Annotated in this window: 54 protein-coding genes and 1 tRNA gene (2 of these 55 running past the window's edge); 32 read left to right on the plus strand and 23 right to left on the minus strand. The window is 64.9% G+C overall.

Going from position 1 to position 56,224, the window contains the following annotated elements; all coding sequences use genetic code 11:
- Positions 1–1,376: the 3' portion of an oligoendopeptidase F gene (locus tag CFE28_15255; GenBank protein ID OYU71748.1), read on the plus strand. The gene continues 415 nt to the left of window position 1, outside the view; the window shows 1,376 of its 1,791 coding nt (coding positions 416–1,791); its start codon lies beyond the left edge, outside the window; the stop codon is at positions 1,374–1,376.
- 208 nt (positions 1,377–1,584) lie between these two features.
- Here the strand turns inward: CFE28_15255 and CFE28_15260 are convergent, their stop codons facing one another.
- Entirely contained in the window at positions 1,585–2,247 is a 663-nt protein-coding gene (locus CFE28_15260) for a hypothetical protein (protein ID OYU71228.1), read from the minus strand.
- A 193-nt stretch (positions 2,248–2,440) separates the two neighbouring features.
- Between CFE28_15260 and CFE28_15265 the strand changes: the two genes are divergently transcribed.
- Positions 2,441–3,088 (plus strand): hypothetical protein, encoded by a 648-nt coding sequence (locus tag CFE28_15265; GenBank protein ID OYU71229.1) that lies wholly within the window; start codon positions 2,441–2,443, stop codon positions 3,086–3,088.
- 18 nt (positions 3,089–3,106) lie between these two features.
- On the opposite strand, the gene CFE28_15270 is transcribed toward CFE28_15265, so the two are convergent.
- Positions 3,107–3,883, minus strand: a complete 777-nt coding sequence (locus CFE28_15270; protein OYU71230.1) for a molybdopterin-binding protein — start codon at positions 3,881–3,883, stop codon at positions 3,107–3,109.
- Entirely contained in the window at positions 3,880–4,713 is an 834-nt protein-coding gene (locus CFE28_15275) for a hypothetical protein (protein ID OYU71231.1), read from the minus strand. Before CFE28_15275 ends, CFE28_15270 begins: the two co-directional genes overlap by 4 nt.
- 137 nt (positions 4,714–4,850) lie before the next feature.
- On the opposite strand from CFE28_15275, the gene CFE28_15280 reads away from it, so the two are divergent.
- Positions 4,851–5,780, plus strand: coding sequence for a thioesterase (locus CFE28_15280; protein OYU71232.1), 930 nt, complete (start codon positions 4,851–4,853; stop codon positions 5,778–5,780).
- Here CFE28_15280 and CFE28_15285 read toward each other — a convergent pair.
- A complete protein-coding gene (locus CFE28_15285; protein ID OYU71233.1) occupies positions 5,777–6,658 on the minus strand; it encodes an alpha/beta hydrolase in 882 nt (293 codons plus the stop codon). The genes CFE28_15280 and CFE28_15285 overlap by 4 nt on opposite strands.
- A gap of 238 nt (positions 6,659–6,896) precedes the next feature.
- On the opposite strand from CFE28_15285, the gene CFE28_15290 reads away from it, so the two are divergent.
- From CFE28_15290 to CFE28_15300, 3 genes are all read left to right on the plus strand, one after another.
- On the plus strand, positions 6,897–7,223 hold the full coding sequence (locus CFE28_15290) for a hypothetical protein (GenBank protein OYU71234.1): 327 nt from the start codon (positions 6,897–6,899) through the stop codon (positions 7,221–7,223).
- 83 nt (positions 7,224–7,306) lie between these two features.
- Positions 7,307–9,133 carry an FAD-dependent cmnm(5)s(2)U34 oxidoreductase gene (locus CFE28_15295; protein OYU71235.1) on the plus strand — a complete coding sequence of 609 codons (1,827 nt, stop codon included), beginning with the start codon at positions 7,307–7,309 and terminating at the stop codon, positions 9,131–9,133.
- Positions 9,134–9,148: 15 nt separating this feature from the next.
- Positions 9,149–9,538: a hypothetical protein gene (locus tag CFE28_15300; GenBank protein OYU71236.1), complete on the plus strand. Its 390-nt coding sequence runs from the start codon at positions 9,149–9,151 to the stop codon at positions 9,536–9,538.
- A gap of 196 nt (positions 9,539–9,734) precedes the next feature.
- Here the strand turns inward: CFE28_15300 and CFE28_15305 are convergent, their stop codons facing one another.
- The 3 genes from CFE28_15305 to CFE28_15315 all read right to left on the minus strand — a co-directional run bounded on the left by CFE28_15305 (position 9,735) and on the right by CFE28_15315 (position 13,491).
- Positions 9,735–12,749, minus strand: coding sequence for a hypothetical protein (locus tag CFE28_15305; protein OYU71237.1), 3,015 nt, complete (start codon positions 12,747–12,749; stop codon positions 9,735–9,737).
- A gap of 238 nt (positions 12,750–12,987) precedes the next feature.
- Positions 12,988–13,062: transfer RNA gene (locus CFE28_15310), tRNA-Val, on the minus strand.
- A 69-nt stretch (positions 13,063–13,131) separates the two neighbouring features.
- A complete protein-coding gene (locus tag CFE28_15315) occupies positions 13,132–13,491 on the minus strand; it encodes a response regulator (GenBank protein ID OYU71238.1) in 360 nt (119 codons plus the stop codon).
- Positions 13,492–13,615: 124 nt separating this feature from the next.
- Here CFE28_15315 and CFE28_15320 point away from each other — a divergent pair, with 124 nt between their 5' ends.
- Complete coding sequence (locus tag CFE28_15320; GenBank protein ID OYU71749.1) at positions 13,616–14,527, plus strand: N-formylglutamate amidohydrolase; 912 nt, start codon at positions 13,616–13,618, stop codon at positions 14,525–14,527.
- Between the two features lie 342 nt (positions 14,528–14,869).
- Positions 14,870–16,702, plus strand: coding sequence for a translational GTPase TypA (gene typA / locus CFE28_15325; protein OYU71239.1), 1,833 nt, complete (start codon positions 14,870–14,872; stop codon positions 16,700–16,702).
- 3 nt (positions 16,703–16,705) lie between these two features.
- On the opposite strand, the gene CFE28_15330 is transcribed toward typA, so the two are convergent.
- The gene (locus tag CFE28_15330; protein ID OYU71240.1) at positions 16,706–17,158 is read right to left on the minus strand and encodes an N-acetyltransferase; all 453 of its coding nucleotides are present in this window, start codon (positions 17,156–17,158) and stop codon (positions 16,706–16,708) included.
- Positions 17,159–17,212: 54 nt separating this feature from the next.
- Between CFE28_15330 and CFE28_15335 the strand changes: the two genes are divergently transcribed.
- Positions 17,213–18,385 carry an aminotransferase gene (locus CFE28_15335; protein ID OYU71241.1) on the plus strand — a complete coding sequence of 391 codons (1,173 nt, stop codon included), beginning with the start codon at positions 17,213–17,215 and terminating at the stop codon, positions 18,383–18,385.
- On the opposite strand, the gene CFE28_15340 is transcribed toward CFE28_15335, so the two are convergent.
- Positions 18,386–19,150, minus strand: a complete 765-nt coding sequence (locus tag CFE28_15340) for a short-chain dehydrogenase (GenBank protein ID OYU71242.1) — start codon at positions 19,148–19,150, stop codon at positions 18,386–18,388.
- Between the two features lie 210 nt (positions 19,151–19,360).
- On the opposite strand from CFE28_15340, the gene CFE28_15345 reads away from it, so the two are divergent.
- The 6 genes from CFE28_15345 (at position 19,361) to CFE28_15370 (ending at position 25,573) form a co-directional block, all read left to right on the plus strand.
- Entirely contained in the window at positions 19,361–19,972 is a 612-nt protein-coding gene (locus CFE28_15345) for a flavin-nucleotide-binding protein (protein ID OYU71243.1), read from the plus strand.
- 25 nt (positions 19,973–19,997) lie between these two features.
- Complete coding sequence (locus CFE28_15350) at positions 19,998–21,470, plus strand: peptidase M20 (protein ID OYU71244.1); 1,473 nt, start codon at positions 19,998–20,000, stop codon at positions 21,468–21,470.
- 86 nt (positions 21,471–21,556) lie between these two features.
- The gene (locus CFE28_15355; protein ID OYU71750.1) at positions 21,557–22,165 is read left to right on the plus strand and encodes an ATP-dependent Clp protease proteolytic subunit; all 609 of its coding nucleotides are present in this window, start codon (positions 21,557–21,559) and stop codon (positions 22,163–22,165) included.
- 3 nt (positions 22,166–22,168) lie between these two features.
- Positions 22,169–23,767 carry an alpha-glucosidase gene (locus CFE28_15360; GenBank protein ID OYU71245.1) on the plus strand — a complete coding sequence of 533 codons (1,599 nt, stop codon included), beginning with the start codon at positions 22,169–22,171 and terminating at the stop codon, positions 23,765–23,767.
- 43 nt (positions 23,768–23,810) lie between these two features.
- Complete coding sequence (locus tag CFE28_15365) at positions 23,811–24,914, plus strand: 2Fe-2S ferredoxin (GenBank protein OYU71246.1); 1,104 nt, start codon at positions 23,811–23,813, stop codon at positions 24,912–24,914.
- Positions 24,911–25,573, plus strand: coding sequence for a haloacid dehalogenase (locus CFE28_15370; GenBank protein OYU71247.1), 663 nt, complete (start codon positions 24,911–24,913; stop codon positions 25,571–25,573). Before CFE28_15365 ends, CFE28_15370 begins: the two co-directional genes overlap by 4 nt.
- 19 nt (positions 25,574–25,592) lie before the next feature.
- Here CFE28_15370 and CFE28_15375 read toward each other — a convergent pair whose 3' ends face one another.
- The gene (locus tag CFE28_15375) at positions 25,593–26,318 is read right to left on the minus strand and encodes a short-chain dehydrogenase (protein OYU71248.1); all 726 of its coding nucleotides are present in this window, start codon (positions 26,316–26,318) and stop codon (positions 25,593–25,595) included.
- Between the two features lie 42 nt (positions 26,319–26,360).
- On the opposite strand from CFE28_15375, the gene CFE28_15380 reads away from it, so the two are divergent.
- On the plus strand, positions 26,361–27,431 hold the full coding sequence (locus CFE28_15380; GenBank protein OYU71249.1) for a cobalamin-binding protein: 1,071 nt from the start codon (positions 26,361–26,363) through the stop codon (positions 27,429–27,431).
- Here CFE28_15380 and CFE28_15385 read toward each other — a convergent pair.
- The gene (locus tag CFE28_15385) at positions 27,419–28,951 is read right to left on the minus strand and encodes an acetyl-CoA acetyltransferase (protein ID OYU71751.1); all 1,533 of its coding nucleotides are present in this window, start codon (positions 28,949–28,951) and stop codon (positions 27,419–27,421) included. The two genes, CFE28_15380 and CFE28_15385, sit on opposite strands and share 13 nt — an antisense overlap.
- Before the next feature lie 962 nt (positions 28,952–29,913).
- Here CFE28_15385 and CFE28_15390 point away from each other — a divergent pair.
- Positions 29,914–30,285, plus strand: coding sequence for a transcriptional regulator (locus tag CFE28_15390; GenBank protein OYU71250.1), 372 nt, complete (start codon positions 29,914–29,916; stop codon positions 30,283–30,285).
- 12 nt (positions 30,286–30,297) lie between these two features.
- Here the strand turns inward: CFE28_15390 and CFE28_15395 are convergent, their stop codons facing one another.
- Entirely contained in the window at positions 30,298–30,915 is a 618-nt protein-coding gene (locus CFE28_15395) for a thiol:disulfide interchange protein (GenBank protein ID OYU71251.1), read from the minus strand.
- On the opposite strand from CFE28_15395, the gene argH reads away from it, so the two are divergent.
- The 3 genes from argH to lysA are packed head-to-tail and all read left to right on the plus strand — an operon-like array spanning position 30,916 to position 33,835.
- Entirely contained in the window at positions 30,916–32,334 is a 1,419-nt protein-coding gene (gene argH / locus CFE28_15400) for an argininosuccinate lyase (protein ID OYU71752.1), read from the plus strand.
- Positions 32,334–32,555: a hypothetical protein gene (locus CFE28_15405; GenBank protein OYU71252.1), complete on the plus strand. Its 222-nt coding sequence runs from the start codon at positions 32,334–32,336 to the stop codon at positions 32,553–32,555. Before argH ends, CFE28_15405 begins: the two co-directional genes overlap by 1 nt.
- Positions 32,552–33,835 (plus strand): diaminopimelate decarboxylase, encoded by a 1,284-nt coding sequence (gene lysA / locus CFE28_15410; GenBank protein OYU71253.1) that lies wholly within the window; start codon positions 32,552–32,554, stop codon positions 33,833–33,835. The genes CFE28_15405 and lysA overlap by 4 nt, the downstream gene beginning before the upstream one ends.
- A 4-nt stretch (positions 33,836–33,839) precedes the next feature.
- Here lysA and CFE28_15415 read toward each other — a convergent pair whose 3' ends face one another.
- Both CFE28_15415 and CFE28_15420 read right to left on the minus strand, forming a co-directional pair.
- A complete protein-coding gene (locus tag CFE28_15415) occupies positions 33,840–34,370 on the minus strand; it encodes a hypoxanthine phosphoribosyltransferase (protein OYU71254.1) in 531 nt (176 codons plus the stop codon).
- Positions 34,363–35,340, minus strand: coding sequence for a hypothetical protein (locus tag CFE28_15420; protein OYU71255.1), 978 nt, complete (start codon positions 35,338–35,340; stop codon positions 34,363–34,365). The genes CFE28_15415 and CFE28_15420 overlap by 8 nt, the downstream gene beginning before the upstream one ends.
- 258 nt (positions 35,341–35,598) lie before the next feature.
- Here CFE28_15420 and ftsE point away from each other — a divergent pair, with 258 nt between their 5' ends.
- From ftsE to CFE28_15440, 4 genes are read left to right on the plus strand one after another with little or no spacing between them, the layout of a single operon-like run.
- A complete protein-coding gene (gene ftsE, locus CFE28_15425; GenBank protein OYU71753.1) occupies positions 35,599–36,291 on the plus strand; it encodes a cell division ATP-binding protein FtsE in 693 nt (230 codons plus the stop codon).
- Entirely contained in the window at positions 36,288–37,178 is an 891-nt protein-coding gene (locus CFE28_15430; GenBank protein ID OYU71256.1) for a cell division protein, read from the plus strand. Before ftsE ends, CFE28_15430 begins: the two co-directional genes overlap by 4 nt.
- A complete protein-coding gene (locus CFE28_15435; GenBank protein OYU71257.1) occupies positions 37,175–37,774 on the plus strand; it encodes a hypothetical protein in 600 nt (199 codons plus the stop codon). Before CFE28_15430 ends, CFE28_15435 begins: the two co-directional genes overlap by 4 nt.
- 3 nt (positions 37,775–37,777) lie before the next feature.
- Positions 37,778–38,488, plus strand: a complete 711-nt coding sequence (locus tag CFE28_15440) for a 1-acyl-sn-glycerol-3-phosphate acyltransferase (protein ID OYU71258.1) — start codon at positions 37,778–37,780, stop codon at positions 38,486–38,488.
- Here CFE28_15440 and CFE28_15445 read toward each other — a convergent pair.
- Complete coding sequence (locus CFE28_15445; protein ID OYU71259.1) at positions 38,485–39,012, minus strand: gamma-glutamylcyclotransferase; 528 nt, start codon at positions 39,010–39,012, stop codon at positions 38,485–38,487. The genes CFE28_15440 and CFE28_15445 overlap by 4 nt on opposite strands.
- On the opposite strand from CFE28_15445, the gene CFE28_15450 reads away from it, so the two are divergent.
- Complete coding sequence (locus CFE28_15450; protein ID OYU71260.1) at positions 39,011–40,048, plus strand: hypothetical protein; 1,038 nt, start codon at positions 39,011–39,013, stop codon at positions 40,046–40,048. The genes CFE28_15445 and CFE28_15450 overlap by 2 nt on opposite strands.
- Positions 40,049–40,159: 111 nt before the next feature.
- Entirely contained in the window at positions 40,160–40,969 is an 810-nt protein-coding gene (locus tag CFE28_15455; protein ID OYU71261.1) for a chorismate mutase, read from the plus strand.
- On the opposite strand, the gene CFE28_15460 is transcribed toward CFE28_15455, so the two are convergent.
- A complete protein-coding gene (locus CFE28_15460) occupies positions 40,966–43,047 on the minus strand; it encodes a peroxidase (GenBank protein ID OYU71262.1) in 2,082 nt (693 codons plus the stop codon). The two genes, CFE28_15455 and CFE28_15460, sit on opposite strands and share 4 nt — an antisense overlap.
- A 99-nt stretch (positions 43,048–43,146) precedes the next feature.
- Complete coding sequence (locus CFE28_15465) at positions 43,147–43,869, minus strand: two-component system response regulator BaeR (GenBank protein ID OYU71754.1); 723 nt, start codon at positions 43,867–43,869, stop codon at positions 43,147–43,149.
- A gap of 65 nt (positions 43,870–43,934) precedes the next feature.
- On the opposite strand from CFE28_15465, the gene CFE28_15470 reads away from it, so the two are divergent.
- The 5 genes from CFE28_15470 to CFE28_15490 all read left to right on the plus strand — a co-directional run bounded on the left by CFE28_15470 (position 43,935) and on the right by CFE28_15490 (position 48,763).
- A complete protein-coding gene (locus CFE28_15470) occupies positions 43,935–45,365 on the plus strand; it encodes a hypothetical protein (GenBank protein ID OYU71263.1) in 1,431 nt (476 codons plus the stop codon).
- 91 nt (positions 45,366–45,456) lie between these two features.
- Positions 45,457–46,536 carry a histidinol-phosphate transaminase gene (locus tag CFE28_15475; protein OYU71755.1) on the plus strand — a complete coding sequence of 360 codons (1,080 nt, stop codon included), beginning with the start codon at positions 45,457–45,459 and terminating at the stop codon, positions 46,534–46,536.
- A gap of 4 nt (positions 46,537–46,540) precedes the next feature.
- Entirely contained in the window at positions 46,541–47,473 is a 933-nt protein-coding gene (locus CFE28_15480) for a cyclohexadienyl dehydrogenase (GenBank protein ID OYU71264.1), read from the plus strand.
- An 8-nt stretch (positions 47,474–47,481) separates the two neighbouring features.
- A complete protein-coding gene (locus CFE28_15485; protein OYU71265.1) occupies positions 47,482–47,811 on the plus strand; it encodes a QacE family quaternary ammonium compound efflux SMR transporter in 330 nt (109 codons plus the stop codon).
- A gap of 10 nt (positions 47,812–47,821) precedes the next feature.
- On the plus strand, positions 47,822–48,763 hold the full coding sequence (locus tag CFE28_15490; GenBank protein OYU71266.1) for a hypothetical protein: 942 nt from the start codon (positions 47,822–47,824) through the stop codon (positions 48,761–48,763).
- Here the strand turns inward: CFE28_15490 and CFE28_15495 are convergent.
- Complete coding sequence (locus tag CFE28_15495) at positions 48,760–51,552, minus strand: helicase (GenBank protein ID OYU71267.1); 2,793 nt, start codon at positions 51,550–51,552, stop codon at positions 48,760–48,762. The genes CFE28_15490 and CFE28_15495 overlap by 4 nt on opposite strands.
- Before the next feature lie 362 nt (positions 51,553–51,914).
- On the opposite strand from CFE28_15495, the gene CFE28_15500 reads away from it, so the two are divergent.
- Positions 51,915–52,397: a hypothetical protein gene (locus CFE28_15500; protein ID OYU71268.1), complete on the plus strand. Its 483-nt coding sequence runs from the start codon at positions 51,915–51,917 to the stop codon at positions 52,395–52,397.
- Here the strand turns inward: CFE28_15500 and CFE28_15505 are convergent.
- The 5 genes in view from CFE28_15505 to CFE28_15525 are tightly spaced (at most 37 nt apart) and all read right to left on the minus strand, a layout consistent with a single transcriptional unit that may run on beyond the window.
- Positions 52,394–53,401 carry a hypothetical protein gene (locus CFE28_15505; GenBank protein ID OYU71269.1) on the minus strand — a complete coding sequence of 336 codons (1,008 nt, stop codon included), beginning with the start codon at positions 53,399–53,401 and terminating at the stop codon, positions 52,394–52,396. The genes CFE28_15500 and CFE28_15505 overlap by 4 nt on opposite strands.
- Positions 53,373–54,335: a hypothetical protein gene (locus CFE28_15510; GenBank protein ID OYU71270.1), complete on the minus strand. Its 963-nt coding sequence runs from the start codon at positions 54,333–54,335 to the stop codon at positions 53,373–53,375. The genes CFE28_15505 and CFE28_15510 overlap by 29 nt, the downstream gene beginning before the upstream one ends.
- The gene (locus CFE28_15515; protein OYU71271.1) at positions 54,332–55,000 is read right to left on the minus strand and encodes a hypothetical protein; all 669 of its coding nucleotides are present in this window, start codon (positions 54,998–55,000) and stop codon (positions 54,332–54,334) included. The genes CFE28_15510 and CFE28_15515 overlap by 4 nt, the downstream gene beginning before the upstream one ends.
- 37 nt (positions 55,001–55,037) lie before the next feature.
- Complete coding sequence (locus CFE28_15520; protein ID OYU71272.1) at positions 55,038–55,904, minus strand: MBL fold metallo-hydrolase; 867 nt, start codon at positions 55,902–55,904, stop codon at positions 55,038–55,040.
- A gap of 8 nt (positions 55,905–55,912) precedes the next feature.
- Positions 55,913–56,224, minus strand: partial view of a 2-oxoglutarate ferredoxin oxidoreductase subunit beta gene (locus CFE28_15525; protein ID OYU71273.1) — the 3' portion only. Its footprint extends 744 nt past the window's final position; 312 of the gene's 1,056 nt are visible here — the last part of the coding sequence; the start codon falls outside the window, past its right edge; its stop codon occupies positions 55,913–55,915.

Raw genomic sequence — 56,224 nt, forward strand, 5'->3', positions numbered from 1 at the left:
CCGCCCGCTGGCGGCCCTGGATGCGCCGGGTGCGCCTGTCGCGGCCCCACGAGCTGTCCCCGGACCTTGAGCGCCTGCTGATCGATCGCGGCCCCGGCGTCGCCAACTGGACCCGGCTGTTCGACGAGACCCTGGCCAAACTTTCCGCCCGGGTGGGCCGGGAAGACCTGACCCTGCCCGAGGCCCTGAACCGCCTGTCCGACCCCAGCGCCGAGCGCCGCAAGCAGGCCGCCCAGGGTCTGGCCAGAGCCCTTGAGGCCCGGACATCGGTCCTGGCCCTGTCCCTCAACACCCTGGCCTTCGAAAAGCAGGTGGAGGACCGCTGGCGGCGCTATGCCAGCCCCGCTGCGGCCCGGCACCTGGCCAATGAAGTGGACGCCGACGCCGTCGAGGCCCTGGAGGCCGCCGTGGTCGAGGCCTATCCAAGCGTCAGCCACCGCTATTACGCCCTCAAGGCGAAGGTGATGGGCCGCAAGACCCTGGACTACTGGGACCGCAATGCGCCGCTCGAGACCGGTCAGCCCCGGACCTACAGCTGGGGCGAGGCCCAGACCATGGTGCTGGACAGCTTTGCTGACCTGGCGCTCAAATTCGCCGACACGGCCCGGACCTTCTTCGCCAATCCGTGGATCGACGCCCGCCCCCGGGCCGGCAAGCAGTCGGGCGCCTATTCCCATCCGGTGAATTCCGACCGCCACCCCTATGTCTTCATGAACTATATGGGCGAGCGCCGGGACGTCCTGACCCTGGCCCACGAGCTGGGCCACGCCGTCCACCAGACCCTGTGCGCGCCCCTGGGCACCCTGCTGGCCGACACCCCCCTGACCCTGGCCGAGACCGCCTCCATCTTCGGCGAGGGCCTGGTCTTTGAACGCCTGCTGGCGGGCGCTTCAAAGGAAGAGCGCCTGGGCCTGCTGGCTGGCCAGATCGAGGATGGCCTGAACACCGTGGTCCGGCAGATCGCCTTCCACCGGTTCGAGACCCGCTTCCACGCCGCCCGGCTGGAGGGTGAACTGGCCCCTGCCGACATCAGCGCCCTGTGGCTGGAGGTCATGGGCGAGAGCCTGGGCCCGGCGGTCAAGCTGAACGCCGGATACGAGCACTACTGGGCCTATGTCAGCCACTTCGCCCACGCCCCCTTCTATGTCTATGCCTACGCCTTCGGCGACCTGCTGGTCCGCGGCCTGATGGAGGCTCGCCAGGAAAACCCCGACGCCTTCGCCCCGCTCTATGAGGACCTGCTGGCCGCCGGCGGCACCCGCACCTATGTGGAAGCCCTCAAGCCCTTTGGTCTCAATCCCCGGGAAAAGGCCTTCTGGGCGGCGGGGATGAAGCAGCTGGAGCGCCGGGTGGACGCGTTTGAAGCGCTGATATGATTTCATCGAGCTCCAAATCGGGCTGACTGGCCACTGCCGGGGCAATGTTCGCATGAGACACCCACCGTCTGATCGACAAGGTGGCCGCGCTCGAAATCAGCGAGAAAGAGGCCAATTTGCGGAACAAGATCACCCACGGCGGATGCACCAGGGCGTTTTTGATACAGAGTCTCATCGCGATGGGCGTTACCGCCCTGAGAGTGGAAGACTAGGCGTACTCGGGCGCAACGTGGAGATAACATGGAGACCCGGGGGGATTTGCCTGATCTGCTGTCTCGGTGAACGGTATGCCAGCGGCGGCGAGTGCTTCAGCCAAGGAAGCAGCCTGCGGTGATCGTTCGCCAGATGAGGGAAGATATAGGAAAAGCCCAACCTCCCCCTCATCGTGCCGCCCCACCTCAAGCCTCCAGTTTATGCCCGCCTCTTCGAGCGCGGCTCCCAAACTTGATGCGTATCGTGTCGATTCTCGGTCTGGCGCATACCCGACTATGACGCGAAAGCTGCGGAGGCTTTCCGCGCTTCTAAGTCGCTCCACGAACAAAGTCTTCGCGGGACCATTTAAGCGCCGCTGCGGGGCGTTCACGATGCGCTGAATTTCAGCCACCGAGCCTCTCAGGTCCGCGACAAGACTAGAGATATCGCCAGGGGAACCTCCTCCAAGCTTGTCCTTATAGTCGTCAATGACGCCTTGCTTCTGGGCTACTGACGCGGACAGCGTTTCAATTCGTTCTCGGTAGTGCGCACGCAGCACTACGAACCCCGGAACGCCAACGATGAAGATGGCAAGCAGAAAGAGCGCGGGGGCACCAGCAACGACTGCCCACTCCGCTGAAAAATTCGTTATCCACCATGACGGGTCAGTAAGGTCCATTTGGCAATCATGGCCGCGAATCTCTTATGATAGCAACGCCTGCAAGTTTCGCCTTGTTTCCATGGGCATAATCAATCGTATTTGGCGGCACCCGCGCCGGATTGGACGCGTTTGAAGCGCTGATATGACGCCGAATTAACGCCACACATTCCCACTAGGTCGCTAGGCTTCGAGCACACACCCGGAGCGCCCCATGGATCGTCGTCACCTCTTGCTGGGTCTGGCCCTGGCCGCCCTGCCGCAGCTGGCCCAGGCAGAGACCAAGCCGCCAGTGCCGCTCAACAAGGTGTTCGGTTATCTGGACAAGTACCTGGCCCTGCCGCCGGCCGAGCGGAACCGGTTCACCCTGAACTATCAGTTCCGGATGGATGGCAAGCCTGCAGCAGGTTTGAAGGGCGACATCATCGAGGCGGACGGCCGCCACACGCCGATCCTGCTGGGGCCTGACGGTCGCGCCCGGACCCTGCCGACCCTGGCCCAGCTGAAGACCGCCACCCTGAAGATGGACGTGCCCCCCGGAACCAAGATGGGCGTCGCCCTGGAGGTCGTGCCCCTGCTGCCCTTGAGCCAGCAGATCACGGCCAGGGATCTGGAACTGTCCGTCGCCCAGGCGGGCAAGGGAATTTCCGCAGTGGCAGGCGTGCTGAGTTTCGCCGCCCCCAAGCTGACCGGCGTCAGCTTTGTCGGCGCGGGATCAGGAACCCTGCGCTATGCCGACGGCAAGGAAGCGCCCCTGCCCGTGGCAAAGGGCAATCCCTATTACGACGTCAAGCTGGCCAAGGGGGCAGTGAGCGTCACCCTGGCCAAGGCGCCGACCAAGGTGGAATTCAGGGACTCCTGACAGGCCGGGGTTTGACGGTCAGATCCCGGCGTACCACTCATAGCCGCGGTCTTCCCAGAAGCCGCCATTGCCGCCGCCGATGGACTTGAAGTCCGACACAGCCTCGATCCGCGCGATGTACTTGGCCTGCTTGTAGCCCAGCTGGCGCTCGACCCGCAGGCGCAGGGGGGCTCCGTGGGCGACGGGCAGGACGGCGTCATTCATCCGGTAGGCCAGTATGGTCTGGGGATGGTAGGCGTCGATCAGGTCAATGCTCTCATAGTACTGGTTTGACCCGTCCATGGCTTCGCCCAGGGTGTCGAAGCAGTGGAAGACCAGATAGCGGGCCTCCCTCTGCAGGCCGACCTTGTCCAGCAGGGGACCCAGGCGGGCGCCGGTCCACTTGCCGATGGAGGACCAGCCCTCCACGCAGTCGTGCCGGGTGATCTGGGAGCGGGACGGCAGGGCGCGGATTTCAGCCAGGGTCAGCTCCATGGGGTGGTCCACCAGGCCGTCAATCTTCAGCCGGTAGTCGGCAAAGCCCGCCGTGAGATGCTCGCGATAGGCCTTGTCTCCGGGACTGATCGAGCCATTGGCCTTGAAGTCCTTCGAAATGTCCGCAGCCGTGAATTCCCTGGCCAGGGCCTTGCGGTCGATCAGGGCCCTGTGGACCCGGCGGTTCAGACCTTCGGCTTTGAGCAGGGTCTTCTGGACGCCGGGGCTGTCATTGATTTTGTCGCAGGCGGCGAGCCAGAGGCCGGCCATGCTGGCGGCGACGCCCTTGATCCAGCCGCGGCGGTGGAGGACTTCGGTCATGCGGCGTCTCCTTCGACTTCGATGGCGTAGCGGCCGGTAATCATGGATCTCATGCTGTTGAAAAAGCCCACCACGAACACCAGGGCGACGTGGATCACGATGAAGAGGACGATCAGGCCTGCGCAGATGAAGTGAAGCGTCCGGGCCGACTGGCGGCCGCCGAACACCTCCACCAGCCAGGGCTGCCAGGCGTTGACCGCCGGCGACATGGTCAGGCCGGTGAGGATCATCAGGGGCAGGACCCCGAAGATCACCGCCAGATAGGTGAACTTCTGGATGACGTTATAGCGCCGCGCCTCCTCCCCCTTGGGGAAGCGCAGGCGGGCATGGTCGATGATCTCGTGCCACAGGTGTTTGCGGGTCAGCTGGTCGGGTGTGGGCAGAAGGTCGCGCTTGATATGGCCGTTCAGCAGGTTGCCGATCACATAGAAGGCGCCGTTCAGGACGAAGACCCAGGCGAAGAAGAAGTGCCAGTGGCGGCCATAGACCAGGGCGCGATAGCTCGGCAGGGTGGCCCAGGATGGAAAGCCCCGGGGTTCGCGGGCGCCGACCTTGCCGGAATAGCCGAACAGGCCGGTGGTGTTGAAGGCGAGGTCGCCGATCTTGGTGACGCCTATGGTGGTTTCACCCTGGGTGACCGCGCCCATGCGCAGCCAGGGCTCTTCGAAGGTCGACTTGTGTCCCCAATAGAGGGCGGGGTGGGCGTTGAAGATCTGCAGGCCGCTCATCAGCAGCAGGCATATGGCCAGGACATTCAGCCAGTGGCTGATCCGCACCACCACTGTGTGGCGATAGGTCAGCACCTTGGTGACCGACTTCTTGTCTGCCATTCCGTTCTCCCCCGAACTTCCTGATCATGCCCCAGTCTACCCGGTCAGGGCGGAGGCTGACGACCATCACTATCAACGCTTCGTATGACAATGGATATTGGTTACACGATGCCGTGCAGGATTTTGGGGGTGCGGTGATGGGGCAAGCGGTCGAGGTCTGGAGCGGGGGCGCCAACACCTGGGAAAGCGACGAAATGGGCCACCTGAACGTCAGGTTCTGGGTCGCCAAGTCGCTGGAGGCCCTGGGGGGCCTGGCCCGGGTTCTGGGCATGCCGGAGGCTTTTTCCGCCGAGGCCGGCGCGACCCTGGTGGTCCGCGAGCAGCACATGCGCTTCCTGCGGGAGGCCCGGGCCGGCATGTCCCTGACCGCCCAGGGCTCGGTGATCGAGATGGGCGAGACCGACGCCCGCCTGCTGATCGTGCTGCATCATCTGTCAGGCGAGCCGGCCGCCACCTTCCAGACGGTGGTTTCCCACGTTACAGCCGGTGACCTTAAACCCTTCCCCTGGCCAAGGAGGGTGCTGGAGGCCGCCGCAACCATCACAGCGCCGGTTCCCGCCCATGCCGCCGCCCGCAGTATCGATCTCTCGCCGGTAACCACCATGGCCAGCCTGGCCCGGGCCGAGGCCCTTGGGCTCCAGCGCATAGGCCTTGGAACCATCCAGGCAACCGAGCTGGATGTCTTCGGGCGGATGCGGGGGGAAATGCTGGTGGGCCGGATTTCAGACGGCGTCTCGCGCCTGTTCGGCAATGACCGGCCCGGCCCCGCTCTGGCGGCCGGTGAGGCCCCGAAGCGGATCGGCGGCGCTGTCCTGGAATACCGGATCGTCCACCATGATTGGCCCCGGGCCGGGGATCATGTGGAGATCCGCTCAGCCCTGGCGGAAGTGACGCCCCGCATCCGCCGGGTCATGCACTGGATGGTGGATCCGGTTAGCGGCAAGCCCTGGGGCAGCACCGAGGCGGTGACCATCAGCTTTGACCTGGACGCCCGCAAGGCCGTGGACATCAGCCCGGAAGCCATGGCCGAGATGAACACAAAGGCTGTGCCTGGCCTCGGTCTTTAGAGATTGCGCAGGACCTCGACCACCAGGTCGGGCCGCTCCATGGGCAGGAAGTGGCTGGTTCCGGGGACCACCTCGACCATGACCTTGCCGGACCTGGTCAGTATGGGCTCGGGTCCTTCAAGACGGCAGGTCGAGCCGTTCTCCGCCCGGAGAATGCGGATCGGAATGTTCAGGAGGTCAAAGGCCGCATAGGGCTCATGGCCCTGGGCGGTGAAGTTCGAGGCCTCCCAGGCAGGGGCGCATGTCAGGGCGACATCGCCGTCGGAGGTGTCGGCAAAGCCATCCTCTACATAATCTACCAGCATGGCTTCGGACCAGGACCGGAAGGCGCCGCGTCCGCGATAGGCCTCGACGGCCGCCGCCTTGGTGGGAAATGACGGACGCCGCTTGCGGGCGCCGACCGCCAGGGGGCTGTCATTGAGGCTGTCGCGGTTCATGCCGGCCAGGACGTCCGGCGACATGATCACCGGATCGAACAGGGCCAGGGCCCTCACCCGCTCCGGCCGCGCGGCGGCGGCCAGCAGACTCGAGGCGCCGCCCATGGAATGTCCGGCCAGGACAGCGTTTTCCAGGTCCAGGGCGTCAATGACGGCGGTGAGGTCCTCCCCCACATCTCGCCAGGAATCCCGCGGCTGGCTGGCGTCGGCGGGCAGATGCGACAGGCCGTGGCCCCTCTGGTCGACTATCAGGACCCGCAGGCTGTCGCCCAGGGGTTCGAGAATGGAACGGTAGGTCCGGGCGTTAAAGCCGTTGGCATGGGAGAAGACGATGTCGATGGGACGATCGGCCGGCCCGAACTCATAGGCCGTGGTCTCGCCGCCCCTCTGCGGTATGGCGATCAACCGGGGCCGCAGGCGGCTGTTGTCCGTGGACGTCATCGTGTGTCTCCCTCACCTAGCTATAGCAAGGTCACGGAGTTGGGCTAGGGGACCGGGCTGCAACTCAGGACGGCGCCCCGGCAGGCGGGCCCATGCGGGGATGAAAAAAGTGATCACGAAACCGTGAAAAGGTGACTTGTGCCGCCGTTTCTTCGGCGCATAGTCCTCCTGCCCTCGCGCCCCGCCATTGGCGGATCGGGAGCGGCGCCCCACCTTCGTTTCCTTCAGGAACAAGCACATGAACACGTCTATTCTTCGCAAGCTGATGGTCGCCGGCGTCGCCGTGGCCGCCCTGTCCGTCTCCGCATGCAGCAAGCCCGCCGAGAAGGCCGCTGAAGCTGCTGCCGAAACGGCGACCGAAGCCGCCGCCACCGCGACGGACGCCGCCCAGACCGCTGCTGACGCCGCCGCTGACGCCTCCAAGGCCGCCTCGGACGCCGCCGCAGCGCCAGCTGCAGCTACGGAAGCCGCTGCGGGCGCCGTCGCCGGCGCGGCAGACGCCACCGCCAAGGCTGCGGACGCCACCAAGGCCGCTGCAGAATCCATGGCTCCGGCCAAGCACTAGCCCTTACAGGGCTTCACGACCGGAAGGGCCGCTCCTTGTGGGCGGCCCTTTTCATTTGAAGCCCATGGCGCCATGGGTCAGCCATGAGCGCGGACGACACCCTTCTCGACTGGTCGCCAGAGGGCGAGCCGAGGTCGCGCCTCTATGGGGATGTCTACTTCTCGGCCGAGGACGGACTGAGTGAGGCGCGGACGGTTTTCCTGCAGGGCTGCGACCTGCCCCGGGGGTGGAGCGGCCGCCAGCACTATGTGGTCGGGGAGCTGGGCTTCGGGACCGGCCTGAACATTCTGGCCCTGCTGGACCTCTGGCGAGCAAACCGGCCCGATCAGGGGCGGCTCTCGGTCTTTTCAATTGAAGCCCATCTCATGTCGCAGGAGGAGGCCCGCCGAGCCCTCAGCCGGTGGCCGGAACTGTCTGACCTGGCCGGAGAGCTACTGGCCCAATGGCCGCGGACCCGCAGCGGGCGACATCGCATTGAGATGCCAGAGCTGGGCGTGACGATCGACCTGGCCCTCATGGAGGTCTCCCAGGCCCTGGAGGGTTGGCTGGGCCGCGCCGACGCCTGGTTCCTCGATGGATTTTCGCCAGCCCTGAACCCGGCCATGTGGAGCGACGAGGTGCTGGCTCTTGTCGCCGCCCGAACGTCGCCCGGAGGACTTGCGGCGACCTTCACCGTCGCGGGGCAGGTGCGGCGGGGGCTGCAGGCGGCAGGCTTTGCGGTGGAGAAACGGCCGGGCTTCGGGCGGAAACGCGAGCGGCTGGAGGCCATCATGCCCGGCGAAGGGCCGGTGGTCGGATCCATGCCGCGGATTGCCATCATCGGCGCGGGAATTGCCGGGGCCTCAGTCAGCCGCGCCCTCACCGCCCTTGGGGCCAGGCATCAGGTCTTTGATTTCGGGGGACCGGGCGCCGCAGCCTCGGGCAATCCAGCGGCGCTTGTGACACCCCGCCTGGACGCCGGCCTGGGCCCGGTGGCCCGCCTGACCACCCAGGCCTTCCTGCGGTCCCGCGACCTTTACCGCCAGACCGCCGGCGCCGTCATTGATCAGGGTGTCCTGCAGCTGGCCGTGGGCGAGCGCGACGCCGGGCGCTTTGGGAAGGTTGCAGCCTCAGACCTCTTCGCCCCCGGCGACCTTGAAATCCTGACCAGCGACCAGTCTTCAGACCAGCTCGGCGAACCGACTGCCCTGTCTGGTCTGAACCTGGCCAGCGCCCTGGTCATCCGCCCGCAGGCCGTAATGACCGCCTGGCTTGCCCCTTGCCTGCAGCAGAAAGTGGCGGTGCTTGAGCAGGTTGATAAGGGATGGCGGCTGATTGGTGACGCCGGCGAAAGCCTTGGTGAGTTCGAGGCCGTGATCCTGGCCGGCGGGCAGGACAGCTTGAACCTGGCGCCTGACCTGGATCTGCGGCCCGTGCGGGGCCAGGCGACATGGGTGAAGACCGACGAGCCGGTGGGGGCGGCGGCCTGGGGCGGCTATCTGGTCCCGACGATTGACGGCCTGCTGTTCGGCGCGACCCACGACCGGGGCGATGGGCAGAAGGACGTCCGGCCCGGGGATCAGACCCGCAATCTGGAAGCACTTGGCCTGGCGCGTCCGGACCTGGCGGGGCGGCTGGCGCGGGGCGAACTTCAGAACCGGGCGGCCGTGCGCGCAACAACCGCCGACAGCCTGCCCCTGGCCGGTCCGTCAGCCAGGGACGGGCTTTACCTGCTGTGCGGCCTGGGATCCCATGGCTTTTCCTTCGGGCCGGTCATGGGCGAGCATGTAGCCGCCCTGGTCATCGGGGCGCCATCGCCCCTTTCAGCCGAGGCCGCCGCCCTGATCGACCCCGACCGGTTCCGACGGCGAGAGGAAAGGCGTGGTCGTATTCCGACCAATATTCGGGCTGACATTCCTGACGTCGTGTAATTGGAGGAAACTGGGATGACCTTCTCCCGCACCCTGCTGGCCTTGCTGGCCACTGCGGCCCTGACAACGCCAGTCGCAGCGGCCGAGACCGCCAGCAAGCCGGCGCCCCGGGCCTGCTTCCGACCTGACAATATCCAGAACTTCAGCGCCCCTGATGAGAAGACGGTCTATCTGCGGGTCAACCGCAAGGAGGTCTATCGCCTCGATCTGATGGGTCCCTGCCCGGACGTCGACTGGGCCTGGGAGATCGCCCTGCAGAACCGTGGCTCGTCCTGGGTCTGCTCCGCCATGGACGCCACCGTGCTGGTCAAGACGCCCATCGGACCCCAGCGCTGCGTGGTGGACCGGATGACCAAGGTCTCGCCGGAAGAGGTCGCGGCCCTGCCCAAACGCAGCCGGCCCTAGAGCGCGTTCCCTTTAGACGGAATCGTCTAAAGGGTAAAACTGCGCTCTAATTCAAAGGCTTAGAGCACGCTTGTCGCGATAACCGGTTCCCACTTATCGCTGCGTGCTCTAGGGCCAGGACGCAAAAAAGAAAGCGCGCAAAGAAAAAGGGGCGCTCCGAAGAGCGCCCCTGATCCTTAAGTCCGACTGATCGGGCCTAGAACTGCTTCTTGATGCCAACCTTGATCACCCGGCCGAGCGGGTTACCGTTGGTTACATCGTAGTTGTAGAAGCTCTGGGCGAAGGGCGGATCAGCATCCAGCAGGTTCTGGACGCTGAGGGTGCCCTTGGAGTCCAGCGGCAGGTCGACGCTGAGGGTCACGTCCGACTGCCAGAAGTCTTCCAGCTTGCCGACGCTCTCATAGACACCGCTGGAGTAGTTGTAGCGGCAGTCAGCCGTCGCACCGGCGCTGGCGTCGCCAAGGCAGACCGGACCAGCCAGGGTGGTGCCTTCACGATAGAGCAGCTGATAACGCAGGTTCCAGTTGGAGCCGGCGACGTTCACGAAGCCGTTCGCACGGACCTTGGGGAAGGAATAGAATTCCCCGGTGAGGTCGTGCTTGCCGGCGCGGTCGATCGCAGGCGCGATGATCACGGACGGATCTTCCAGCAGGGTCGTGGCGGTCCGGTTGTATTCCTTCAGCAGGGTCGCTTCACCGCCAACCGAAACCCGGGTGTCGTGGAAGTCGAAGCCAAAGAAGTTGTCCCAGTCATACTGAGCCCGCAGGTCGTAACCCGAGGTCTTGGTATTCTGACCGTTCACGATCTTGATGGTTTCCACCAGAACGTTGGCCTGCGAGCAGGCGCCGACGAAGACAAACCGGGCTGCGAAGGCCGGCTTGGCGCAGTTCGCCGCGTTGATGGCGGCATAGAGCTGGCTGGCGTCTTCGGTGATCAGTTCCTTGCGGAAGTCGAAGGTCCAGTAGTCAACCGAGGCCGAGAAACCGCCATAGTTGACCAGGACGCCGAAGTTGCCGGTCTTGGCAGTTTCCGGTTCCAGACCCGGATTGTTCTGGGTCACGGCTGCGCGGTACTGGCCGCCCAGCTGACGAACGCCCTTGGTGCTGCCAGGGGTAAGAGCCGCCTGACCGGGAGCCCGGAAGGTGGTGCCGCCCGAAGCGCGGAAGGCCAGCCAGTCCAGAGCCTGCCAGCGAGCCGACAGACGGGGATTGGTGGTGGTTCCGACCCGGCCGCCGAAGTCTTCGTGACGGAGAGCGGCGCTGACCTCGAGGTTGTCGAGGATGGGCAGCTTCAGTTCGCCGAAGACGGCGCCGACGCGGCGGTCGACATCATAGTCGCCCTGGGCGCCGAAGAAGACGAAGGGTCCGGTCGGGTCCGTGCACTTGCCTTGCTGGCCATCGATGGAGTCAACGCACGGGGTCGCCTGAACGTCGCCGAGGTCGGACCAGTCATCGATATTGCGCTCGAAACGCCACTGGGCGCCGGCCGCCCAGCCGATATTGCCGCCGGGAAGGGCGATCTTGGATTCACCGCTGATCACCGCGTCAGCCACCAGGATCTGGTTGGTGCGGACGTTGGTGTAGGTGCCGTAGAGCCAGTTCTTCATCTGCGGGTCATTGGCCACAGACGCGACATAGAACGGGTTGGTAGCGCCCGTGATCGCGCTGGCGGCGATGCCGTTGGAGAAGGGGTTCAGCCACTTGCAGTTACCAACGCCGGGGGTGCCGGTCCGGTAATCGCAGCCGGGGCCGCCAAGGCCGTTGAAGGCGCGCTGGATGCGGTTCACCAGCAGGTCATTGGTGGTCACAATGCCCTGGTTTTCCATGAAGGTCAGGGCGGTGTCCCACTTGACGCCGTCGAGCATGCCGCCGTCGAACTTGCCGTGCAGCCCGCCGGAAATCCGGTACTGGGTCTGCTCGATGTCCTGGTGGTCAGCGCCGTCGGAATTCAGCGGGTGGCCTTCAACACCGATCAGACGCCAGGAAGCCTGGCTGGTGGTGACGCCGGCCGCCATGGCGGCGCACTGGGCGGCCGTCAGAGGGGCTGCGCAGTTGGTGCGCAGGGCGATCAGGCCAGGATTGGTGGCCGGGATGAAGTAACGCGACTGGCCATTGAAGCCAGCGGCCACCGAGGCGCCCGAGGTGCCGCCATTGATGGTCGGGGTCGGGAACTGGGTGGTCAGGTTGGCCGGCGAAATACGCTGATCCGGAACGGCATTGCGGTTCCAGGCCACTTCGCCGTGGAAGCCGATATTGTCAGACAGGTCGAAGTTCAGTTCCGAATAGAGCTGATAGTGATGCTCTTCGTTCACCAGGTCGTTGAAGTGGGTGAACTGATAGCGGCACAGGGCCGCATTGCCGGCTGCCGTGGTGGTCGGCTTGAGACCGCCCGTCAGGAGCTGGGAGCCCAGTTCGTTACAGCCATTGTCCCGGAAGAGGGTGGCGCCGGTCGCCGTACCATAGGTTCCGGGGCTCGCAGAGCCGGACCAGCCGCCGTAGAAAACGGATTCGAAAGGCACCCGGGCGAAGTCACGGTCGTCAACAGCCAGGCGGCCGCGGTCGCGGAGACCGGCGGTGATCAGGAAGTTGCCGTTATCGAACTGGTGGCCATAGGCGAGGCTGGCGTCCCAGTCTCCGCTGGAGTCCTGGATGAAGCCGTAGTTGGCGTTGAACTCGAAGCCGTTCAGGTCCTTGCGGGTGATGAAGTTCACCACGCCGGCGACGGCGTCAGAGCCGTAGGTCGCGGCGGCGCCGTCCTTGAGGATTTCGATACGGCCGATGGCCGCGGTGGGCATGAAGTTCAGGTCCGCGCCGCCGCCCTGGAAGGCTGCAGCCGTGGTGTCGGCCAGACGACGGCCGTTCATGAGGACCAGGGTGCGCGAGGAACCCAGACCACGAAGATTGATGGAGGCCGTGCCGGCGCCGCCGTTGTAGCGGTTGCTTTCGCCGAGCGAAGACTGGGCTGCGGTAAGGGTCTTCACCAGCTGGACGACGCTGGGCGCGCCCTGCTTGGCCAGTTCCTGCTGGCCGAAGACGTCAACCGGCTGAGCCGCTTTTTCAGAAGAACCGGCGATGAATGAGCCGGTGACGACAACCTCGGATACGGTTGCGTCCGCCGCCTTGTCGTCAGCCGCAAGTGCTTGGCTGCTGAGGCCCATGGCGAGCACGACGGCGAGAACAGACCCGCCGCACAGGAAATTGCTTTTAGACATAAAATCCTCCCCTCAAGGGTCCGCTGTCATCCACTGAACTGGGAGGTCGGCCACTTGATCAGGTACAACAGAACCCGAGAACCACGCTTCGCGCAAGGTCCCGCCGCATTAAGCTGTGATTAGGTTTACGGTGCGGCGCCCTTGCAACAGTTTGACGACAGGGCGCCGGAGACGGCTGCAGACGATCAATGCCCCCCAGCTGCCGCCAGGATCTATCTGATTGTTTTTGAAAGAAGAATGGTGGACGTGACAGGGATTGAACCTGTGACCCCCTCGATGTCAACGAGGTGCTCTCCCGCTGAGCTACACGTCCGACCTGCGGTCTCCCTTTCGGGAGCGGGAGCGGCGGTATAACGGGGCCGGAGCCCCGGCGCAAGGTGGCTTAAGCCGCGGCCATCATGCGTTCGACTTCAGAGACGATTTCCCGAAGGTGAATGGGCTTGGACAGCACCTTGGCGCCGAGGGGAGCCGACTCATTGGCGGCCAGGGCCACAGCTGCAAATCCGGTGATGAACATGATGCGCAGGCCCGGATGCTTGGCGGCCGCCAGACGCGCGACCTCGATTCCGTCCATCCCGGGCATGACGATGTCGGTCAGAAGCAGGTCCCAGTCCTGGTCAAGCACGGCGACGGCCTCTTCGCCGTCTGCGCATGAAGTAACCTCATAGCCCGCACGTTCCAGGGCCCGCGCCAGGAATCCTCGGAGGGAATCGTCATCTTCGGCGAGGAGGATCCGGGGCATGGGGGCTCCAAAGTCAGGAATGGCAGTGAGCGAGGTTAGCGCCCTAGGGGTAAATTCACCATGAACCAATCGGCCGGACACGGCAGTTTGACCTCGGCGACAAACGCGGGGTCATATGAATGTCATGAGTGCTGGCCCCCAGACTGAAAAACCGCTGGAAATGGCGCTGGCGCATCCGGGCCCCTTGCACAGTGTGCACTATGCTCAGGCTGGCTCGATCGATCCACCGACCCCTCTTGTCTTCTGCTCGCCGCACTCCGGCCGGATCTATCCCGATGACATGGGCGCCCATCTCTCGGGACTGGATATCCGTCGGTCAGAGGACGCCTTCGTCGACCGGCTGATGGACTCCGCCCCTGGCCATGGCGCAGCTCTGATCACAGCCCTGGCCGCCCGCGCCTATCTGGACGTCAACCGCCATGCCTATGAACTTGACCCCGGCATGTTTGATCAGCCCCTGCCCGCCTTTGTCCGCGAACATTCGCCCAGGGTGGCGGCCGGGCTTGGGGCCGTGGCGCGCCTGATCTCGGAAGGCCTGGAGATCTATGCGCGGAAGCTGACCTTCGCAGAGGCCCAGGCCCGGATTGATCAGGTGCATACGCCGTATCACGACGCCCTGTCCGGACTGATCACGCGGGCGAAAAGCGTCCATGGTTTCGCCATCCTGCTGGACTGGCACTCCATGCCTGCAGCGGCTGGACGACTGGCCAGCGCGGCCGACCCTGTAGATATTGTCCTGGGCGATCGCTTTGGCGCCTCATGCCACCCGGCGCTCACGACCCGCGTCGAGGGTCAACTTGCTGGCCTGGGTTACCGGGTTGCGCGGAATATCCCCTATGCCGGCGGCTATACCACCGAACACTACGGACAGCCGCACAACAGGGTTCATGCCCTGCAGATCGAAATCAGCCGCGCCCTTTATCTGGACGAAACCTGTCTGAAACTCACCGAGGGGTTTGGGCGCCTGAAGGCCGATCTGGACCGGCTTTCGCAAAGCCTGGCTGCCGAGGACTGGAAATCCGTGGGCCTCGCCTGAAGCCAGGCATAGGGCACAAAAAAAAGCCGCGCCCGAGGACGCGGCAGTTCATTAGGGAGGAAACGCCCAGGAAGGGCAGAGGCATCAGCGACGCCTCACGAGGACATAATTAGAGTGCACTGCACAAAAGTTCAAGGGTTAATTTCCTGATTGGATGAATTTGTTGCCGTAAATCGCGCCTTTCCGGGATAATCCATGGCGCGCGGGGCATGGGTCAGGTATGAACGTGCGCCGCATCGCACAAGTCCGTAAGGGAAAATGCGTCATCTGCGGCGAGAAGTCGCTGGCTTAACCCCGCAGGCTCAACTAACAAGCGCGCGCCCTTCAAAAGATAAGAAATCCATGTCCCTCCGCAACATCGCCATCATCGCACACGTCGACCATGGCAAAACCACCCTGGTGGATCAGCTCCTCGCCCAGTCCGGCGTCTTCCGCGCCAATGAGGCGACGGTCGAGCGCGCCATGGACTCCAACGACCAGGAGCGGGAGCGGGGGATCACCATTCTCGCCAAGTGCACCAGTGTTCTGTGGAACGGTGAAGCCGGCGAAACCCGGATCAACATCATCGACACCCCTGGCCACGCCGACTTCGGCGGCGAGGTGGAACGGATCCTCGGCATGGTGGACGGTTGCGTCCTGCTGGTGGACGCCGAAGAGGGCGTCATGCCCCAGACCAAGTTCGTTCTGGGCAAGGCGCTCAAGATGGGCCTCCGCCCCATTCTCTGCCTCAACAAGGTCGACCGGGCCCACGCCGACCCCGACCGGGTCCTCAACGACGCCTTCGACCTGTTCGCCGCCATGGGCGCAACAGACGAGCAGCTGGACTTCCCGCACATCTATGCCTCGGGCAAGAATGGCTGGGCGACCCTGGACATGGACAAGCCCAACGACACCCTGGCGCCCCTGTTTGATCTGATCGTCCGCCACGTGCCTGAGCCCAAGGCCATCGTCCGCAGGGACGAACCCTTCCAGATCCTGTCGGTTCTCATCGAGAACGACCCCTTCCTGGGCCGCCTGCTCACCGGTCGCATTGAATCCGGCAAGGCTGTCCCCGGCCTGGCCATCAGGGCCCTGTCCTATGACGGCAAGGAAGTCGAACGCGGCCGCATCACCAAGGTCCTGGCCTTCCGCGGCCTGAAGCGTCAGCCCATCGAAGACGCCGAAGCTGGCGACATCGTCGCCATCGCCGGCCTGAGCAAGGCCACCGTGGCCGACACGCTGTGCGCCATGGAAGTCACCGAGGCCCTGCCGGCCCAGCCGATCGACCCGCCGACCATTTCCATGACCGTATCGGTCAATGACAGCCCCCTGGCCGGCCGCGAAGGCGACAAGGTCCAGAGCCGGGTCATCCGTGACCGTCTTCTGAAGGAAGCCCAGTCCAACGTCGCCATCCGGGTGACGGAAACTGCCGACAAGGACGCTTATGAAGTGGCCGGCCGCGGCGAACTCCAGCTGGGCGTGCTGATCGAAGGCATGCGCCGCGAAGGCTTCGAGCTCTCCATCAGCCGCCCCCGGGTGGTCTTCCAGACCGATCCAGAGACCGGCGCCCGCCTGGAGCCCATCGAGGACGTCATGATCGACGTGGACGATGAGTTCAGCGGCATCGTCATCGAAAAGCTGTCAGCCCGTAAGGCGGAACTGAAGGACATGGGCCCGTCGGGCGCGGGCAAGACCCGGATCAGCCTGATGTCTCCCTCGCGGTCTCTGATCGGTTACCAGGGCGAATTCCTCACCGACACCCGCGGCTCGGGCGTGCTCAACCGGGTGTTCAGCCATTACGAACCCTATAAGGGCGCCATCGACGCCGGCCGTAAGGGCGTTCTGGTCTCCAATTCTGATGGTGAGACAGCGGCCTACGCCCTCTGGAACCTTGAAGACCGCGGAACCATGTTCGTTGGCGGCGGCGAGAAGACCTATCAGGGCATGATCATTGGCGAGAATTCCCGCCAGGATGACCTCGACGTCAATCCAATGAAGGCCAAGCAGCTGACCAACGTCCGCGCTTCGGGCAAGGACGAAGCTGTCCGCCTGACCCCGCCCCGCCGGATGACCCTGGAACAGGCCATCGCCTATATCGAAGAAGACGAACTGGTCGAGGTTACGCCCAAGTCGATCCGCCTTCGCAAGCAGGTGCTGAACCCCAGCTTCCGCAAGCGTCGCGTCAAGGAAGAATAGCTTCTAGAGCTTCAGCTCCATGAAGACGTCGGCCCTCGCATAGGGGGTCGACTGGGTGGGCATGTCCACAAAGCCCACAGCCCGGTAGAGACCGATGGCCGGCGCCAGGCTTGAATTGGTTTCAAGGTAGAGACGCACGGCGCCCAGGGCCTTAGCCTTGGCGATGCAGGCCTCCATGAGGGCCCGGCCCAGTCCTGTCCCCCGCATGGATTCATCCACGGTCATCTTGGCCAGCTCATAACCGCCATCTGACATCCTGATCAGGGCGGCGCAGCCCACGGCGGCGCCTGCCTGGTGGGCCATGAAGATATGTCCGCCCTTCTCGAGGATGTTCTTCTCCGGAAAATCCAGGACCTCCCGGTCTTTTGGTTCAATCTTGAACAACTTTCCGATCCAGGCCTCATTGAGGGCTTTCCAGGCATCGGCGTCGCTGGGCTCGTAAGGGCGTACTTCCATGCTTGGATATTGCCATGGGCGCCGTGCTAGGCAAGACCGCAAGGGAGAGTCGCCATGGTTCATTCCGTCTACGCCAACATGCCGATGACGGTGTTCGAGGAAATGTCGGGCCTTGCCCGAACCCTTGGCGCCGTGAATCTGGGTCAGGGCTTTCCGGACGCGCCAGGGCCGTTGGCCATACGGCAGAAGGCGGCGGACGCCGTCCTCAATGGCTATAACCAGTATCCGCCCATGGTGGGCTTGCCTGAACTGCGCCAGGCCGTCGCCGGCCACTATGCCCGCGCACAGGGGCTGGACCTGGATTGGGCGAGCGAGGTCACGGTCACCTCCGGCGCAACCGAGGCCCTGGCAGCCGCCTTCCTGGCCCTGGTCAATCCCGGCGATGAGGTGGTGGTCTTCCAGCCGGTCTATGACGCCTATCTGCCCCTGATCCGCCGCGCCGGCGGCACGCCTGTCCTGGTGACCCTTCAGCCCCCCCACTGGCGGTTCGACCGGGCCATGCTGGAGGCCGCCTTCAGCGACAGGACCCGGCTGGTGGTCCTGAACAACCCCATCAATCCAGCCGGCGTGGTCCTGCCCCGGGAAGACCTGGAACTGCTGGCGGAATTCTGCATCGCCCATGACGCGCTCGCTATCTGCGACGAGGTCTGGGAGCAGGTGGTGTTCGATGGCGCGGTCCACACGCCGCTGATCGCCCTGCCCGGCATGCGGGAGCGGACGGTGAAGATCGGATCCGCCGGCAAGATGTTTGGTCTGACGGGCTGGAAGGTCGGCTTCCTGTGCGCAGCGCCGGCCCTGACCCATGGCCTGTCCAGGGCTCACCAGTTCCTGACCTTCACCACCCCGCCCAATCTGCAGAGCGCGGTCGCCTTCGGCCTGGACGACCCCGGGGACTGGTTCACCGCCATGCCCCGCGAGCTACAGGCGTCGCGGGATCGCCTGAGCGCGGGCCTGACCCGGGAAGGGTTTGCAGTCCTGCCAAGCCAGGGCACCTATTTCCTGAATGTTGATCTGGCGGCCTCCGGCGTCACCGAAGGCGACAGGGACTTCGCCCTGCGGGCGGTTAAGGAGGCCGGGGTGGCGGCCATCCCGGTCTCGGCGCTCTATGAGGCCGATCACGTCACCCACATACTGCGGCTCTGCTTCTCCAAGGCCGATGCGACCCTGGACCTGGGCATAGAGCGGCTGGCGCGGGCGCGGGATCTCTCCCGCGCCGCCCATCCGTAATCAGCTGGTCGAGCCGCCGTCGACGACGATGGTCTGACCGGTCATCCAGCTGCCGGCCTTCGATGCCAGGAAGACCGCCGCGCCGGCGATGTCGTCGGGCTCGCCCAGGCGGCGCAGGGGGGTGCCGGTGCTGGCCCGGGCCTCCCCCGCCGGGGTGTCCCAAAGGGCCTTGGCGAAGTCGGTCTTCACCAGACCGGGCGCAATGCAGTTGATGCGGATATTGCTGGGCGACAGTTCCTGGGCGAGGTTGCGGGCCAGCTGCATGTCCGCCGCCTTGGAAATGGCGTAGGCGCCGATGACGCCTGTGCCGCGCAGGCCGCCAATGGACGAGATGATGATGATGGCGCCGTCCTTGCGCTCGGCCATCTCCGGCGCGGTCATGTTGATCAGCCAGTTATTGGCGATGATGTTGTTTTCCAGGATCTTGCGGAAGGCGTCATCGCTGATGCCGCTCATCGGGCCGTAATAGGGATTGGACGCGGCGTTGCAGACCACGATGTCCACCTTGCCGAAGGCCTTGCGGGTTTCGTCCACCAGTCGCTGAAGGTCATCCTTGGACGAGATGTTGGCCGGGCAGGCGATGGCGGCGCCTGGGTGCTTGGCGTTGATGGCGGCTGCGACCTCATCACAGGGGCCGGCCTTGCGCGAGGAGATCGCAACCTTGGCGCCGTGCTCGGCCATACGCTCGGCGATGGCCTTGCCGATGCCCTTGGTGGAGCCGGTGATGATGGCGACCTTGCCGGTCAGATCGAAGAGCTCGCCCATGATGTTTCCTCTTAAACGCGCGTTTGATTGTTGGATGTCATTTGCCGTTGGGGTGGACGGGAGGTCAAGGCTTGGGTTTGATCGGGTCCGGAGCTTGGTCCGATAAGTGGGAACCGGTTATCGGATCGAACCAAGCTCCAACTTCTTGAGATTGAGCCTCATCCCTTGAGACGAAACCGTTTCAAGGGATGAGGCTCGGGGAGACAAAACATGACCGTGATCACCAGCATCGAAGGCCTTGAGCAAATCTATGGCGCTGTCGGGCCGACCTCGGCTCTCAAGGAGTTAGATCATCTCAATCCGGAATACCGCGCCTATATCGAGGCCTCGCCCTTCTGCGCCCTGGCGACCAGCGGGCCGGAGGGCCTGGACTGCTCCCCCCGGGGCGACAGGGGCAGCGTGGTCCGCATTGCTGACGAGCGGACCCTGCTCATGCCCGACCGGCGGGGAAACAACCGTATCGATTCCCTGAGGAACATTGTCCGCGATCCCCGGGTGGCCCTGATGTTCCTGGTGCCGGGCTCGAACACCGCCATGCGGGTGAATGGCCAGGGCTCTGTCTCAGTCGACCCGGACCTGCTCGACAGCTTTGTCATGGAGGGAAAGCCGCCAAGGTCGGTGATCGTCATCAGGGTCGACACCGTCTATTTCCAGTGCGCCCGGGCCCTGATGCGGGGCGAAGTCTGGAACCCTGCAGCCTTCATTGACCCGGAAACCCTGCCCAGTGCGGGCCAGATGCTGGCTGCGGCCAGCCAGGGTCAGGTCGGAGGAGAGGCCTACGACAAGGAATGGCCAGATCGCGCCAGGGCGTCGATGTGGTAGTGCAGACCCAAACGGAGGCGGCCCCATGAAGACCCCAGCAAAAATCCTTCTGGTCGGCGTCTGCGCCGGCGCACTGGTGGCAGGCGTGGTCGCCGTGCGGACGATCGGCCTGAAGCCTGCCGCAACCGAGAGCGATGTCACTGTCGCCCCATCCATAACCTATGACAGGGCGGCGGCCGCCCGGCATCTGTCCGAGGCCATCCAGATCCAGACCGTCAGCCATCAGGACCGGACGGAGGACGACCCGGCCCAGTGGGACAGACTGCATGCCTGGCTGCAGACCACCTATCCCGCCACCCACAAGGCCATGACCCGCGAGGTCGTGGCAGGCCATGGCCTGATCTACACCTGGAAGGGCTCAGATCCCGCCCTCGACCCGATCATCCTGATGGCGCACCAGGACGTGGTCCCGGTGACTCCCGGTACCGAAGGCGACTGGAAGTACGCACCATTCGCCGGACAAATTGCTGAAGGCGCCGTCTGGGGCCGTGGCGCCATCGACGACAAGGGTTCACTGGTCACCACCTTCGAGGCCATCGAGGCTTTGATGAAGTCAGGCTTTGCGCCCAAACGGACCATCATCCTGGTTTCCGGCCACGATGAAGAAGTTCGCGGCGAGGGCGCCGAAGCCGCATCTGCAGCCCTGAAGGCGCGGGGCGTGAAGGCTCACCTGGTCCTGGACGAAGGCCTGGTGGTGGTCGCCGATAATCCGATCACGGGAGGCCCTGCCGCCCTGATCGGCATTGCCGAGAAGGGTTATGGCACCCTCCAGGTCACGGCGAAGGCGGCTGGCGGGCACTCTTCAGCACCGCCGGCGGATGGCGGCGGGGTCGTGACCCTGTCCCGCGCCGTAACCGCCATCGCCGATCATCCCTTCCCCCTGGATCTGTCCGGACCCGGCGGGGAAATGCTCAAGGCTCTGGCGCCTCTGGGCAAGCTGCCGATCCGGATGGCGGTGGCCAATACCTGGCTTTTCAAGTCCGTGATCCTGAAGCAGATGGCGGCCACACCGGCCGGGGCGGCCATGCTGCACACCACCATCGCGCCCACCATGCTGAAGGGCAGCCCCAAGGAAAATGTCCTGCCCCAGGACGCTACGGCCCAGATCAACTACCGCATAGCGCCCGGCGACACCTCCGCAAGGGTCATGGCCAGGGCGAAGGCCGCCGTCGGCGATCTTGCCGTCGAACTCTCCTGGCCCACCGCGCCGCGTGAACCCTCAGCAGTGTCGTCCACCACCTCTGACGCCTGGAAGACCCTTGCGGCAGTCGCCGGTACAGTCTCGAAAGCGCCAGTGGCGCCGGGCCTGGTCACTGCCGGTACGGACAGCCGGTCCATGCAGCCCATCGCCTCGGACATATACCGGTTCCAGCCCCTGGTCCTCAGCCTGAAGGACACGGCCATGATCCACGGGACCAATGAGTACCTCACCCTGGAGAATCTGGATCGGTGCGTAGATTTCTATGCGCGCTTGATTGCAACGGCGGGCTCCAAGTAAAACCCGACCAACTTCGGGGAGCCCCCTTGCAGTGCGCGGCGGCGCACATCAGGTTCCCTTCCATGGATACGCGGAGCAAAGACACCATGCGCAATTGGCGGCTGGACGAAGACGAGGAAGAGGGCGAGCCCAAACCGGACATGCCGATGACGGCGGGGCCGGTCCAGAACGCCCTGTTCAAGTCGCGCACCGTGCTGATCTTCGGCCCGATCAATATGCGCCTGGCCGAGCGGGTCACCGCCCAGCTCCTGGCCCTGGCTAATGACGACGCTGAAAAGCCGATCCGGGTGATCATCAACTCGCCGGGCGGTCACGTGGAAAGCGGCGACACCATCCACGACATGATCAAGTTCTGCGGTCCGCAGGTAAAGATGATCGGCACCGGCTGGGTGGCCAGCGCCGGCGCCAGCATCTTTGTGGGCGCGGCCAAGGAAAACCGCTTCTGCCTGCCCAATACCCGCTTCCTGCTGCACCAGCCCTCGGGCGGCGTGCGCGGTCAGGCTTCGGACATCGCCATCGAGGCCGAGGAAATCGTCAAGATGCGCGAGAGGATGAACCGCATCTACGCCAAGGAAACCGGCCAGACCTACGAGAAGATCCTGGCAGACACCCAGCGGAACTTCTGGATGGGCGCTGAGGCGGCCGTGGCCTATGGCCTGGCGTCAAAGATCATCAGCCGCCCGGACGAGGCTTAAGACATGACGGCCGCGCCTTGGTGGAAGGGCGCGGTCGTCTATCACATCTATGTCCGCAGCTTCTGCGACTCCAATGGCGACGGTCACGGCGACCTGGCTGGCGTGCGCTCGAAGCTCGACTACATCCAGAGCCTGGGCGTCGACGCCATCTGGCTTTCCCCCATCCACCCCTCGCCCAACCGGGACTGGGGCTATGACGTCGCCGACTTTGAAGGTGTCCACCCCGATTATGGGACCCTGGCCGATCTCGACGGCCTGATCGCCGACGCCCACGGGCGGGGGATCAAGGTCATGCTGGACGAAGTCCTGGCCCATACCTCTGACGAACACGCCTGGTTCGCCGAAAGCCGGGATGGCGGGCCGGAAGGCCCCAAGGCCGACTGGTATGTCTGGGCTGATCCGGCCGACGACGGCACGGCGCCCAACAACTGGCTGTCCGTCTTCGGCGGCCCTGCCTGGTCCTATCAGCCTGCCCGTCGCCAGCACTATCACCACAAGTTCCTGCGCCAGCAGCCCAAGCTGAACTGGCTCAACCCGGATGCCCGGGAGGCAGCCCTCAAGGTTCTGGACTTCTGGCTGGCCCGTGGCGTCGACGGCTTCCGGCTGGATGTGGCCGGCTGCTTCCTGCACGACGAGGCCCTGCGGGACAATCCAGCCATTCCGGCCGCCCAGCGGGAGCGCCACCACTGGTCCCACGCCGGGGACATGCAGCAGCACCTGTTCGACTCCAACCTGCCTGAGAACATTCCCCTGCTGGACGTGGTCCGGCGACGGGTGGACGCCCACAATGGCCGGAACGGCGGCGATCGGTTCGTCTTCGGCGAATTCTCCGAGGAGGAAGAGCGCTGCGGCGCCTATTGCTCCCCGGAAGAAGGCCTGCACTCGGCCTATACCTTCGTCCTGCTCAAGGCGCGTCGGCTGCAGGCGAAGGTGTTCCGAGAACACCTGCAGACCCTGGAGCGCTTCCCGGATCACTGGCCCTGCATCTCCTTCTGCAATCACGACATTCCCCGCACGGTCAGCCGCTTCGGCGGGACCGAGGCCGTCGCCCGGCTGATGTTCACTCTGCTGCTGACCCTGAAGGGCGCGACCCTGATCTATCAGGGCGAGGAGCTGGGCCTGCCCGAAGGTCAGAGTCTCACCCGCACCCAGCTGCGCGACCCTGTCGGCGACCTCTACTGGCCTGTGGCCAAGGGCCGCGATGGCGCCCGTACCCCAATGCCCTGGACCGAAGACGAGTCGGCTCCAGGCTGGCTGCCCAGGGCGGTTGAGCACAGGGGCATGTCGGCGGCGACCCAGGAGGCTAACCCGGACTCCATGCTGGCCTTCAGCCGCCGGATGATCGCCCTGCGCAAGGCCTCCCCGGCCTTGACCCGGGGCGCAACCGCCCTGATCGAGACGCCGGAACCGGTCCTGGCCTTCACCCGGACAGAAGGGGATGAGACCATGCTTTGCGTTTTCAACATGAGCGAAGGGTCAGTCTCTTTTTCAGACCCACGTCTGTCGGCCGCAGGAATGCTTCAACTTTCCACCGGGGATGCGGCACTGTCTGGTGAAACCCTGTCCCTGGGCCCTGCGGCAGCCGCCCTGTTCCGCCTCTAGCCGACACCTTCCCCTGAAGCCTGGGTCAGACTAGATTGCCCTCATGCCTGATGGTGAAACCAAGATCGTCAATCCGCCCGGCGCCGACACCCGGTTCGGCCGCGGCTTCCTGTATGACATCTGGTACTTCGCCGCCCTGTCCCGGGACCTGAAACCCGGCAAGCTCCAGCGCTACGAATTCCTGGGCGAGCCTGTCCTGCTGGGCCGGGACCGCAAGGGCAAGGTCTATGGGGTCAAGGATATCTGTCCCCACCGCGCCGCGCCCCTGTCGGCTGGACGGCTGACGGAAGAGCCCGACGGTCGCTCGTCCGTGGAATGTCCCTATCATGGCTGGCGGTTCGGCACCGACGGCGCCTGCGCAGCCATTCCCTCCCTGGTGGACGATCAGGATCTGGACATTGCCCGGATCCGCATCCGCCGCTACCCGACGGCCGAGAGCCAGGGGATGGTCTTCATCTGGATCAGCGCCGATCCCCGCTTTGATGGCGAGCCGCCCGAACCCCCGCCCGTGTTCGAGGGCGCGGAAGGCGCGCCAAAATTCATCGACCGCATGGATTTCGACGCCCATATGGATCACGCCGTCGTCGGCCTGATGGACCCGACCCATGCGCCCTATGTCCATGGCCAGTGGTGGTCGCGGAAGGCCAAGGGCCAGCATGATAAGGCCAAGGCCTTCGCGCCTTCTGAGCGGGGCTTCTGCATGACCCGCCATCCGCCCTCAAAGAGCAACCGGCTCTATCGCCTGCTGGGCGGCGATCCACAGACCGAGATCACCTTCGCCCTGCCTGGCCAGAGGTGGGAGCATGTAATTGTCGGCAAGTACCAGGTCCTGGCCCTGACCTGCCTGACCCCTGTCCATGACCGCAAGACCCGCATCACCCAGATCGTCTGGACCGATCACTGGGTGGCCAGCCTGCTGGCGCCCTGGTTCAGGCGGATGATCCGTGTCTTCCTGCATCAGGACGGCGACATGGTGAACCTGCAGAACGAGGGCCTGAAATACGACCCGTCCCTTCTGTGGATCGACGATGCAGACAAACAGGCCAAGTGGTACCAGCAGCTGAAACGGGAATGGGCGGCAAGCCGGGAGGCCAGGCGGCCCTTCAAAAATCCCGTTGAGGCCGTGACCCTGCGCTGGCGCAGCTGACCGACTTGCCGATCATTTTCGACTTTGACGGCGTCATCGCCGACTCCGAAATCCCCTCAAGCCTCGCCGTGGCCCAGGCCCTGACCGAGACCGGCATGCCCACCAGCCTCGAAGACGTGCTCGAGCACTATCTGGGGCGAAACCAGCAGGACAGCCGCGCGACCATACACAGGCTCTGGGGTCGGGCGCCTGACCCGAATCTTGACCAGCGCATCAGGGCCATCATGGCGTCAGGCGCGGTGGGACCAGTTGCGTCGGTTCCCGGGGTGTCTGAATTCCTGGCCAGCCTGGGCGGCCGGACCCGCGCCATCGCCTCTTCCAGCAGTCCGCAATGGATCATGGAGCATCTGGACCAGCTGGGCCTGCGCAGCCACTTTGAGGATGACAGGATCTTCAGCGCCGCCATCCATGTGGCCCGGGGCAAGCCTCACCCGGACATCTACCTCCATGCGGCGAAGAGCCTCGGCGTCAGCCCCGACCGGGTGATCGTGATCGAGGACTCCCCCACCGGGGTCGCCGCAGCCTCTGCGGCTGGCGCACGGGTGATCGGCCTCTGCGCCGGCGGCCATATCCGGCCAGGTCATGACGCGGCCCTGAGGGCGGCCGGCGCCCATGAGATCGCATGGTCCTATGCAGAGGTCGCGCAGCTGGCAGGTTGAACGCCGCCAATGGCCCCGGCTAGTAGGGGATTTGCTGGCCATCCCAGGCGAAGAAACCGCCGGAGTCCTTGACCTCGAGCCCTGCCAGCACATTCAGCAGGGCTTCAGCGGAGGCCTGGGGCGACATCCTTGCGCCTTCACCACCCGAAAAGGGGGCTGAAAGCGCCGTCTCCACTGTTCCTGGATGGAGCGCGACACACAGGGCCATGGGATGGCTGCGGGCCAGTTCGATGGCCAGGGTGTGAATGATCTGGTTGAGGGCGGCCTTTGACGCCCGATATCCGTACCAGCCGCCCAGTCGATTGTCTGAAATGCTGCCGACCCGGGCGGAGAGAGCGGCGAAGACGCTGCGCTCCTGGCGCGGGAGAAGTGGCAGGATGTGCTTGGCGATCAGGGCAGGCCCAATCGTATTGACGGCGAAACTGTGCGCCAGGGCCACCGGATCCAGGGCCCGCCAGGATTTCTCGGGCGTGGTGACGGCATCCTGCAGGACCCCGTTCGTCACAATCGCCAGACGGAGGGTGTCTCCACTGTCTTTCAGCTCGTCTGCAAGGCCTGAAAGCGAGGCTTCGTCGGCTGGATCGATCTGGCGGGTGGCCAGCTTGGCATCATGAAATTGCGGTGGACGCCGGGATATGGACCACACCCTGGAAATTCTGGGATTGGCGATCAGGCGCTCGGTCAAGGCCCGTCCGATGCCGCCTGCGCCGAATACGGCGGCGGCGTAGGTCGCCCGGACTGTCATAATCTGTAAGGTCCAGGTTCTTTACCGGGCCCATTATCTGCTATGGTGGCTTGGAAAACTGTTGTCACGGAAGAGCCGGCTCTTGGGTATACGGGAGAATGTCATGGACAAATCCCGAACCCGGACTGGAAATGCCGTCTAATCTTGGGGTTTTTGGGCAGTTTGTCCAGGACAAAACAGATTGTGCCCGGTGGGGCTGACCCGGCCATCGTCGTCGCGGGTAGTCATGGGCAATTGTCGATCGCCTCGGTTGAGCGCGATACGGGCATACCAAAAGAGACCTTGAGGGTCTGGGAGCGGCGCTATGGCTTCCCGGCCCCTGTACGGGACGCCCAGGATGACAGGGTCTATTCAGCAGAAGATCTGGAAAAGCTCAGACTCATTCGTCGCCTGATCGCCGTTGGCCACCGCCCCGGCAAGATCCTGAATCTGGATCTGCAGGAACTGGTGGTCCTTTCCACTGACTCCGCCGGCACAGAGTCCGAGGAAGTACAGCATGCCCTGGGCCTTCTGGTGGATAATGATGTCGACAGGTTTGAGGCCTGGCTGGCGACAGCCCTGGGGCGTGACGGCCTGAAGAGCTTTGTCCTGACGACCGCTCCAGGTCTGACGGTCGCCGTTGGCGAGGCCTGGGCCAGGGGCAAGCTGCAAATCCATCATGAGCATGTTTTCAGCGAGATCATGACGCGTCTCCTGCGGACAGCGATCGCTGCGACGCCGCGCAAGGCCCGCGCCCCAAGGGTCCTGCTGACGACCTTTCCCCTTGAGCCTCATACCATCGGTCTCTTGATGGCCGAGGCCATGTTCGCGATCAGCGGCTGCGCCTGCATTAGCCTCGGGCCACAGACTCCTGTGCCCGACATCGCCCTGGCTGCGGGGGCCCACCGGGCAGACATAGTTGCGCTCTCGTTCTCAAAGACCCTTGCCGCCAATCGTGTGACACAGGGATTGATCGAACTTCGGGGCATGCTGCCGCAAACCGTTGCGATCTGGGCGGGAGGCGCCTCGGAAAGTCTTGGCCGGGTGAAATCCGCCGACATCCTGATCCTGAGGGACCTGGAAAAAATCCCTGAGGCCGTCAGCGCCTGGCGGGCGGCGCTTCAGTCCGCGTAGCAGAAGCGGTTGAAACCCTGCTCATCGGTGCGCACCAGAATGGTTCGGCCGAGAGGATCGCGGGACCGGGACTCGGCCAGGGTAGCCAGATCCCCTTCTTCGGCCATGGCGGCGAAGCGTCGGTCATTGTCAGCCAGACGCCCGATCACCACCACCACGTCCCCGTCACGATGGGGCAGGATGGTATAGGTTTCGACCCGCCCTGCGCCCGAGGCCGCTTCTACTTCAAGCCCAAGAACGGGGGCGTCGGCGACCTTGCCCCTGCGCAATTCCGGCTTTGTCCAGTCGGCAGGCTGCGTGGAATAGATGCCGGTGGAATACTTGGACAGCATACCGCCATTGGCGCCAACCAGCCCAAACAGACCTGGCCGCAGGCGAAGTATGCCAATGGCCTCAGCGATGGCGTGCATGGAATAGTCATTTCCGGCGCCGCCAAAATACGGGAGCCCGCCCGTAAGGGTCAGACCCCGGGGATCATCCGGTTCAAGGCCAAGGCCATCGAGCATGTTGAAGACCGCGATCGGAAAGCAGCTGTAGAAGTCGAAGATGGCGATCTCTGAAACCGATTTCCCGGCAAGGCTGAGGGCCAGCCTGGCTGAGGCGATGGACTGGGGGCTCGCCGAAAGGTCTGGCCGCTCCATTGGCGTGAGCTCATTGGCGTCGCCCTGTCCGTGGAGAAAGACCCAGCGATCTTCGGGTACGCCCATGGCCCGGGCGGCGCCGACAGAACTTATGAGCACCGCAGCAGCCTGATTGACCTGGTCCCGGGCGACCAGCATGCGGGTGAAGGGATCGGCGACGATCCTGTTGCGCTCGGTCACTTCGACAAGTTCTGCGGCGCTTCTGGCGGTGGGCGCTGCGGAGAACGGATTCTGCGCCGCGACTTCGGAGAAGGGCGCAAAAAGCTCGCCCATGTCGCGGGCGTAAGCCTCCCGGGACTTGCCCACCCGACCCCGGCGCGCGTTCTCGAAGAGTGCATAGCAGGGAATGGCGCCCCGGATCCTGTGCTTGATCAGCGCCGCCGTGAACATGCCGTCCAGACCATAGCCGCGATCTTCCATGTCGCCTTCGACCGTCTCGGACCAGTCTGGTGTTTCACCCTTGGCCTGCAGGTGCAGCACAGTCGACATGGCTTCAGATCCGACCAGCAGGACGGTTTCAGCCTGGCCCTCAGCGATAGCGGCGCAGAATTCCCCAACCAGTCTCTGCGGGCCCTGCCCCCCCGTGATCTCGAGTATTGCGCGGCGGGGATTGGCGCCAATGCGCCGGGCCACGGATCGGGGGAAGTTATTGGAGGCGCCAAAGGGCGGCTTGGCGCCCGGCGTTGAAATCTCGAACTGCCGGATAGCGGCCAGGGTATCGATCGAGGCCGCAAGCGCGCCGCCAGCCCTGGCGTCGGCAATGGCGGCCAGGGCTGCTTCTCCAGCAAGGTCCGCAGGAGAGAGGGCCCTGTAGTTCGGATCCGAAGGGCGCTCCGCAGCCTGGCCAACACCGATTATGATGGGGGTACGGTCATTCATGGTGGTCATTTTTGCTGTCCGGCTGTCCATTCCTGGTTTGACCCAAGTCTAGCCCAGCCCGCCCTGCAGGGAGCAATCCCCTGAACAGGATTGGCGACGATTTTCCCGCGTGGACCAGGATTGCTCAGTCCTCCAGGGCGACGACCGCAATGGGTCCGGGAACCGTCAGGGTCTGTCTGCGCCTGACTGTTCATCACCACCGGCAATTTTCGCGCCAGACCCATCGCAACTTGGGCGCGACAAAACGACACAGCGTGGGATGGTGAACCCCTGACCGATTACCGCCAGGAGCGGGTGAGCGCGAGATAGCTGTCGGTGCAAGCTCCCGGCCATGCAGCGCTTTCCGGCGGAGGGCCTCCACATGATTCGACCACAAGCCTGTCCTGCGTTTGGGTCCGACCACTCAATCCAGCGGCGAAGCGCGCATTGCATGCCGCACTGAATCTGATTTGTAGGGGTGCATTTTGAAGTTCCACCAAGTGGCGCGTGAGGTCGCCACGGCAGCAAACTAACGGGCTAATTCGGCCAAAACTGACGGAGAATACACCTCTGCCTCCCTCGTCATGACAATACACCTAATGAGGGTGTGTTTTTGTCCTGAACAAACTTCTGTTGCGATCTTTCCATCGAGACCATTCATCGCCCGTTCAGATTCAACTGGAGTGACATTTCGCACACCCAGCTTTGAGACATCGTGGAATAGAGCAGTGCCGGATTTTGCCCTGTGAGCCGCAGACTTCTTCCAGTTCCTGTGTACTCATATTGAGTGCACTGTAGCTAGAGTGTCCTTTCACAGCCCGAAATCACAAATGACCTGTTCTTTTGAAACTCTTTTCAAGTCTGGGCGTTTCGACTTAAGTGCACATCATTGGAGAGTTTCGGCGGCCGCGCCGGACTTGCGTGGGTACCGCAGAAGGAGAAACCCCCAGGTGACGTCGCCCTCGAACAAGACGCCGGACCCGATGGACGTTGCGCTCGGCGCAGCCGTACGCATTCGTCGCCGAACCATCGGACTATCTCAGGAAGCTCTCGCCAATCAGTGCGGGGTCAGTTTTCAGCAGATCCAGAAATACGAAAACGGCGCCAACCGCATCTCGTTCTCACGCCTTGTACAGATCGCCAAGGCGCTGCGCTGTCGCGTGGTGGACCTTATGGACGTCCTTGATGCGCCCGGGGCCGAAGCCCAGGGCGAGGTCGATGTTCTGAGCCGCATGCGCACCCCTGGCGCCCTGGAACTGCTCGCGGCCTTTGAACAACTGCCGCAGGACTCGCGCTCGTCCCTGATCGGGTTCATGCGCAGCCTGACGCCCATGGACCACAACCCCGAGCCCTGAACGGCTCCTCGACTATTCGGCCAGGAGCTTGTCGATGACAGCCCTGGCGTCCGGGCTGGACCATTCGGCCGGCCCCATGATCCTGCCCCTCTCAACGCCATCCTTGCCGTAGATGACTGTCGTCGGCATGGCCGAACTCGGCGGAATCAGGGCGTAGGGAAGCTTCATTTTCGGGTCATGATAGAAGGCAAGGTTCGCGAACCTGCCGATAAAGGCCTCCGCCTTGTCCTTCTGCCGGTCCCCGTCCAGTGACACCGCCACCACAGCGACAGGCTTGTCCTTGTAGGCGCCGGCAAGCTCGTCGAGGGTCGGCATCTCAAGAACGCAGGGCGCGCACCAAGTGGCCCAGATATTCACGACCGTAACCTTGCCCTGGAAGTCCGCGATCCGGGTGGGCTTGCCGTCCTTGTCCAGGAAGCTCGTGGCGGGCGGCGCCCCGGCTGAAACGGGCAGGACCAGCTTGGACATCTCGCCCTTGGCGAGGCTCTTGATCCCCATTTCCTGTCGGGGGTTTATGACGGCCTGCCCTATGATGTAGAGAATGGCCGCGACGCCGATCCCGGCGACGCCCCGGAGGGCCCACTTCAAAGGGCTGGCCTTGGGTTTTTCCGCCTCGTGATCCTGGCTCATATGACGAACGACTCCTCGCATGACTCGAACGGCCAACCTGACGGGCAGGCCATGTGGGGTGGACGCTTTAGCGCAAAACCCGCTGAATTGATGCAGGCGATCAACGTCTCCATCGGATTTGACCGGCGGCTGGCAAGCCAGGATCTGGCAGGGTCGCGCGCCCACGCGGCCATGTTGCGCCAGCAGGGCGTGATCTCCAAGGCAGATGAAGCTGAAATCCAGCGGGGCCTGACCGCCATCGAGGCCGAAATGGCCGCCGGGACCTTTCCATTCCGCGAGGAATTCGAAGACATTCACATGAATGTCGAGGCGCGCCTGCGCGAGCTGATCGGGCCGACGGCCGGACGTCTGCACACGGCGCGGAGCCGCAATGATCAGGTCGCCCTGGATTTCCGCCTCTGGGTGCGCGAGGCCTGTGACCGCACCATCAGCCAGCTCAAGGCCCTGCAGTCAGCCCTGATCCGCAAGGCCGAGGCCCACGCTGATACCCTGATGCCGGGGTTCACCCACCTGCAACCGGCCCAGCCGGTGACCTTCGGCCATCACCTGCTGGCCTATGTGGAAATGTTCGGTCGGGACGCCGGACGGTTCTCGGACGCCCGCCGCCGGATGAACGAGAGCCCCCTGGGCGCCGCCGCCCTGGCGGGATCGCCCTTCCCGATCGACCGGGACCAGACCGCCCAGGCCCTGGGCTTTGACCGTCCGACCGCCAATTCCCTCGACAGCGTTTCAGACCGCGACTTTGCGCTCGAAGCCCTCGGCGCCGCTACCCTGTGCGGTGTTCACCTGTCGCGTCTGGCCGAAGAAATTGTCATCTGGACCACCCCGCAATTCGGCTTCATCCGCCTATCCGACGCCTTCACCACCGGCTCTTCGATCATGCCGCAGAAGAAGAACCCGGACGCGGCCGAGCTGATCCGGGCCAAGGTTGGCCGGCTGCTCGGGTCCTTCACCCAGCTGACCGTTGTGATGAAGGGCCTGCCCCTGGCCTATTCCAAGGACATGCAGGAGGACAAGGTCCCGACCTTCGAGGCCTTTGACGCCCTGGAGTTGTCCCTCCTGGCCATGGCGGGCATGATTGATGATCTGGAACCGGTTCCTTCGCGGATGGCCCATGCGGCTGGCGCCGGGTTCTCGACGGCGACGGATCTGGCTGACTGGCTGGTCCGCACCCTCGACATGCCCTTCCGCGACGCGCACCACGTCACGGGTCAGGCCGTGAAGCGGGCTGAAGCCCTTGGGTGCGACCTGTCGGAACTGCCGCTGGCGGACCTCCAGGCCCTGTCGCAGGGCATTACCGCCGATGTCTATGAGGTGCTGACCCCCCGCGCCTCGGCCGCCAGCCGCAGGTCCTATGGTGGCACATCCCCGGATCAGGTCCGCGCCCAGGCTGCGCGTTGGAAGGACAAACTGAAATGATGCGTCAGGTCATTACCCTTATCTGCATGGGGGCAGCTCTCTGCGTAGCCGGATGCGGCAAGCTGGGCGCCCTGGAGCGGCCCGGCCCGGCTACAGGCGTCGATGTCGGAGCCGATCCCATGAAGGCCTCGCGCACGATTGATCCGCGCAACCGCAATGCCGACCCCTCGCCATCGGTCTCTGCAGCCGAACCTGGTCCCGCGACGCCCGGTCCGCAATGAACCACTTCGAGCCGATCGACGGCGAGCTTGCCTGTGAAGGCGTGCCCCTGCGCGAGATTGCCCAATCCGTGGGTACTCCGGTCTATGTCTATTCCAGCGCCACCCTCGAGCGGCACTATGGGGTCCTGCGCGACGCCCTGGCCGCCGAAGGTCTGAAGGGGGAGAATGGCGGCGAGGCGCTGATCGCCTTTGCCGTGAAGGCCAATTCAAACCTGGCCGTACTCAAGACCCTGGCCCGCCAGGGCGCCGGCGCCGATACGGTTTCCGAAGGCGAGATCCGCCGGGCCCTGGCCGCCGGAATTCCAGCCCACCGGATAGTCTTTTCCGGCGTAGGCAAGACAGCCGGGGAGCTGGCCTTCGCCCTCAAGGCCGGAGTCTCGGAGATCAATGTCGAGTCCGAGCCGGAAATGCACCTGGCCTCTCAGGTCGCCCAGAGCCTGGGAACCCGGGCGGTCATCGCCATCCGCGTCAATCCTGACGTCTCGGCGGGCGGCCACGCCAAGATCGCTACGGGCAAGGCGGACAACAAGTTCGGGGTTTCGTTTTCGGAGGCCGAACGCCTCTATGCCCAGGCCTCCAACAATGCCGGTCTGAAGCCCGTGGGCGTGACCTGTCACATCGGCAGCCAGATTACCGACCTGGCTCCCATGTCAGCAGCGTTTTCAAAGATGAAGGGCCTTGTCCAGCGCCTGCGCGGCGAGGGACTTAACGTCGAACGGCTGGATCTCGGCGGGGGACTGGGCGTGCCATACTTCCATCAGCCGACCCCGCCTTCCCCTGCTGACTATGCCAGGATGATCGCCCAGACCATGGGCGGACTGGATGTCGCCTATTCCTTTGAACCGGGCCGGATGATCGCGGCCAACGCCGGTGTCCTGGTGGCCCAGGTGCTGCATGTTCATGAGCGCCCCGAAGGCCGGAAGTTCGCTGTGCTGGACGCCGCCATGAACGATCTGATCCGTCCGGCCATGTACGACGCCTATCACGACATCAAGCCACTGGCCGTCCGCCCCGGCCCGGCCGAAGTCTATGACGTTGTAGGGCCGATCTGCGAGACCGGGGACACCTTCACCCGGGAGCGGGCCCTCCCACCCCTTATGGCAGGGGATCTGATCGCCTTCATGAGCGCCGGCGCCTATGGCGCGGTCATGTCCAGTGAGTACAACAGCCGCCTGCTGGTTCCCGAAGTCCTGGTCCAGGGGGACCGGTACGCCGTCGTGCGGCCCCGGCCGACCTATGAGGACATGCTCGGCAAGGATGCTGTGCCGGACTGGCTCTGAAGACCTAGTCCAGGGCGCCCACATAGGGCAGGCCGCGCTGGGCGCCGGCGGCGTCCATCCCGTAGCCCACCAGAAAACGCGCGGGCGCAGCCCAGGCGCTGAAATCGGGTTCGATGGCCCTCTTCGTCGGCCAGGGCTTGGATGCGAAGACGGCGGTCAGCACCTCGCTGGCGCCCGCGTCGCGGACCAGACGATGAGCCTCTGACAGGGACAGGCCCGTATCAACCACATCGTCAATGATAAGGGCGCGCCGGCCCGAAAGCGGTCGTTGAAGGTCAGCCCGGACTTCACACCGGCCAAGGCTCGCCCGCTCGTCGCCATAGGAGGCGAGCCAGAGGGCGTCGAAGCGCACATTGCGGCCAATCCGCGCCAGGGCGCGGGTCAGGTCCGCCGCAAACCAGATGCCGCCGGTCAGCAGGCAGACGGCGACGGTCTCATCGTCAATCCGGGGTGCGATCCGGGCGGCGAGCTCGGCGACCTTCTCAGCCACCTCCTGCTCGGTCAGCAGGACCGTCGGCGTACGGGCGTCAGCCATGGGGGTTCAGGGCGTAAGGTGAGGATTCGGGAAGGGGCTTTACCTCGACCGGCGCAGGGCCGGACTGGCCGGCCGGTGCATGACCAGCGGGGGCGTGAACTTCCGCACCATGAGCTTCCGGGGCATGAGCCTCAGAACCGTGCGCCTCGGCGCCATGCGCTGGGGCTTCGGCGTGGCTACGCAAGGCAGGCGCTGCTGCGGCCTTTTCCCTGGCGGTCCGATGGGCGGGTTTGTGCGCCGCCTCAGGCGCGAAGGCGACCTCCAGCTGACTGGCTGTCAGGGGAGGATCCAGAATGGCGATGGTGAAATGCCGGGTCTCGCCCGCAGGAACAATGGCGTCGCCGGGCTGGGCGATCTTGGTGGCGACCGACTTGCCGGCTTTGTTGAGCAGGCTGACCCGCAGTGGCGGCGCCTCGATCGCCTTGTCCTTGACGTTGCGCAGCACACCGGAAACGGAAAGGGCGGCGTGTCCGTCCTGGAGCGACGGCTTGGCCTGAACGCCCTCGATGGTCAGGCCCAGACTGTTGACCGGCAGGCCAACCCACGCATAGGCCGCTGCGCTCTTTGGCCAGAGATTGACCACATTGATCCGGAACACGGCGGCCATGGCCAGGATGACGACAAGCGCCGCCGCCATGCCGGCCCAGATTATTCCGGTGGCCGCCGCCTGACGGACCTTGCGCTCATCAGCCTTCTTAGCCCGATAGACCTTTGGAATCTCGGGACCTTCGGCTTCTGAAAGGTCCGTGGTTTCCGGGGCTGGCGGCTCGACCGCGATGATATCGTCAACCGGCGGCGCCGGAGTCGCCACCGACGCCGCAAAGACGTCGTCACCATCCACCGCAAGGGACACAGCCTGGGCTGACCAGCGATGCCCACAGCTGGCGCACTTCACCGTGCGCCCCTCTGGCGGAATCTTCGACGCGTCGACCGTGTAACTGGTGGCGCATTTGGGACAGGTCAGGATCATGGAGTGACCAGTGTAGGGGTGTTCGCAAAAAAGATGCGACCCCAGATTCGCAGATTTCCCATAGATTTGCCTAGGTTGCGCAGGAAATTCCCGGGCTGTGTCGGCAATCCGTGTTCAGGTGCGCGCAACAGGCTCCCCGGACTCCGGGGGCGGAGGCCTGCGAGAGAATCGCAAGCCCGCTCTGCATTTGTGCTATGGACGCAATCTTCCCGTGTCTGAGGAGCAGGACCGTTACAATTGGCCAGGGTGATCGACAACTTGTTCGCCGCGGAAGAGGTCCTGCGGTTCGACAATGTCTCGCTGGCCTATGGTCGGAATGACGAGACCTTGAGCGACATCAGCTTCGCGCTGAAGCCGGGGTCCTTTCACTTCATCACCGGGGCGTCCGGAGCGGGCAAGAGCTCGCTCATGAAGCTCATCTACATGGCCGCCCAGCCGACTTCAGGCCGGATCGAGCTCTTCGGGCATGAGATTTCCAGGGTTTCGGCCCGGGACCTTCCCCTGTTGCGGCGGCGGGTTGGCGTTGTCTTTCAGGATTTCCGGCTGCTGGACCATCTCTCAGCTTTTGACAATGCAGCCCTGCCCCTGCGTATCACCGGCAGAAAGCCGGAGTCCTACCGCAATGACGTGGCCGAACTGCTGACCTGGGTAGGCCTGAGTGACCGCATGAATGTCATGCCGCCCACCCTGGCCGGAGGCGAAAAGCAGAGGCTCGCCATCGCCCGCGCTGTGGTCGCCCGGCCGGAAATCCTGCTTGCCGACGAGCCGACGGGCAATCTCGACACCGAGATGAGCCAGCGAATCCTGAAACTGTTCTCGGAACTGAACCGGCTGGGGACCACCGTGCTGATCGCCACTCACGACCAGGCCATGGTGGAGCGCTCAGGCATGCCGGTGCTTCATCTGCAAGACGGACGTCTGACACGGCTCGCGTCGGGATCAGGCCGATGAGCGACGCTTTTGCCCGACGTTGGCGGCCCGCGCCCTTCCTTCCGGAATCCGATAACCGGGACGGAAGCCTGATCTTCGTTGTGGCGACCCTGTGCTTCCTGGCCTGCCTTATGGCCCTCACAGTCCTGGCGACCAATCGGGCGGTCAAGGGCTGGTCCGACCAACTCAACAGCCAGGCGACCATCATTGTCAGGCCCCGGGCAAATGAAACCCCGGACCTTGCTGCAGCCCGGGCGGCGGAAGCCCTGGCCGGCGTGCCCGGCGTCACCGAAGCCCGCGCCCTGGAGCGGGAAAAGGCAGAGGCCCTGGTCGAACCCTGGCTGGGGGACATTACCGACCTTGAGGATCTGCCGATCCCGCGTCTGGTAGCTGTCGATCTCGACAATGCCCGGCCGGCCTCTTCAGCCACCCTGGCTGCAGCCCTCAAGGCGCGCGGGATAGACGGCATCATCGACGACCACTCCATCTGGACCCGGGACATAGCCCGTTCCGCGGGGGTGCTGCGCTGGGTGTGCGGCGGGGTCTTCATCCTGATTACGGCGTCCGCAGGCGCCATTGTCGCCTTCGCCACCCGGGCGGGTCTGCTGGCCAGGCGCGAGGTCGTGGAAGTGCTGCACCTGACCGGCGCGGAAAATCTCTATATCGCCCGGCTGTTTCAGGCCCGGTTTGCACAGCTGGCCGCCTGGGCAGGCGCTCTGGGGGCCATTGGCGCGGCAGGGGTCGGGGCGATCCTGCGCCTTGCCGGAGGCGGCGGCGGTCTGACGCCGGCCATCCCGATCATCTGGTCCGACCTGCTGGCCGTGGCGCCCTGTCCCCTTGTCGCCGCTCTTGTCGCCGCCATCGCCGCCCGCCTGACGGCGGAGCGCATGATCCTGGAAATCACATGAAGACCCTGGCCGCCCTCCTGCTGATGGCCGCCATCTGGGCGGTGGGTCTGGTCACCTTCGCCGACCGGGTGGAAAGGTCCACGCCTGCCCCCCTGCCCGTCCCGGCGCAAGGCGTGGTGGCGCTAACCGGCATAGGCTCGAACGCGCGGATCGGCGCCGGGGTGAACCTGCTCGAGGCCGGCCGGGCCCGACGCATGCTGGTCTCAGGGGTCAACCGGGAGGCCAGTCGCGAGGACATACGCGCTGTCAGCAAGGCCGCCCGCCGGATCTATGACTGCTGCGTGGATCTGGGCTTTACGGCTGCAGACACGGTGGGCAATGCGCGGGAGACCGCCGAGTGGGCCCGGGCCATGCGCTATGACAGCCTGATCGTCGTCACCGCTGACTATCACATGCCCCGCGCCATGCTTGAACTGCGTTCGGCCATGCCTGAAGCGAAGTTGCAGGCCTATCCTGTGGCCACTTCCGTCTTCAACGCCCACCGCTGGTGGCGGAGTTCGAAGTCCGCCCGCTTGATGATCGTCGAGTATTCGAAGTATCTGGCCATTCTGGGTCGCGAAACCATCCGCGCCCTCGGCCCACCGGCGAAAGGCTGATCCTTGACCCTTGTCCGATCCCTGATCTTTGCGGTCCTGTTCTATCTCTGGTCGCTGATCTTCTCGCTCTCCATGATGCCCTTCCTGCTGCTGCCTCCCCTGTGGACGGTGCGGGCCCTGCGGTTCTGGAGCGCCGGCATCAACTTCCTTGTCCGGATCATATGCGGCGTGAAGGTCGAGATCCGCGGTCGGGAACACATGCCCACAGGCCCGGCTATTGTCGCGCCAAAGCATCAGTGCATGCTGGACGTCTTCGCCCAGTTCGGCGCCCTTCCTTCGGTCCTCTTCGTGATGAAGAAGGAGCTGACCTATATTCCGCTGTTCGGCTGGATTGCCCTGAAGATGGGCAGCATTGTCGTTGACCGGGACGGGCATTCCGCAGCCCTCAAGAAGATGGTCAAGGACGCCCTGGTCCAGTTCGGACGCTCCCCCCGCCAGCTTCTGATATTCCCGGAAGGCACCCGCGGCGAACCGGGAGCAGAGACGACCTACAAGCCCGGCATCGCCGCCCTCTATCGCGAATTGAACCTGCCGGTTCACCCGGTGGCGACCAATTCGGGAACACATTGGCCGGCTCATGGCCTGATGCGCCATCCCGGAACCATCGTCTTTGAATACCTGGAACCGATCCCGCCGGGCCTGAAGCGCGGCGAGTTCATGCGCATCCTGCAGGAGCGGATCGACACGGCGTCTGAAAAGCTGATGGGCCTTTAGGTCGAACCTTCCACCAGGGCCTTGAGACGGATCATGGCAGGATCGCGGATGCCCTCCGCCGCCAGATGATCCACCAGATCGCTGAGATAGTCCTCATTGCGCCCGGACAATCCTACTGCGCCGGATATCAGCTCGGCCTGACGCTCCAGGGTCAGCGCACCTGCCCACTGCGGGTGGGCGACGTCAGACAGGAAGGTCAGGGCGTTGATCCTGCGTTCGCCGGGCAGATGCACCTGAACCCGGGCCTCGACATAGGTTTCGGTCGGCTGCTCCCGGTCCCGCAGATAGGCATAGGTTTCGTCCCAGTCCTTCCGGGCTATGCGGAAGGCCGCCCCGCGAACGGACCCCCCGGGCGCCAGGCCCAGCACCAGGCCCGGCCGTTCGTAAGTGCCCCGGTGGTGGACGGAATAGATGCAGAAGGCGCGTCTCCGACCGTATAAGGTGGCGGGACATCTCTCTTCGAACGCAAAGCCGGGGCGCCACATCAGCGACCCATAGCCAAAGACCCAATGCTCAGACGCCATGTTCCGCCGTTCTGCTCCTGACGCTACGCCACCGCCTTCGGGAGAGACTGCGCCCAGGCCCCGGCGTTGGGGACTCTACGGTCCCTATATCGCCTTGGCTATCGCCGTCGCCCTTTGGTCAGGCGCCTGGCTGACGGCGCGGTCCGAGGTCATTCGCCGCATGGACAGTCTGGTAGCCAGCTTCGAAGCCAGCGGCCATCACCTGCAATGGTCCCAAAGAACAGTCGGCGGCTATCCGTTCCGGCTGAGCGTCGTCGTGACTGATTTCAAAGGCCAGGCTCCTGGCGGCTGGGGGGTCGAATCCAGGCGGCTGGAGGCCGAAGCCTTCATGCATGCGCCGGGCCACTGGGTGCTCGCGGCCCCTGAGGGGCTGACCCTTCTCCGTCCAGCCGGCGGACCGGTGGACATCACAGGAACACCAATCCACGCCAGCTTGCATGGACTTGCCGTGCGGCCGCCCAGCTTCTCCCTGGAAGGGCTGGACCTCCGCTTTACGGGCCGGGAAAAGCCCTTTGTCCTTTCCGGCGCCGACAAATTCGAGCTGCATCTGCGTCCGGGACCCGATCGACAGGGCGCGATACTGTTCCGGCTGACCAATGGACGGGCAAATCCCCCCGGCCTGTTGGGCAGGATTGCCGGGAACCAGCCGGTGAATCTTGAGCTGGAGGCCATACTGTCCAGGGCAGACGCCCTGAAGGGCCCGGGTTGGTCGCGGGCTGTCAGGGCGTGGGCCGCAGCAGGGGGCCGGGCGAATCTGAGATCGGCAAGGGCGTCGGCTGGCTCCGCCATGATTGAGGCCAAGCCTGGAGAGCTATCGCTGTCACAGGACGGGCGACTGGCAGGGCAGATCAATGTCACCCTTCGCAAGGCCCCGGAGGCCCTGAGCGACCTGACAAGCCAGGGCGTCATCCCTGGAAGCGCGTCTGCAGGCCTGCCCCCAGGATCTGATCCCGCGGCCCAGGCGACCCTCACCTTCAAGGACGGGGCGACCTTTCTGGGTCAGATCCCCATCGGTCCCGCGCCGAGACTTTTCTGACAGTCCGACAGGGCCAACTGGTTTCCGACGCAACTTTATTCCCGCAACCGCGGCTATTGCGCCTCGCGCCGCAATGACATATCCGCCAACCCTCAGTTTTCGGGGAAGAATATGGCGAAGCCGGACACAGACGCGCCATCACTGGACGACATCCGCGCGCGGCTCGACGTGCTGGATGGCCAGATGTTCGCCTTGATCGATGAGCGGGCGGGTCTGGCGAGGCAGGTCGCGGCAGCCAAGGCTGCGGCGGGGGATGGCGGCAAGTTCGGGCTGCGGCCGGGCCGGGAAGCGCAATTGCTGCGGAGCCTGCTGGCCAAACCCAGGAACGCTGCAACGCCGAGCCTGATCACCAGGGTCTGGCGGGAAATCATAGGTGACAGTCTTTCGCGCCAGGGGCCATTCCACGTGGCGGTCTATGGCGGCAGGACCCCGGCACGGTCTGTCGAGTTCGCCCGGGCCCGCTTTGGCGCAGCGCCAGGCATGGTCTCGGTCGCCAGGCCGGAGGACGCCATCGCCGCCGCCCGGACTCCTGGCGGGGTCGCTGTCCTGGCGCTCTCCAGCGAAACGCCCTGGTGGGGTCGCCTGCTGGCCGAGCCGAAGATGAAGGTCTTCGCCGCCCTGCCCTGCCTCAATGGCTGGGGCCCCCTGACCGCCCTGGCGGCCGCAGAGATCGAAGTCGAACCCACAGGGGACGATCTGACCTATTGGGTGACCGATTCCCCCCTGGCCGCGTCGGCCATCGAGGACGCACTCAGCCGTGACGGGGTCGCCGCCGACCTCCTGGCGGAGGCCGGCGGACTGAAGCTCTTCGCCCTGATCGGCTATTACCAGCCCCAGGACGAGCGCCTGGCCAGGGCGCCTGGCCGACTGACCGGGGTCATCGGCGCAGCGGCGGCGGCGCTCGACAACCCGGCAGCCTAACCCCGGAAGACGAAGTCCGTCATCGACAACTGATGGGGGTTCACACCCACCAGGGTGATGTGATCCGTGCCGAGATCTATCACGGTGTTTGCGCCCACCTGGCGGATCCTCAATCCCTGGGCGGAATGGTCGAAGGTCAGATGATCCTGACCGACCTGAAAGTCGGTGATCCTGGCCGAGACATCGGAACCGGCAAACTGGAAGTCATCCTTGCCGGCGCCGCCGGTAAGAAGCTGGACGCCCCGCCCTGCGACCAGGATGTCATTGTTTACCCCGCCGACAAGGGTGTCTGCGCCATCTGACCCGATGATCAACTGGCGCGCCTCCGGGTGCTCGGCTTCACCGCCGGACGCCAATCCGCCGTGTCGGTCATAGTACACGAAGGCGTCAGCCTGGATGTGCTGGGTGTCGGTATTGCGCAGAATGATGTCGGACAGACTTGTGTGCTGGATCTGCGAGAGGGTCTGACCATCGAAGCCCTGGTTCTGGTACCAGAAGCGGTCGCCGTCCCGCAGGGCTTCGAACTGGTCGCCGATGATGATCTGGAAGGTCTGGCCCATCATGGCGCCAGGCAGGTGATCCTCAGCCAGACCGCCGACCCAGAGGTCGACCTTGTCTATGCTGCCATAGGCGTTCTTGAGCGCGGCGGCCGTGGTGGGATCTGACGTCAGCTCACTGAAGTCAGCATAGGGCTTGAGATGCAGGGCGATCCGGGTCTCGTTCAAGGTGCCCAGACCCAGGTCACGGCCTCTCTGGATGTTGATCGCGGCCAGATCCATGGCCACAGGCGGGACGTCCAGGAAGTTCCGCAGGTCATCGACGATGTGGACATCCATGGCGTTGGAGAGATCGCCGGAGAGGTGTCGCAGCAGGCCGTCCGCGCCGCCATCGGCGACAAAGTCGCTGGTGGACTGGAAGAAGGCGTCCTTCAGGGTCACAGCCGGCCCGACATCCTGGCCCTGCTCACCCACCTTCTGGAGATTGGCCGAAACTATGGAATGCCCGAACCGGAAAGCCGCACCGGCGAATTCCTCGCTGATGGTGGCGTTCACCGACGCGTCATAACCCTTGTAGGCGCTGATGGCGGTGGGTCCGAGCAGGTGGGGCAGGAACTCTGAATAGGTAATATGCGCGATTTCCGCCGTCACGATGGCCTTGGCCTGCTGGTAGAGGTGATCGCCGGTCCAGTCCGGGTGCAGGGCCTTCAGATGGTCGACCTGGTAGTTGTGTTCGCGGACAAACAGGGTCTGGAGCGCCGTCAGGTCGGGATTCTCCTGGACCCGGATATCGCCGGCTGCGAAGCCGCCATTGACGATCGGCAGGTTGTTTCCTGCAGAGGTCAGCATGTGGCCATCGGCGGTGCGCAGGCTGGCGGCCGTCGCAGCGTCCGAACCATAGACCTGTGATCCGTCCAGCCAGCCGGTCACCGAGTTTACGGCTGCCGCGGGCTTTCCATCGACGCCGGTGGCCGGGTCAATGACCGTGCGGGTCATGGAAATCTTGGTGGCCGAGAGATCTGGATCTCCTGTCGGAATGGTGATGTCGATGTGGGTCTTGCCATCTGTCCTGGCGAGGTCGAGGTCATGGTCCAGGAACTGACCCCAGGCATACATCATGCCCGACAGGCCCTCGGCGTTGACCTCATCGCCGTGGCCGGCGACCACGATGTTCGAGATATCCCGGGCATTGGGCAGGTCGGTGAACATGCTGCCCACGCCGTCAGCGAAGTTCGCCGGTCCGATCCTGACAAAGTCAGCGCCGACCGCATTCATGTTGGTGTGGGTCAGATTGTTTCCTGACCCGTCTACGGTCCGGAAGATGGGCTCCTGCACCCGAGGGCCGCCCTGCCCGCCGCCGGCGCCGCCGCCAAGCGATGGCGATGGCGAGGGCGACGGCGAAGGACCGGGCGCGGGCTGGGGCGGTGGCGGTGCTGGCCTGGGCGCACCTTCAACAGAGATCGAAGCTTCGGCCGTCAGACCGCTCGTCGTCGCCGAAATCGGGCCAGGCCTGAGGCTGTTGGCGCCAATCTGGTCGGGGAAGAACTCATCGTTGAAGGTGAAGTGCTCGCCTGGGTTCATTGTCGCCTCCAATTTGGTCGCCACGCTGGTGACCGGATCGAAGGCACGCCTAGGGGCGGTTTGTGGACGCAATATGGATGAAGGCGGCTAACTGGGAATTCAGGTTACCGGATCGAAGCGGTATCCGACGCCATAGACCGAGACAATCGGCCCGATTTCCGGGGCGAATGCGGACATTTTTCGACGGATATTCTTAATGTGACTGTCGATGGCGCGGTCGGTGACGTCCCGAAAATCTGCAGACATCAGATCAAGCAGGTCGGCCCTGGTGAAGACCCTGCCAGGCCTGGACATCATGGGTTTCAGCAGGCGGAACTCATGAGGCGTCAGTCCCAGACAGACGCCCCGGCAGAGTATGCGCATCCCCTCATCGTCGATCAGGTAGGGGCGGGCTTCGACCACCAGGCGGCCTTCAGCACGGCGAATGGCGGCGCGCACCCTGGCGATCACCTCCTTTGGTCGAAAGGGCTTGCAGATATAGTCATCAGCACCGCCATCCAGTCCCGCGAGTTGGTCGGCTTCAGCAACCCGGGCGGTCAGCATCAGGATCGGCGCCGATGAGAACCGCCTTACCTCCCTGCAGACGTCCTGGCCGCCCAGGCCCGGCAACATCAGGTCAAGCAGGATCGCCGCAGGCTCGGCCTGCCTGACGGCAGGCGCCACCAGTCGGCCATCCGCAATGAGCTTGGGGGTAAAGCCTGCGTCTTCCAGATAGTCCGCCAGGAGGCATGCGATCTTGGGGTCGTCCTCCACCACCATGACCTGTCGACCCGCGCCATCTCTGGCGTTCCCGGCATGGTCGGCGCTAATGGACTTGCCCATCATGTCTCCACATTCGTCGTGCAAAAGCGGCGAAAGCTGGGCGGCTCAGGGCGGAAGGGATTGGTTTGCAGGTGCGCGTTCGTCTGTTCCACACCATTGTCCTTGTCCTGGCGTCTTTCGCGGTGGCGACGGTCGTGGGTATGGGCGCCCTGATGATGGGCAGCCTGAAGACCGGGTTCGGCGCCTATGTCGCCGCCCGGGACGCCGCGAGACTCGAGCAGTTTGCCGCCTACACCGCCATCGCCCTTCCGCAGATCGGGGGGCTGGAGGCCATGGTTGAGCGACCCGGGCTTTTCCGCAAGATGATGGACGATCAGAACAGGCCCTTCAGCCCGCCCGGACGACCGGGCCCGGAAGGGCCCCCGTTCGGGCCGCCACCCTTTGGCCCACCTCCGCCCAGGGCCGACGGCTTCGAAAGACGTCTTGCCCTCCTGACCCCCCAGGGTGTGTGGGTCGCCGGTCATCGCCCCCAGCCAGGGGATCAGGGATTGATTGCCCCGGTGGTCGTGAACGGACAGACGATTGCAAAGGTTGAACTCCTGCAGCCGCCGGGCGGCGAGGCGCCGGTGGACGCCGAGTTCCTGCGACAGCAATATGGCCGAATCGCCCTGATGGGCGCCGTCCTGATCATCCTGGCCATCGGGGTTTCGGTATTCGCCGCCAGAGCTCTGGCGAAACCCCTGCTGGCCGTGCGGCAGGCCACAAACCGGATTTCGCGGGGCGACTTCGCAACACGGATCGCCCCCTCCGGCGCCCAGGAACTGGTGGAGATGATCGGTGACATCAACCAGATGGCCCTGGAGCTGGAACGCCAGCAATCAGGCCGGCGCCGCTGGCTGGCCGAGATCGCCCATGAACTTCGAACGCCACTCACCATTCTGACCGGCGAACTGGACGCCCTGATTGATGGCGTCAGGCCGGTTTCCAGGCAGGCGCTGGAGTCCTTTCAGGAGGAGCTTGCCCGCCTGAACGGACTGGTCGAAGACCTCCATGTCCTGTCCATGTCAGACCTAAACGCCCTGAGCTGCACCTTTGAGGACCTGGATGTTGTCGAGCTGCTGGGGCAGATCGTCGAACGGCACAGGCCCCGCCTGGCAGGCGCAGAGATCACCCTGGATTGGCGCAGGCCAGACACCCCGGTCGAGGCCAGTTGGGATCCCCAGAGGATCGAACAGCTCATGCTCAACCTGCTGGAAAACAGCAGGCGCCATACCCGCGCACCCGGCCGGGCGAGTCTGCGGAGTGAAGTCGGCCCCGACCGGATCGTGATCCAGCTGGACGACACGGCCCCCGGGGTCGCGATTGAACACCTCGGTCACCTCGGCGAGCCTCTGTTCAGGACCGATGAGGCCCGGGAAAAAAGCAAGGGCGGCAGCGGCCTTGGCCTGGCCGTCTGCAGGGCCATTGCAGCGAGCCATGGCGGCAGGCTGGAATTCACGCCCTCCGGCCTCGGGGGCCTGTGCGTGCGGATTGACCTGCCCCGACATCCGGCCTGATCGCACCCCCTACCCCCGGGCCGTTCCCGAGCCTATAAGCGCCGCCATGTCTGATCAGCCTAACCTCGACCGCGCCAACGCCGACCGCCCGATGCCGAAGTCCGGTATCCTGGACATCGCCCCCTATACGCCTGGGAAAGCGAAGATTGAGGGGGTGGAAAATCCCTTGAAGCTGTCGGCCAATGAAAATGTCCTGGGCTCCAGTCCCAAGGCCCAGGAGGCCTTCGCCGGCGCCATCAGCCAGCTGCATATGTACCCGGAAGGACGCTCCAACATCCTGCGGGCGGCCATTCACGAGCGTTACGGCCTTGAGCCCGAGCGCCTGCTTTTCGGCTGCGGCTCTGACGAGATCTTCCAGCTGCTGAACCAGACCTTCCTTGAACCCGGCGACAACATCGTCCAGGGCGAATACGGCTTTGGCGCCTATGCCATCGGCGCCCGCGCCTGCCAGGGCGAGGTCCGCATGGCGCCGGAAAAGGATTACCGGATCGACGTCGACGAGATCCTGAAATGCGTGGATGCGCGCACCCGGCTGGTCTTCATCGCCAATCCGGGGAACCCGACCGGCACCTGGATCAACGGCTCGGAGGTCCGCCGTCTGCACGCCGGCCTGGCGCCCAGCGTCATACTGGTGCTGGACGGCGCCTATGCAGAGTTCGTCGACGACGCGACCTTTGAGGACGGCCTCTCCATGGTGCGCGAATTCCAGAATGTCGTGGTCACCCGCACCTTCAGCAAGCTGCACGGCCTGGCGGCCCTGCGGGTCGGCTGGGCCTACATGCCGCCGGAAATGGCGGACGCCGTTGACCGGATCCGCCTGCCCTTCAACCTGAACATCCCGGCCCAGCTGGCCGCTGTAGCGGCGCTGGGAGATCGGGACTTCGAAGAGCGCTCCATCGCCCTGGTCAACCAGTGGCGGCCCTGGCTGGCCCAGCAACTGGGCGGCCTGGGGCTGGACGTGGTGCCCTCAGCCGCCAACTTCCTGCTGATCGGCTTTCCGACGACGCCGGGCAAGACGGCCCTGGACGCCAATGACTATCTGTCCTCCCGGGGCATCATCCCGCGGGTTGTGGCGGGCTATGGCCTGCCCAACCACCTGCGGATCACCATCGGGCTCGAGGCGCACAACCGCGCGGTCGTCGACGCCCTGGCCGACTTCATGAAGGCCTGATCCCATGTCGACTGTCATCTTCCAGAAAATGGCCGTCGTTGGGTGCGGCCTGATCGGCTCGTCAGTGATCCGGGCCGCCCGGGCGGCCGGCGCCGTTGGAACTGTGGCGGTCGCTGACGCCAGTGCGGAACACCGGGCGGAAATTGGCCGCCTCGGCTATGCCGATCTGGTCACCGGCGATGTGGCGCAGGCCGTGGCGGATGCAGATCTGGTGGTCTTCGCCGTTCCGGTTCTGGCCATGGGCCCCGCCGCCCTGCAGGCCGCCAGCGGCCTCAAGCCCGGCGCCATCGTCACCGATGTGGGGTCGGTCAAGGGCTCCGTGGCCGAAGCCCTGCTGGCCGCCACTCCGGCCCATGCCTTTGTGATTCCGGGACACCCGATCGCCGGGACCGAACAGTCTGGCCCCAGCGCCGGCTTCGCCGAACTCTTCGACAAGCGCTGGGTTATCCTGACGCCGCAGGACCGGACCGACGCGCCCTATCAGGACGCCATAGGGAAGCTGAGCGCCTTCTGGTCAGCCCTTGGCGCCAATGTCGAAAGCATGGACGCGGCCCATCACGATCTGGTCCTGGCGGTCACCAGCCACCTGCCCCACCTGATCGCCTACAACATTGTCGGTACTGCGGCCGACATGGAAGAGGTCACCCAGGCCGAGGTCATGAAGTATTCGGCCGGCGGTTTCCGCGACTTCACCCGTATCGCCGCGTCTGACCCCACCATGTGGCGGGACGTCTTCGTGGCCAACAAGGATGCTGTCCTGGAAATCCTCGGCCGCTTCACCGAGGACCTGCAGGCGCTCAGCCGCGCCATCCGCTGGGGGGAATCGGACAAGCTGTTCGAACTGTTCAGCCGCACCCGCGAAATCCGCAGGGGCATCATCGCCGCCGGCCAGGAAAGCGCCGAGCCCAATTTCGGCCGCGACCGGAACAAGCAGTAGGACACCCCATGAACGGCTATGTCTGGCTCAGCATCGCCATCATGGCCGAGGTGGTCGCCACCACCTTCCTCAAGGCGTCGGAGGGCTTTACCCGCCCGATCCCCGCCATCATCACGACCCTGGGCTATGGCCTGGCCTTCTGGTGTCTTTCCCATGCCATGAAGACCGTGCCGGTTGGCGTCGGCTATGCGATCTGGTCCGGTGTGGGGATCATCGCCATCACCGCCATTGCCTGGATCTGGTTCAGCCAGAAGCCCGACCTGCCCGCAATGGCGGGCATGGGCTTGATCCTCGCTGGGGTTCTGGTGATCAATCTCTTCTCCAAGAGTCAGGCCTGAGGAACGTCCCATGCGGTCACGCTTTGAAAACCTGGCCCGCACAGGCGGGGCGCCTGGCGACGCAGAGCGTTTTTCCGCGGCGGTGAAGGCTGGAGACACAGCCGCCCTCCCGGATCTGGCGGCCCTCTGGCTTCACGCCGCCGCCGCCGCGCCCTCACGACTTGGCGAGATCTATGACGGGTCATCCAAGGGGTGGCTTGGCCGGGAGCCGGCAGCTCCACACCTGGCGGCCGAAAGCGAGACCGTGGAAATTCCCGACGCCTTCTGGCCCGACTTCTGGGCCCTGGTCAGCGATCAGACCGCTGGCGGCGATGCCGGCCTCATCACCCAGAGGACTGCGGCTCTGTCCGGTGGTCTGGCGCCTGATTTCAGGGCCGCCGCGGTCGCCGCCGCCCTGACCTATCCAGGGGTCAACGATGCGGCAGCCGATGGCTTCCCTGAGAAGTTCACCCTCGAGGCCATGGCCCGCGCACCTGAAGGCTCCCTGGGCGCTGAATTTCATCACCTGATCGTCAGCAATGGCTTTGACCTTGAGGTTCTGGATCGCGACGCCCTGGGCCTGGCCGACCTGCCGCCGCCCCTGGACTATCTGAACGCCCGGATCCTGCAGTGCCACGACCTCTGGCACATTACGGCGGGCTATCAGACCACCGGCCTGCACGAGGTGGCGATCTCGGGCTTCCAGGCCGGCCAGTTCGGCCACAACTATTCGGCCATGTTCCTGGCCATGGTTCTGACCAAGATGGCGCTCAACCCCATGGCGCCCGCCAGCCTCATGCTGGATGTGATCCTGTCGGCCTGGACCCATGGCCGCGAAACCCCGCCCCTGCTGCCTGTAAACTGGCCGGAGCTCTGGGACCTTTCGGTGGAGGACATCCGCACAAGGCTGGGCGTGAGGGCCTATGCCTCCCCCTATCCCGCCAACCTGTTTGAAAGCCTGCGGGCAGCCTAAGGGGCCAGGAAGGCCGCTGTCGCCTCTATGGCTTCCACCAGGGTCACCCGCTGGATTTCGACCCCTTCGGGCAGGCTGGAGAACAGGCGGGTCGGCGCAGCGGCGTCCAGAATGACGAAGACCCCCTTGTCGTCGGCCCGGCGGATCAGGCGGCCAAAGGCCTGGGCGATACGCCCCCGGGCCACCGCGTCGTCATAGGACTTGCCGCCAAACCGCACCCGGCGCGCCTTGTGCAGAATGTCAGGACGGGGCCAGGGCACCCGGTCAAACACCAGCAGGCGCAGGCTGCGTCCGGGCACGTCCACACCGTCCCGGACCGCGTCTGTCCCCAGCAGGCAGGCGTCTTCCTCGGCCCTGAAAATGTCGACCAGGGCGCCGACCTCCAGGGGATCCACATGCTGGGCGTAGAGGGCCAGCCCCTTGTCCGCCAGGGGGGCGACAATCCGCTCATGGACAGCCCGCAGGCGCCGGATCGCCGTGAACAGGCCCAGGCCGCCACCGCCCGCCGCCAGGAAGAGCTCGCGCATGGCCGCACCGACCTGCCGGGCGTCATCGCGCCCGACATCCGTCACTACAAAAGCCCGGGCCCTTGAGGCATAGTCAAAGGGCGAGGCCAGCCTGAGGGTCTTGGGGCGCTCTGGCAGCCGGGCTGCGCCGGTGCGCATTTCCGCCAGGGCGAAGGGGTCGATCAGGGTCGAGTCCGCCAGGGTGGCGCTGGTCACCAGCACCCCATGGGCCGGCGCGATGACGGCATTGGTCAGGGGCTCGGTCGGGTCTACCCAATGGCGGCGGCAGGCGGCGTCGACCACCCGCCCATAGAGGAAGGTGGCGTCGAACCAGTCTACGAAATCAGGGTCATCCTCGGCGTCCTCGTCTATGGCGCGGAGCATGGACCGCCAGGCTGGCAGGACCATCCGGGCCCGCCGGTCCAGACCCCGCAGGGCGCCTTCGATCCGCGCCCGGTCGGTCTGGGTCAGGGTGGCCGCCTCGTCGTCGAGGACGTCTTCCAGATACCGGGCCAGGGCCAGCAGGGGCGCCTCGACGCTGGCCAGGGCGGCGGCGGCCTCCCGGGCCGTATCACGCACCAGGTCCAGGGCCGGGCGGGCGGCGCACTCCATGCCCACATCGGAGGGCGCTGCGCGGGCCCGCAGCTGCTCGATCACCGCCACCAGGAAATGCTCGATGGCGCCTATGGGATTGACCTCGCCATTGGGCGGCGCCACGCGACCGGACCAACCTTCGCCAGGCAGGGCGGCGGCAGCGCGGGTGGCGTCCACCAGGGCGCGCCGGGCGTCGTCCCGGTCGCCCAGGGTCTCCATCAGCCTGGTCTCAAGCCCCCTGCCACGGCGGCCGCGGCCCTCGGGACCCCGGATCCAGCGGCGCAGTTCGGCGGCTTCCTGACCCGAAAGGGCGGCGGCGAAGGCGCTGTCGGCGGCGTCGAAGAGGTGGTGGCCCTCGTCAAAGACGATCCGCTTGAGCTGGGTGGTCTCGCCATCGGCCTTGGAGCCCCGCGCCGCCCGGGCGCCGTCAAAGGCGGCCTGGGTAAGAACCAGGGCGTGGTTGGCGATGACCAGATCGGCCCGGCGGGAGCCGCGAATGGCCTTCTCCACAAAGCAGGTCCGATAGTGGGCGCAGCCGGCGTGAATGCACTCGCCGCGGCGGTCCACCAGATTGCCCGGGCTGGCCTGGGCGGCGGGCGGCACGGCGAACAGGCCAGACAGCCAGGCTGGAAAATCTCCGCCGGTCATGTCGCCATCCCGGGTCGCCCGCACCCACCGGGCGGTCAGGCCCATGCCGATCAGGTCGGCCGAGCCCAGCTGGGCGGCATTGGTCTGGTCCTGGAAATTCAGCAGGCAGAGATAGTTCTCCCGTCCCTTGCGGACCACCGCCTTGCGAGCCCGGACCTTGGGATCAGGATAGAGGGCGTGGCTCTCCCGCTCGATCTGCCTCTGCAGGGCCCGGGTATAGGTCGAGACCCAGACCGAAGGACCATTGGCCTCGGCCCAGAGGGAGGCCGGCGCAAGATAGGCCATGGTCTTGCCAATGCCGGTGCCGGCTTCGGCCAGCATCATCCGGGGTTCGCCCTCCCGCTCACGGGGCTGAAAGGCGAAGGCGGCTTCAGCCGCAAAGGTCGCCTGGGCGGGACGGGCCTCGTCCAGACCTGCCGCGGTCAGCAACTCCGCCAGACGCGCCGCCGCCGCTTCGGGTGGAAAGGGCTTTGACCCGGCCTCCCCCAGGGGGGCCTGATCCTCCCACTCACTGACCCGGGTCCAGACATCCAGCCCCGAGGTCCGGAACTGGTTGCCAACCGGCTGGGACCGCAGGGCGCCGATCACCAGGGCGCCCCAGCACCATCCGCCACGGGCCAGGGTCTCGGCTATGGCCAGGGCCTCCTCCCGGGAGGGGGTTGGACTGGTGGCGAGTTCGGAAAGCAGGGCTTTGACGCTGTCCATCAGGCTGGCGGCCTGGGCTTCGGCCCCTCGCGGCTCCGCCAGATCCAGGGCTAGGGCCAGACCTGCCGCCGAGGGCGCGCAGAAGGTCGCAGGGCGAACGAATGCGAAGAGTTCAAGGGCGTCGAACAGGCGAGGCGAGCGCGGGCGCGCATTCAGACCCAGCCGCTTGGCGGTCATGCCTGCATGGGCGACGATGACCGGACCGCGGTCGAAGAGGTCCCGGGCATCAGGAATTCGCAGGGACTGAACGCGCCCCCCATCGGCGACAGCGGACCGTCCGCCCGGCAAGGTCACCAGACAGACGGCAATATCCAGGAGGGCGGCGGGTGCATTCACAGGACCGGGTCTATCCGGGAACAGGAGATAAGTCAGCGGCCATGTTCTGGTTTTAGTCTCATTTTCAGCCGCCGCAGGGGCGACCGAAGCGGCAGCTCCTGGCGTCGAGGAAAGTCACTGCTTGTCGTCGCGATAAATCCCGGATTGGCCCATCCGTGAGTGTCGCGTGAATACTTCGTAATTCAAGAAACACTTCAGTACTACAGACTTGAACTACATAACGCCTATGAGATGGTGAACGGCGAATTCACCATGATCATTGAAAAATCTGGGTGCGACAGATTGTCACCATCAGGCATTGCAATCTCTTATCAACAAAAGCCGGTTAGGGTTAGCCTCTAGTCCCCGACCGACAGGCCGAAATGTCATCCGCTTTTCAAAACGTCAAAGTGCTGATCGTCGATCACAACCAGGGCATGCGCAGCATTGTTGCGACAGTCCTGCGCGGGTTGGGATTCCCGAGTCTGCAGCTGGCGGAAAACGGTGAGGACGCCCTCCGTAATATCGAGAGCTACGGCCCTGATCTGGTCATAACCGAGCTGAAAATGCCGGTTATGGATGGCCCCACCTTTGTGCGCCGCCTGCGCAAGGACGAGAACAATCCCAGCAATATGGTGCCGATCATCATCGCCAGTGGCCATACCGAGGACAAATACGTCCGCGAATGCCTGATCGCCGGCGCTGACCAGTTCCTGGCTCGTCCGATATCCGGCCAGAGCCTGGCCGACCGGATCAGCCGCATCATCCGCGACGAGCGGCAGTTTGTCCGCACGCCGGACTATATCGGCCCGGCGCGGAACCTGAAGGTCGTGGAAATGATGAAGGCCGCCAAGCCAGCGGCCTAGACTTCGCTCAGCGCTAACAGGGCGTAACTCGCCAGCCAGTGCTCGCCCATATAGTCACCGGCCACATGGGGCAGGCTGGCCTGGAGATGCTTCTCCGCCGCCGCACGCGCAACAGTCTGTACGGGATGGTCATCCGCCAGCCCTGAAGCGATGGACCGCCAGCACCAGGCCCGGCTGAGATTGAGGCCGTCCAGATGGGCGATCTTGCCGTCCGTGCGGTCGCTGACCCGGGCGGGGGTGAACAGGGTTCCAGGCGACCCTGCAGCCGCCTGAGGCAGGAAGCGATCAAACCAGGCCGGAAAGTCTCCTTCCCCCATCAATCGGCGCATGCATTCGGCCTCCATCAGGGCCGGGGACAGGAAATCATCTACGGATGGCTCCCAGGCCTGACAGGCCTGATCCTGGCCATACCAGGCCATGGCCTTGGCGGTGAGCAGGTCCAGCAGGTTCTGATCCCCGACGGCCCGGGCATAGTCGGCGCTGAGGGCCAGGGCGAAGGCGGTCGAAGAGTGGACGCCGGTCCGGATCGGATAGTCGCAGCGGGGCAGGAAGGTCTTGAACCGATCAGCAAAGGCGGACGCCAGGGGTTCGAAGTTTGCAGCCCAGGGCGCGTCATGCACCACCAGCTCGCTGTGGAGCTTGAGCAGCCAGGCCCAGCCATAGGGCCGCGAAAACCCCCGGGCGGAATCCGCCGACATGTAGGCCCGCTCGGCCTCGACCTTTTCAGGGGTGAAGGCGCCGTCAAACAGGGTGCGTATGGCGTCCGCCTGGGGAATGCCTGGATGCAGACGCAGGAGGCTGGCCAGCAGCCAGTGGCTGTGGACGCAGGAGTGCCAGTCAAAGCTGCCATAGAAGATCGGATGCAGGGCCTGGGGGCCCCGAACATCCTGTGGCCCGGTCATCATATGATCGAGCTTGTTGGGGTATTCCTGGTTCACATGACCCAGGGCGATACCCGCAAGCTTTGCAGCAAGTTCAGCCGTGAGGACGGAAGGCGAAGACATACATCAGGACCATGTTGATCAGAAGGAGCGGCAGGGCGGTGGGGGTCTGGGCGCGGATGACCGCGAAGCGGTCCTTCAACTCCAGCAGGGCGGTGGGCACAACATTGAAGTTGGCGGCCAGGGGGGTCATCAGCGTGCCGCAGAAACCTGACAGCATGCCCATGGCGCAGATGACGGCGGGATCGCCGCCAAACCTGTGGATCAGGAACGGTAGGGCGACTCCAGCGGTGATGACCGGGAAGGCTGCGAAGGCGTTGCCCATGACCAGGGTGAACAGGGCCATGCCGATGCAGTAAACCGCCACCGCCATGAAGGGCGTGTTCATGGGGATCCAGGTGGTCACCAGATCACCCACCACCTTGCCGACCCCGGCCAGGGCGAAGAGGGCGCCCAGGGCCGCCAGCATCTGGGGCAGCAGGGCCGCCCAGCCTACCAGATCCATCAGCCGACGCCCTTCCTGCAAAGGCGTGATCATGGGCTGACGGAACAGGGCGAAGGCCGCCCCGGCGGCAAGCAGGGCGCCGGCGGCCAGGGAAATCAGGGTCGCCTGTTTCGGATCCAGCAGGGGAACCTCTCCCAGCTTCCAGGTCTTGACCACCAGGGTCCCGAACAGGACCACCGCAGGAATGACCAGGGCCGGCAGGAAGAGCCGGTTTCCGAACCTGAGGGCCGAGGCCTGCCGGTCCGCCAGGAGGGCGACGCCGCCGGTCCCCTGACCCAGTTTCCCGACCCCCGCTGTCACCGCCAGGACAAGAACCAGCACGCCATTGCCCAGATCACCGAAGTGGTCCCCGGCCAGGAAGCTGGCGGCCAGCAGGCCCCAGAAGAGGGCGTTGCGCCAGCGCCGGGGATTGGTCTGGTCCCGCGCGCTGAGCAGGGCATAGGCGGCGAAGACCAGCCCGGCCAGAATGTAGACGAACCCCAGCTTGATCATGCACCCGCCCTCCGGGCCAGCCGACGGCCGAAGATCAGGATCCGGGCGCCGTGGATGGCGAAGGCGGCGATGGCGGTGGGTATGGCCCAACGCGACAGGTCCAGGGGCTCGAGCCGAACCCCGCTCTGATCGAGGAAGCCGACCATCAGCAGGATGGAGCCGATGGCCATGAAGATGTCTTCGCCGAAGAACAGGCCGATATTGTCGGTGGCCGCAGCAAATGCCTTCACCCTCTGGCGGTCGCTGTCGACCAGTTCGCCGCCGTCGGATTCCACAGCGGCCTCCGCCATGGGCGCCAACAGGGGCCGAACAGTCTGGGTCTGACCGGCGATGGAGGTCAGGCCAAGGGCTGAGGTCAGTTGCCGGAACAGCAGATATCCCACCATCAGGTGGCCAAAGGTCACCCCTTTCAGGCCACGGATAAGATCCCGCGCCCTTTCCTGCAGGCCTGCCCGCTCCAGCATGCCGATCACCGGCAGGATCAACCAGGCGGCGCTCACATAGCGGTTTTCGTTGAAGGCCTTGCCGAAGGCGCTCAGTACCTCGACCGGGGAAAGGCCCGCCGCAAGACCTGTGGCGAAGGCCGAGGCCATGACCACCAGCAGGGGATTGAAACCCGCGGCGAAGCCGGCCACCACAACGGCGACCCCCAACAGGATCAGCATTCCTTACCCCCGAGTCTCAAAGCGTCAGGGGAAGGACTTAACCCTCAAACCCATCAAACCGATAGGCCTGGCCGTCGCGGACCACATGGCCGGCCGTCGGGGCGGCGAAATGGGTGCCGATGACGAGGATTGGCTTGTCGGCCGTATCCTCGAACATCCGGCGGCGCATGACCGCCGAGGCCTTACCGTCACTGTCAAAGGGCGGCGACCAGTCCGGGTGGGCCAGCTGGCAGGGATGATGGACGGCGTCGCCGGTAATCATGGCGACCTGACCCTCGGACTCGATCATCACGCTCACATGGCCGGGGGTGTGGCCCGGCGTCGGGATCAAGCGGACCTCGGCCGAAAGGCGATGGTCCATCTCGACCAGTTCAGCCAGGCCTGCATCAAAGATCGGCTGGACCGAGTCGGACAGGATGACCTGCTGCTCAGCGTCCTCGTGGGCGCTCCAGTGGGCATATTCCCTGGCCCCGATCAGGTACTTCGCCTTCGGGAAGGTCGGGACCCATTTGCCGTCCACCTGCATGGTGTTCCAGCCCACATGGTCCACGTGGAGATGGGTGCAGACAACGTGATCGACACTCTCCCGGGACCAGCCGGCGGCCTCGAGCTGGGTCAGGAAGTCCGTGGCCAGGGCCTGGCCGCCCAGCAGGCTGCGGGGTCGGTCATTGCCGATGCAGGTGTCCACCACCAGCCTCAGACCCGGCGCCTCGACCAGCAGGGCGTGAATGGACAGGCGCAGGGACCCGTCCTCGTTCACGTAGTTGGGATAGAGCCACGGAATGGTCTTGAGCACCTCCGGACGGGCTTCCAGCAGGAAGGGCCGCGCCTCGGAATAAGGCACAGGCAGTTCGATCTCGACAATGCGCGTGACAGTGACGGCGCCGATCTTCCAGGTGAGCATGCCGGCGCCTAGCGGAGGTCTGCGTTGATCTTGGCGAGGACCGAGGAGCCCGGAATCAGGTCCGGGCCGCCCAGGCTGTTCAGCGGCCGCTCAACGGTGTCGAGGGAGTCGTGCAGGTCGCTGGCTTCCGGGTCCACATAGAGCAGGCCCGTGACCACCTCGCCCTGGGCCTGGCGCTGGGCCAGATAGGTCATGGCGGCGATCCGGTCGGTAGGATCATAGTGCTCGGCCAGCTTGTGCAGGGCCAGGACCGATCCGTCATGCTGGGTCACGGTGGTGGTTGTGCCCGGGGCATAGTCCACCTCTATCGGCGCGCGCTT

It is taken from the genome of Alphaproteobacteria bacterium PA2 (genome assembly GCA_002256425.1).
Classification (GTDB): domain Bacteria; phylum Pseudomonadota; class Alphaproteobacteria; order Caulobacterales; family Caulobacteraceae; genus Phenylobacterium.

Bases quoted from the DNA above. Each gene is read 5' to 3' on its own strand.
- CFE28_15465 (OYU71754.1), bottom strand. From the start codon at position 43,869: ATGGGCAAGTCCATTAGCGCCGACCATGCCGGGAACGCCAGAGATGGC.
- CFE28_15485 (OYU71265.1), top strand. From the start codon at position 47,482: ATGAACGGCTATGTCTGGCTCAGCATCGCCATCATGGCCGAGGTGGTC.
- CFE28_15365 (OYU71246.1), top strand. From the start codon at position 23,811: ATGCCTGATGGTGAAACCAAGATCGTCAATCCGCCCGGCGCCGACACC.
- CFE28_15515 (OYU71271.1), bottom strand. From the start codon at position 55,000: ATGCTGATCCTGTTGGGGGTCGCCGTTGTGGTGGCCGGCTTCGCCGCG.
- CFE28_15475 (OYU71755.1), top strand. From the start codon at position 45,457: ATGCCGAAGTCCGGTATCCTGGACATCGCCCCCTATACGCCTGGGAAA.
- CFE28_15510 (OYU71270.1), bottom strand. From the start codon at position 54,335: ATGATCAAGCTGGGGTTCGTCTACATTCTGGCCGGGCTGGTCTTCGCC.
- CFE28_15270 (OYU71230.1), bottom strand. From the start codon at position 3,883: ATGACCGAAGTCCTCCACCGCCGCGGCTGGATCAAGGGCGTCGCCGCC.
- CFE28_15315 (OYU71238.1), bottom strand. From the start codon at position 13,491: ATGCCCCGGATCCTCCTCGCCGAAGATGACGATTCCCTCCGAGGATTC.
- CFE28_15505 (OYU71269.1), bottom strand. From the start codon at position 53,401: ATGTCTTCGCCTTCCGTCCTCACGGCTGAACTTGCTGCAAAGCTTGCG.
- CFE28_15490 (OYU71266.1), top strand. From the start codon at position 47,822: ATGCGGTCACGCTTTGAAAACCTGGCCCGCACAGGCGGGGCGCCTGGC.
- CFE28_15360 (OYU71245.1), top strand. From the start codon at position 22,169: ATGACGGCCGCGCCTTGGTGGAAGGGCGCGGTCGTCTATCACATCTAT.
- CFE28_15500 (OYU71268.1), top strand. From the start codon at position 51,915: ATGTCATCCGCTTTTCAAAACGTCAAAGTGCTGATCGTCGATCACAAC.
- CFE28_15340 (OYU71242.1), bottom strand. From the start codon at position 19,150: ATGGGCGAGCTCTTCGATCTGACCGGCAAGGTCGCCATCATCACCGGC.
- argH (OYU71752.1), top strand. From the start codon at position 30,916: ATGACGAACGACTCCTCGCATGACTCGAACGGCCAACCTGACGGGCAG.
- CFE28_15480 (OYU71264.1), top strand. From the start codon at position 46,541: ATGTCGACTGTCATCTTCCAGAAAATGGCCGTCGTTGGGTGCGGCCTG.
- CFE28_15335 (OYU71241.1), top strand. From the start codon at position 17,213: ATGGTTCATTCCGTCTACGCCAACATGCCGATGACGGTGTTCGAGGAA.
- CFE28_15290 (OYU71234.1), top strand. From the start codon at position 6,897: ATGAACACGTCTATTCTTCGCAAGCTGATGGTCGCCGGCGTCGCCGTG.
- CFE28_15405 (OYU71252.1), top strand. From the start codon at position 32,334: ATGCGTCAGGTCATTACCCTTATCTGCATGGGGGCAGCTCTCTGCGTA.
- CFE28_15450 (OYU71260.1), top strand. From the start codon at position 39,011: ATGTTCCGCCGTTCTGCTCCTGACGCTACGCCACCGCCTTCGGGAGAG.
- CFE28_15355 (OYU71750.1), top strand. From the start codon at position 21,557: ATGCGCAATTGGCGGCTGGACGAAGACGAGGAAGAGGGCGAGCCCAAA.
- CFE28_15295 (OYU71235.1), top strand. From the start codon at position 7,307: ATGAGCGCGGACGACACCCTTCTCGACTGGTCGCCAGAGGGCGAGCCG.
- CFE28_15305 (OYU71237.1), bottom strand. From the start codon at position 12,749: ATGTCTAAAAGCAATTTCCTGTGCGGCGGGTCTGTTCTCGCCGTCGTG.
- CFE28_15350 (OYU71244.1), top strand. From the start codon at position 19,998: ATGAAGACCCCAGCAAAAATCCTTCTGGTCGGCGTCTGCGCCGGCGCA.
- CFE28_15435 (OYU71257.1), top strand. From the start codon at position 37,175: ATGAAGACCCTGGCCGCCCTCCTGCTGATGGCCGCCATCTGGGCGGTG.
- CFE28_15385 (OYU71751.1), bottom strand. From the start codon at position 28,951: ATGAATGACCGTACCCCCATCATAATCGGTGTTGGCCAGGCTGCGGAG.
- typA (OYU71239.1), top strand. From the start codon at position 14,870: ATGTCCCTCCGCAACATCGCCATCATCGCACACGTCGACCATGGCAAA.
- CFE28_15285 (OYU71233.1), bottom strand. From the start codon at position 6,658: ATGACGTCCACGGACAACAGCCGCCTGCGGCCCCGGTTGATCGCCATA.
- CFE28_15280 (OYU71232.1), top strand. From the start codon at position 4,851: ATGGGGCAAGCGGTCGAGGTCTGGAGCGGGGGCGCCAACACCTGGGAA.
- CFE28_15445 (OYU71259.1), bottom strand. From the start codon at position 39,012: ATGGCGTCTGAGCATTGGGTCTTTGGCTATGGGTCGCTGATGTGGCGC.
- CFE28_15380 (OYU71249.1), top strand. From the start codon at position 26,361: ATGGTGGCTTGGAAAACTGTTGTCACGGAAGAGCCGGCTCTTGGGTAT.
- CFE28_15375 (OYU71248.1), bottom strand. From the start codon at position 26,318: ATGACAGTCCGGGCGACCTACGCCGCCGCCGTATTCGGCGCAGGCGGC.
- CFE28_15395 (OYU71251.1), bottom strand. From the start codon at position 30,915: ATGAGCCAGGATCACGAGGCGGAAAAACCCAAGGCCAGCCCTTTGAAG.
- CFE28_15460 (OYU71262.1), bottom strand. From the start codon at position 43,047: ATGAACCCAGGCGAGCACTTCACCTTCAACGATGAGTTCTTCCCCGAC.
- lysA (OYU71253.1), top strand. From the start codon at position 32,552: ATGAACCACTTCGAGCCGATCGACGGCGAGCTTGCCTGTGAAGGCGTG.
- CFE28_15520 (OYU71272.1), bottom strand. From the start codon at position 55,904: ATGCTCACCTGGAAGATCGGCGCCGTCACTGTCACGCGCATTGTCGAG.
- CFE28_15275 (OYU71231.1), bottom strand. From the start codon at position 4,713: ATGGCAGACAAGAAGTCGGTCACCAAGGTGCTGACCTATCGCCACACA.
- CFE28_15390 (OYU71250.1), top strand. From the start codon at position 29,914: ATGGACGTTGCGCTCGGCGCAGCCGTACGCATTCGTCGCCGAACCATC.
- CFE28_15345 (OYU71243.1), top strand. From the start codon at position 19,361: ATGACCGTGATCACCAGCATCGAAGGCCTTGAGCAAATCTATGGCGCT.
- CFE28_15430 (OYU71256.1), top strand. From the start codon at position 36,288: ATGAGCGACGCTTTTGCCCGACGTTGGCGGCCCGCGCCCTTCCTTCCG.
- CFE28_15320 (OYU71749.1), top strand. From the start codon at position 13,616: ATGAGTGCTGGCCCCCAGACTGAAAAACCGCTGGAAATGGCGCTGGCG.
- CFE28_15260 (OYU71228.1), bottom strand. From the start codon at position 2,247: ATGGACCTTACTGACCCGTCATGGTGGATAACGAATTTTTCAGCGGAG.
- CFE28_15455 (OYU71261.1), top strand. From the start codon at position 40,160: ATGGCGAAGCCGGACACAGACGCGCCATCACTGGACGACATCCGCGCG.
- CFE28_15330 (OYU71240.1), bottom strand. From the start codon at position 17,158: ATGGAAGTACGCCCTTACGAGCCCAGCGACGCCGATGCCTGGAAAGCC.
- CFE28_15415 (OYU71254.1), bottom strand. From the start codon at position 34,370: ATGGCTGACGCCCGTACGCCGACGGTCCTGCTGACCGAGCAGGAGGTG.
- CFE28_15265 (OYU71229.1), top strand. From the start codon at position 2,441: ATGGATCGTCGTCACCTCTTGCTGGGTCTGGCCCTGGCCGCCCTGCCG.
- CFE28_15300 (OYU71236.1), top strand. From the start codon at position 9,149: ATGACCTTCTCCCGCACCCTGCTGGCCTTGCTGGCCACTGCGGCCCTG.
- CFE28_15420 (OYU71255.1), bottom strand. From the start codon at position 35,340: ATGATCCTGACCTGTCCCAAATGCGCCACCAGTTACACGGTCGACGCG.